Source organism: Bradyrhizobium sp. BRP56, assembly GCF_020194035.1.
In the GTDB taxonomy this organism is placed as follows: domain Bacteria; phylum Pseudomonadota; class Alphaproteobacteria; order Rhizobiales; family Xanthobacteraceae; genus Bradyrhizobium; species Bradyrhizobium australafricanum.
In genome coordinates this window covers 57,672-113,887 of the sequence record NZ_JADYVV010000017.1, presented here as the reverse complement: position 1 = coordinate 113,887, position 56,216 = coordinate 57,672, and the positions used below count along the sequence as shown (strand labels likewise).

General features: G+C 63.4%; 51 protein-coding genes, 2 tRNA genes and 4 pseudogenes (1 of these 57 only partly in view). 23 read left to right on the top strand and 34 right to left on the bottom strand.

Annotation, left to right across the window (positions count from 1 at the left end):
* From I6F38_RS14845 to I6F38_RS14830, 4 genes and pseudogenes are all read left to right on the top strand, one after another.
* Positions 1–317 carry the 3' portion of an alpha/beta hydrolase gene (locus I6F38_RS14845; protein ID WP_225160861.1) on the top strand. The gene continues 379 nt to the left of window position 1, outside the view, so 317 of the gene's 696 nt are visible here — the last part of the coding sequence; the start codon falls outside the window, past its left edge; its stop codon occupies positions 315–317.
* A gap of 33 nt (positions 318–350) precedes the next feature.
* Positions 351–951 (top strand): annotated as a pseudogene (locus I6F38_RS14840) (TMEM175 family protein).
* Between the two features lie 40 nt (positions 952–991).
* On the top strand, positions 992–1,846 hold the full coding sequence (locus tag I6F38_RS14835; RefSeq protein ID WP_225160860.1) for an alpha/beta hydrolase: 855 nt from the start codon (positions 992–994) through the stop codon (positions 1,844–1,846).
* Between the two features lie 158 nt (positions 1,847–2,004).
* Positions 2,005–2,775, top strand: coding sequence for an SDR family oxidoreductase (locus tag I6F38_RS14830; protein ID WP_225160859.1), 771 nt, complete (start codon positions 2,005–2,007; stop codon positions 2,773–2,775).
* Positions 2,776–2,806: 31 nt separating this feature from the next.
* Here the strand turns inward: I6F38_RS14830 and I6F38_RS14825 are convergent, their stop codons facing one another.
* From I6F38_RS14825 to I6F38_RS14815, 3 genes are all read right to left on the bottom strand, one after another.
* The gene (locus I6F38_RS14825) at positions 2,807–3,310 is read right to left on the bottom strand and encodes an SRPBCC family protein (protein WP_225160858.1); all 504 of its coding nucleotides are present in this window, start codon (positions 3,308–3,310) and stop codon (positions 2,807–2,809) included.
* Complete coding sequence (locus I6F38_RS14820) at positions 3,307–3,633, bottom strand: metalloregulator ArsR/SmtB family transcription factor (RefSeq protein ID WP_092080338.1); 327 nt, start codon at positions 3,631–3,633, stop codon at positions 3,307–3,309. The genes I6F38_RS14825 and I6F38_RS14820 overlap by 4 nt, the downstream gene beginning before the upstream one ends.
* Positions 3,634–3,770: 137 nt before the next feature.
* Complete coding sequence (locus tag I6F38_RS14815) at positions 3,771–5,072, bottom strand: sorbosone dehydrogenase family protein (protein WP_225160857.1); 1,302 nt, start codon at positions 5,070–5,072, stop codon at positions 3,771–3,773.
* Between the two features lie 459 nt (positions 5,073–5,531).
* Between I6F38_RS14815 and I6F38_RS14810 the strand changes: the two genes are divergently transcribed.
* A complete protein-coding gene (locus I6F38_RS14810) occupies positions 5,532–5,819 on the top strand; it encodes a hypothetical protein (RefSeq protein WP_075969423.1) in 288 nt (95 codons plus the stop codon).
* A gap of 110 nt (positions 5,820–5,929) precedes the next feature.
* Here I6F38_RS14810 and I6F38_RS14805 read toward each other — a convergent pair whose 3' ends face one another.
* Both I6F38_RS14805 and glf read right to left on the bottom strand, forming a co-directional pair.
* Positions 5,930–7,198, bottom strand: a complete 1,269-nt coding sequence (locus I6F38_RS14805) for a serine hydrolase domain-containing protein (protein ID WP_225160856.1) — start codon at positions 7,196–7,198, stop codon at positions 5,930–5,932.
* Between the two features lie 67 nt (positions 7,199–7,265).
* The gene (glf, locus tag I6F38_RS14800) at positions 7,266–8,474 is read right to left on the bottom strand and encodes a UDP-galactopyranose mutase (RefSeq protein ID WP_225160855.1); all 1,209 of its coding nucleotides are present in this window, start codon (positions 8,472–8,474) and stop codon (positions 7,266–7,268) included.
* A gap of 197 nt (positions 8,475–8,671) precedes the next feature.
* Between glf and I6F38_RS14795 the strand changes: the two genes are divergently transcribed.
* Together I6F38_RS14795 and I6F38_RS14790 are read left to right on the top strand one after the other, a co-directional pair.
* The gene (locus I6F38_RS14795) at positions 8,672–9,904 is read left to right on the top strand and encodes a hypothetical protein (protein WP_225160854.1); all 1,233 of its coding nucleotides are present in this window, start codon (positions 8,672–8,674) and stop codon (positions 9,902–9,904) included.
* A 67-nt stretch (positions 9,905–9,971) separates the two neighbouring features.
* Positions 9,972–11,126 (top strand): caspase family protein, encoded by a 1,155-nt coding sequence (locus tag I6F38_RS14790; protein WP_225160853.1) that lies wholly within the window; start codon positions 9,972–9,974, stop codon positions 11,124–11,126.
* A gap of 13 nt (positions 11,127–11,139) precedes the next feature.
* On the opposite strand, the pseudogene I6F38_RS14785 reads toward I6F38_RS14790, so the two are convergent.
* From I6F38_RS14785 to I6F38_RS14750, 8 genes and pseudogenes are all read right to left on the bottom strand, one after another.
* Positions 11,140–11,702: pseudogene (locus I6F38_RS14785) on the bottom strand (DUF488 domain-containing protein).
* Positions 11,695–11,904, bottom strand: coding sequence for a DUF2945 domain-containing protein (locus tag I6F38_RS14780; RefSeq protein ID WP_028333694.1), 210 nt, complete (start codon positions 11,902–11,904; stop codon positions 11,695–11,697). Before I6F38_RS14780 ends, I6F38_RS14785 begins: the two are co-directional and overlap by 8 nt.
* Positions 11,905–12,223: 319 nt before the next feature.
* On the bottom strand, positions 12,224–12,835 hold the full coding sequence (locus tag I6F38_RS14775) for a DUF502 domain-containing protein (RefSeq protein WP_225160852.1): 612 nt from the start codon (positions 12,833–12,835) through the stop codon (positions 12,224–12,226).
* 233 nt (positions 12,836–13,068) lie between these two features.
* Positions 13,069–13,386: an HdeA/HdeB family chaperone gene (locus I6F38_RS14770; RefSeq protein ID WP_283805964.1), complete on the bottom strand. Its 318-nt coding sequence runs from the start codon at positions 13,384–13,386 to the stop codon at positions 13,069–13,071.
* 89 nt (positions 13,387–13,475) lie between these two features.
* Positions 13,476–14,900, bottom strand: coding sequence for a lytic transglycosylase F (locus I6F38_RS14765; RefSeq protein ID WP_225160850.1), 1,425 nt, complete (start codon positions 14,898–14,900; stop codon positions 13,476–13,478).
* Between the two features lie 173 nt (positions 14,901–15,073).
* Positions 15,074–16,378 carry a DUF3300 domain-containing protein gene (locus I6F38_RS14760; protein ID WP_225160849.1) on the bottom strand — a complete coding sequence of 435 codons (1,305 nt, stop codon included), beginning with the start codon at positions 16,376–16,378 and terminating at the stop codon, positions 15,074–15,076.
* A gap of 96 nt (positions 16,379–16,474) precedes the next feature.
* Entirely contained in the window at positions 16,475–17,488 is a 1,014-nt protein-coding gene (locus I6F38_RS14755) for an HAD family hydrolase (protein WP_225160848.1), read from the bottom strand.
* A 74-nt stretch (positions 17,489–17,562) separates the two neighbouring features.
* Positions 17,563–19,178: pseudogene (locus tag I6F38_RS14750) on the bottom strand (arylsulfatase).
* Here I6F38_RS14750 and I6F38_RS14745 point away from each other — a divergent pair.
* Positions 19,099–19,290, top strand: coding sequence for a hypothetical protein (locus tag I6F38_RS14745; protein WP_225160874.1), 192 nt, complete (start codon positions 19,099–19,101; stop codon positions 19,288–19,290). The pseudogene I6F38_RS14750 and the gene I6F38_RS14745 sit on opposite strands and share 80 nt — an antisense overlap.
* Here the strand turns inward: I6F38_RS14745 and I6F38_RS14740 are convergent.
* The 3 genes from I6F38_RS14740 to I6F38_RS14730 form a co-directional block, all read right to left on the bottom strand.
* Positions 19,268–20,242 carry a formylglycine-generating enzyme family protein gene (locus I6F38_RS14740; RefSeq protein WP_225160847.1) on the bottom strand — a complete coding sequence of 325 codons (975 nt, stop codon included), beginning with the start codon at positions 20,240–20,242 and terminating at the stop codon, positions 19,268–19,270. The two genes, I6F38_RS14745 and I6F38_RS14740, sit on opposite strands and share 23 nt — an antisense overlap.
* A 94-nt stretch (positions 20,243–20,336) precedes the next feature.
* Positions 20,337–22,181, bottom strand: coding sequence for an alkyl sulfatase dimerization domain-containing protein (locus tag I6F38_RS14735; RefSeq protein ID WP_225160846.1), 1,845 nt, complete (start codon positions 22,179–22,181; stop codon positions 20,337–20,339).
* Between the two features lie 233 nt (positions 22,182–22,414).
* The gene (locus I6F38_RS14730; protein WP_225160845.1) at positions 22,415–22,660 is read right to left on the bottom strand and encodes a hypothetical protein; all 246 of its coding nucleotides are present in this window, start codon (positions 22,658–22,660) and stop codon (positions 22,415–22,417) included.
* Positions 22,661–22,884: 224 nt separating this feature from the next.
* Between I6F38_RS14730 and I6F38_RS14725 the strand changes: the two genes are divergently transcribed.
* Positions 22,885–24,723, top strand: coding sequence for a hypothetical protein (locus I6F38_RS14725; protein ID WP_225160844.1), 1,839 nt, complete (start codon positions 22,885–22,887; stop codon positions 24,721–24,723).
* A gap of 134 nt (positions 24,724–24,857) precedes the next feature.
* Here the strand turns inward: I6F38_RS14725 and I6F38_RS14720 are convergent, their stop codons facing one another.
* Positions 24,858–25,094, bottom strand: a complete 237-nt coding sequence (locus I6F38_RS14720; protein WP_225160843.1) for a hypothetical protein — start codon at positions 25,092–25,094, stop codon at positions 24,858–24,860.
* Positions 25,095–25,966: 872 nt separating this feature from the next.
* Positions 25,967–28,735: an autotransporter outer membrane beta-barrel domain-containing protein gene (locus tag I6F38_RS14715; protein WP_225160842.1), complete on the bottom strand. Its 2,769-nt coding sequence runs from the start codon at positions 28,733–28,735 to the stop codon at positions 25,967–25,969.
* Between the two features lie 226 nt (positions 28,736–28,961).
* On the opposite strand from I6F38_RS14715, the gene I6F38_RS44225 reads away from it, so the two are divergent.
* Positions 28,962–30,065 (top strand): hypothetical protein, encoded by a 1,104-nt coding sequence (locus I6F38_RS44225; RefSeq protein ID WP_346657112.1) that lies wholly within the window; start codon positions 28,962–28,964, stop codon positions 30,063–30,065.
* A 217-nt stretch (positions 30,066–30,282) separates the two neighbouring features.
* On the opposite strand, the pseudogene I6F38_RS14705 reads toward I6F38_RS44225, so the two are convergent.
* Positions 30,283–30,473, bottom strand: a pseudogene (locus I6F38_RS14705) (transposase); the annotation flags it as partial.
* Positions 30,474–30,603: 130 nt separating this feature from the next.
* Between I6F38_RS14705 and I6F38_RS14700 the strand changes: the two are divergent.
* The 3 genes from I6F38_RS14700 (at position 30,604) to I6F38_RS14690 (ending at position 34,251) form a co-directional block, all read left to right on the top strand.
* Positions 30,604–31,743 (top strand): TRAP transporter substrate-binding protein, encoded by a 1,140-nt coding sequence (locus I6F38_RS14700; protein ID WP_092080289.1) that lies wholly within the window; start codon positions 30,604–30,606, stop codon positions 31,741–31,743.
* Between the two features lie 94 nt (positions 31,744–31,837).
* Positions 31,838–32,506: a TRAP transporter small permease subunit gene (locus tag I6F38_RS14695; RefSeq protein ID WP_092080286.1), complete on the top strand. Its 669-nt coding sequence runs from the start codon at positions 31,838–31,840 to the stop codon at positions 32,504–32,506.
* Positions 32,503–34,251, top strand: coding sequence for a TRAP transporter large permease subunit (locus I6F38_RS14690; protein ID WP_092080283.1), 1,749 nt, complete (start codon positions 32,503–32,505; stop codon positions 34,249–34,251). Before I6F38_RS14695 ends, I6F38_RS14690 begins: the two co-directional genes overlap by 4 nt.
* A gap of 847 nt (positions 34,252–35,098) precedes the next feature.
* Here the strand turns inward: I6F38_RS14690 and I6F38_RS14680 are convergent.
* A complete protein-coding gene (locus tag I6F38_RS14680) occupies positions 35,099–35,587 on the bottom strand; it encodes a MarR family transcriptional regulator (protein WP_057017678.1) in 489 nt (162 codons plus the stop codon).
* 250 nt (positions 35,588–35,837) lie between these two features.
* On the opposite strand from I6F38_RS14680, the gene ectA reads away from it, so the two are divergent.
* From ectA to I6F38_RS14645, 7 genes are all read left to right on the top strand, one after another.
* Positions 35,838–36,383: a diaminobutyrate acetyltransferase gene (ectA, locus tag I6F38_RS14675; RefSeq protein ID WP_225160841.1), complete on the top strand. Its 546-nt coding sequence runs from the start codon at positions 35,838–35,840 to the stop codon at positions 36,381–36,383.
* A gap of 4 nt (positions 36,384–36,387) precedes the next feature.
* The gene (ectB, locus tag I6F38_RS14670; RefSeq protein WP_092080274.1) at positions 36,388–37,716 is read left to right on the top strand and encodes a diaminobutyrate--2-oxoglutarate transaminase; all 1,329 of its coding nucleotides are present in this window, start codon (positions 36,388–36,390) and stop codon (positions 37,714–37,716) included.
* Positions 37,717–37,731: 15 nt separating this feature from the next.
* A complete protein-coding gene (locus tag I6F38_RS14665) occupies positions 37,732–38,145 on the top strand; it encodes an ectoine synthase (protein ID WP_225160840.1) in 414 nt (137 codons plus the stop codon).
* A gap of 65 nt (positions 38,146–38,210) precedes the next feature.
* Positions 38,211–39,089: an ectoine hydroxylase gene (gene thpD / locus I6F38_RS14660; RefSeq protein WP_276573490.1), complete on the top strand. Its 879-nt coding sequence runs from the start codon at positions 38,211–38,213 to the stop codon at positions 39,087–39,089.
* Positions 39,090–39,127: 38 nt separating this feature from the next.
* On the top strand, positions 39,128–39,538 hold the full coding sequence (locus I6F38_RS14655; RefSeq protein ID WP_225160838.1) for a hypothetical protein: 411 nt from the start codon (positions 39,128–39,130) through the stop codon (positions 39,536–39,538).
* A gap of 20 nt (positions 39,539–39,558) precedes the next feature.
* On the top strand, positions 39,559–40,809 hold the full coding sequence (locus I6F38_RS14650; RefSeq protein WP_225160837.1) for an MFS transporter: 1,251 nt from the start codon (positions 39,559–39,561) through the stop codon (positions 40,807–40,809).
* Positions 40,806–42,122 carry an MFS transporter gene (locus I6F38_RS14645; protein ID WP_225160836.1) on the top strand — a complete coding sequence of 439 codons (1,317 nt, stop codon included), beginning with the start codon at positions 40,806–40,808 and terminating at the stop codon, positions 42,120–42,122. The genes I6F38_RS14650 and I6F38_RS14645 overlap by 4 nt, the downstream gene beginning before the upstream one ends.
* Positions 42,123–42,522: 400 nt before the next feature.
* Here the strand turns inward: I6F38_RS14645 and I6F38_RS14640 are convergent.
* From I6F38_RS14640 to I6F38_RS14600, 9 genes are all read right to left on the bottom strand, one after another.
* A tRNA-Phe gene (locus I6F38_RS14640) sits at positions 42,523–42,598 on the bottom strand.
* A gap of 140 nt (positions 42,599–42,738) precedes the next feature.
* Positions 42,739–42,933, bottom strand: coding sequence for a DNA gyrase inhibitor YacG (gene yacG, locus I6F38_RS14635; RefSeq protein ID WP_057018155.1), 195 nt, complete (start codon positions 42,931–42,933; stop codon positions 42,739–42,741).
* A gap of 486 nt (positions 42,934–43,419) precedes the next feature.
* Positions 43,420–44,049 carry a Maf-like protein gene (locus I6F38_RS14630; RefSeq protein WP_018269043.1) on the bottom strand — a complete coding sequence of 210 codons (630 nt, stop codon included), beginning with the start codon at positions 44,047–44,049 and terminating at the stop codon, positions 43,420–43,422.
* A 198-nt stretch (positions 44,050–44,247) separates the two neighbouring features.
* Positions 44,248–44,712 carry a low molecular weight phosphatase family protein gene (locus I6F38_RS14625; RefSeq protein WP_076828053.1) on the bottom strand — a complete coding sequence of 155 codons (465 nt, stop codon included), beginning with the start codon at positions 44,710–44,712 and terminating at the stop codon, positions 44,248–44,250.
* 114 nt (positions 44,713–44,826) lie between these two features.
* Entirely contained in the window at positions 44,827–45,333 is a 507-nt protein-coding gene (locus I6F38_RS14620; protein ID WP_016841326.1) for a UPF0262 family protein, read from the bottom strand.
* Positions 45,330–46,625, bottom strand: a complete 1,296-nt coding sequence (gene hisD / locus I6F38_RS14615; RefSeq protein ID WP_225160835.1) for a histidinol dehydrogenase — start codon at positions 46,623–46,625, stop codon at positions 45,330–45,332. The genes I6F38_RS14620 and hisD overlap by 4 nt, the downstream gene beginning before the upstream one ends.
* A 198-nt stretch (positions 46,626–46,823) precedes the next feature.
* Positions 46,824–47,252, bottom strand: coding sequence for a DUF2948 family protein (locus tag I6F38_RS14610; RefSeq protein ID WP_225160834.1), 429 nt, complete (start codon positions 47,250–47,252; stop codon positions 46,824–46,826).
* Between the two features lie 84 nt (positions 47,253–47,336).
* Complete coding sequence (locus I6F38_RS14605) at positions 47,337–47,996, bottom strand: epimerase (RefSeq protein WP_225160833.1); 660 nt, start codon at positions 47,994–47,996, stop codon at positions 47,337–47,339.
* Positions 47,997–48,025: 29 nt separating this feature from the next.
* On the bottom strand, positions 48,026–48,964 hold the full coding sequence (locus tag I6F38_RS14600) for an SDR family oxidoreductase (protein ID WP_225160832.1): 939 nt from the start codon (positions 48,962–48,964) through the stop codon (positions 48,026–48,028).
* A 168-nt stretch (positions 48,965–49,132) separates the two neighbouring features.
* Between I6F38_RS14600 and I6F38_RS14595 the strand changes: the two genes are divergently transcribed.
* Positions 49,133–49,738 carry a TetR family transcriptional regulator gene (locus I6F38_RS14595; RefSeq protein WP_225160831.1) on the top strand — a complete coding sequence of 202 codons (606 nt, stop codon included), beginning with the start codon at positions 49,133–49,135 and terminating at the stop codon, positions 49,736–49,738.
* 288 nt (positions 49,739–50,026) lie between these two features.
* Here the strand turns inward: I6F38_RS14595 and I6F38_RS14590 are convergent, their stop codons facing one another.
* From I6F38_RS14590 to I6F38_RS14570, 5 genes are all read right to left on the bottom strand, one after another.
* Positions 50,027–50,851: an alpha/beta hydrolase gene (locus I6F38_RS14590; protein ID WP_050382324.1), complete on the bottom strand. Its 825-nt coding sequence runs from the start codon at positions 50,849–50,851 to the stop codon at positions 50,027–50,029.
* 140 nt (positions 50,852–50,991) lie between these two features.
* Entirely contained in the window at positions 50,992–51,492 is a 501-nt protein-coding gene (locus tag I6F38_RS14585) for a hypothetical protein (protein WP_225160830.1), read from the bottom strand.
* A gap of 177 nt (positions 51,493–51,669) precedes the next feature.
* Positions 51,670–51,978: a UBP-type zinc finger domain-containing protein gene (locus I6F38_RS14580; protein WP_225160829.1), complete on the bottom strand. Its 309-nt coding sequence runs from the start codon at positions 51,976–51,978 to the stop codon at positions 51,670–51,672.
* Positions 51,979–52,126: 148 nt separating this feature from the next.
* Entirely contained in the window at positions 52,127–53,824 is a 1,698-nt protein-coding gene (locus I6F38_RS14575) for a cyclic nucleotide-binding domain-containing thioredoxin-disulfide reductase (protein ID WP_225160828.1), read from the bottom strand.
* A gap of 41 nt (positions 53,825–53,865) precedes the next feature.
* Positions 53,866–54,060 (bottom strand): hypothetical protein, encoded by a 195-nt coding sequence (locus tag I6F38_RS14570; protein ID WP_225160827.1) that lies wholly within the window; start codon positions 54,058–54,060, stop codon positions 53,866–53,868.
* 314 nt (positions 54,061–54,374) lie between these two features.
* Between I6F38_RS14570 and I6F38_RS14565 the strand changes: the two genes are divergently transcribed.
* Positions 54,375–54,449, top strand: a tRNA-Thr gene (locus tag I6F38_RS14565).
* A gap of 217 nt (positions 54,450–54,666) precedes the next feature.
* On the top strand, positions 54,667–56,211 hold the full coding sequence (locus tag I6F38_RS14560) for a hypothetical protein (RefSeq protein ID WP_225160826.1): 1,545 nt from the start codon (positions 54,667–54,669) through the stop codon (positions 56,209–56,211).
* Positions 56,212–56,216 lie beyond the last annotated feature (5 nt).

Here is a 56,216-nt window from a genome sequence, read left to right as displayed (position 1 = left end):
CGGAGTCCGCTTTCGCAGCGGCCTTCGCGCAAGGCGCCCGGTCCGAGGACCTCGCGGTGCTCGCCGCGGTGCAGCGGCCGATCTCGCCGGCCTGCATCACCGTGCCGGTCGGCCGCCCGCTCTGGAAGGACGTCCCGAGCTGGTTCCTGGTTGCCGAGGACGACCGGATGATCGCGCCCGAGACCCAGCGCAGCATGGCGGCCCGGATGCGGGCGACCGTGCGCTCACATCCCGTCGATCATACCCCGATCGTCACCGCGCCGAAGCTCGTCACCGACATCATCCGGGAAGCGGTCGAGAACGTTACAGAGCACTGACCTCTTCCCACGATTTCGGACAGGAGAGCTGCCATGCAGGAAAAACGCCTCTCGGCCGACCGGCTCGGCGCGTTTTCCGATGCGGTGATCGCCGTCATCATCACGGTGATGGTGCTGGAGCTGAAGGCGCCGGAGGGCCTCGCGGTTCGCCGACCTGCTGCCGCTGTGGCCGACCGCGATCAGCTACGCCGCGAGCTATCTGTTCATCGCGGTGATCTGGGTCAATCATCACCATCTGCTGCATCTGGTGCGGCAGCCGACGCCGCGGTTGATCTGGCTGAACTTCGTGCATCTGTTCGCGGTTTCGCTGCTGCCGTTTGCCACCGCATGGGTCGCGCGATCGCACATGGCCGCCGCGCCGGTGGTGGTCTATGCGGTGATCTTCCTGCTGATCGACCTCGCCTATCTCGCCTTCGAGCGCGCGGTGCTGGCGCAGGCGGACCAGAGCCTGATCTCCGAGCGCGTGCGGACATGGACGCAGCGTCGCACCTTGCTCGCCGTGCTGGTGTTCGCGGCCGGCGCCGCCATCGCGCCGTTCATGCCGCTGCTGGGCTTTGCCACCGTGTGCTGCGCCCTGCTGCTCTATCTGCGTCCCGAAGCGATCAGCGGGCTCGCGAAGCAAATCAAATCCTAAGTCCCGGAACTCACCAACGCACGATCACAAGGAGTGACAGATGTCCAAGGTCAAATACCGCATTGCCGATGTCGACGGCTTTAACATCTTCTATCGCGAAGCCGGTTCGCCCGGCGCGCCAAAGCTGCTGCTGCTGCACGGCTTCCCGAGTGCGGGTCACATGTTCCGCGATCTGATCCCGCAACTCGCGGACAAATTCCACATCGTGGCGCCGGATTTGCCCGGCTTCGGCCAGTCGGACATGCCGCCGCGCGACAAGTTCAACTACACTTTCGACAGCATCGCCGGCGTCATCGATCGCTTCACCGAGGTGATCGGCGTCGATCGCTTCGCGGTCTATGTGTTCGATTATGGCGCGCCGACCGGCTTCCGCCTGGCGGTCAAGCGTCCGGAGCGGATCACGGCGATCATCTCACAGAACGGCAACGCCTATGAGGAAGGCCTCAGCGACGGCTGGACCCCGATCAAGGCCTATTGGCAGGATCCCTCGCCGGCGAACCGCGACGCGCTGCGCGCCTTCCTGACGCCCGAGACCACGCGCTGGCAGTACACCCACGGCACATCAGATCCGCAAACGGTGTCGCCGGACGGGCAGAACCTCGATAATTACTACATGGCGCGGCCCGGCGCGCACGACGTGCAGCTCGATCTGTTCGGCGACTACAAGAGTAACGTCGCGCTCTACCCCACCTTCCAGACTTACTTCCGCACCCACCAGCCGCCGTTCCTCGCGGTGTGGGGCAAGAATGACCCGTTCTTCCTGCCGCCGGGCGCCGAGGCCTTCAGGCGCGACAATCCGAAGGCGGTGGTCAAATTTTTCGACACCGGCCATTTTGCGCTGGAGACGCACGCCGCCGAGATCGCGCAAGCCATCCGCGAGTTCCTGAGCCGCTGAAGGTGGCGGCAGCGACAACTCCATCCGCGTCATTGCGAGCGAAGCGAAGCAATCCATAGCTCCGCACAACGGAAGGATGGATTGCTTCGTCGCTGTCGCTCCTCGCAATGACGGGCTCACATCCACTCAGTCACGCCGACCACTCCAAGGAAGTACACATGACCCAATCCGTCGCCATCGTGACGGGCGCCAGCTCCGGCATCGGACGCGCCACCGCGCTGCGGCTCGCGCGGGATTTTTCCGCCATCGTGCTCGTCGCGCGCAGCGGCGAGAGGCTGCGCGAGGTCGGCAACGAGATCGAAGCCAGCAGCAGCACGCCGCTGGCGCTCGAGCTCGATCTCGCCGCGCCCGATGCCGCCGATGAAATCGTCAAGGCCACGCTGGATCGCTTCGGCCGCATCGACGCGCTGGTCAATGTCGCAGGCTCAGTGCCCGGGCTCGATCTGTTCGAGCTGACCGACCAGCAATGGGACGCCGGCCTCGCGCTCAAATTCCACGGCGCCAGGCGGCTGACGATCCGCGCCTGGGACGCGCTGAAAGCGTCGCAAGGCGCTGTCATCTTCACGTCAGGCAATGCCGCCGTGCTGCCCCGCGCCGGCGCCGCCGCGGTGGGCACGATCAACGCCGCGATCGAGGCACTTGCAAAAGCCTTCGCCGAGCGCGGCATCGACGACGGCGTGCAGGTGAACTGCGTGTCGCCGGGCGCCGTGATGACCGGACGCCGCCTCGCGATGCTGGAGAAGGCCGCGGCGGCCAGGCAGGTCGATATCGATACCGCCAAGGCCGGTTTCCTCAGGCAGGCCGGCATCAGACGGTTCGGCACGCCGGAGGAGATCGCCGACCTCGTCGCCTATGCCGTGTCGCCGCCGGCGCGCTGGATGACCGGCACCGTGCTGCGCATCGATGGCGGCGAGATCAGGACTGTCTGACATCGCCGCGCTATTGCCGATGCGCGCGCGGTCATGCTTTCGGCCCCTGCGCGGCGCGTGCCGCGAACATCTCGAGCAGGCGGCCCCAATCGCCTTCGGTATCGAAGATGCGGCGCATCTCGGCGGCGCGGGCGCCGTAACGGTCGAGCTTGCGGTGCTCGAGCTCGACGCGGGTGGCGTCCTTGCCGTCGGCAATGAAGCGGACCTCGATCTCGGTCTTCAGGTTCGGATCGTACTGCCAGTCCGCGGTGATGTCCCACGACAGCACGAGGCGCGACGGGGGCTCCCAGAGCAGCACGCTGCCCCAATCGCAGGTGCTGCCGTCGTCGCCGCGTTCGTACCAGCGGCCGCCGACGCGCGGCTCCATGATTGCATCGACCGCATTGGTCTTGCCGATCTTGTAATGCGCGAGCGGCCACCACGTGCCCATCTGCTCGGTGAAGACGCGCCAGGCCACCGCCGGCGGCGCCTCGACGTTCATCGCCTTGCGGACGCTGTAGGGATCGTAATTGTCGGAGGTCGCTTGCATCGTCATCGGGATCTCCTCTCTTTGGCGGCTTCGCGTTCGGCCGCTTGCTTGAAGGCGGTGAGTGTCTTGTCCCAGAATCCGTCGAGCCAGCCGCGCAGGCTCTCCAGTCCGCGGGTGTCGATGGCATAGAGCCGCCGTGTGCCTTCGATCCGCACCACGGCAAGGCCGGCGTCCTTCAGCACCCGAAGATGCTGCGACACCGCCGGGCGGCTGACCTTGAGGCCGTCCGCGATCTCCTGCACCGATCGATTGCCCTCGCGCAGCCGCTTGAACACCATGCGACGGGTCGGGTCTCCCAGCGCGTCGAGCGCGCGTTCTGCGCTGATCATGATCGTGTCGTCCGTTGTCGGATTTAACGTAAGTCTACACTTACGGTAAGTCAAGGCGAACGCTCGGTTCCAAATGAAACGGCGCGGCTCCGATCGAAGCCGCGCCGTTCAAGTCGTCTTGCCGCAAGTGCAGGCGCTTACGCCGCCGTCACGCGCCAGATCACGTTGCCGACGTCGTCGGCCACCAGCAGCGAGCGGTCGGGGCCGAGCGCGACGCCGACCGGGCGGCCGTACGACACCTTCTCGTCGGGCGCGAGGAAGCCCGACAGGATGTCGCGCGCCGGCCCTGCGGGACGGCCGTCCGCGAACGGCACGAACACCACCTTGTAGCCTGACAGCGTCGAGCGATTCCACGAGCCGTGCTGGCCGATCACCATGCCGTCGGGAAAACCCGGCAGCGTGCCCTGCGGCATCCAGCACAGGCCGAGCGAGGCGGTGTGGCCGCCGAGCGCGTAGTCCGGCTGGATCGCCTTGGCGACCAACGCCGGATCCTGCGGCACGCGATCGTCGACCGTCTTGCCCCAGTAGCAATAGGGCCAACCGTAGAAGCCGCCGTCACGCACCGAGGTCAGATAGTCCGGCGGCGTCTCGTCGCCGAGGCCGTCGCGCTCGTTGACGACGGTCCAGAGCACATTGGTGGTCGGCTCCCATGCGATGCCCACCGGGTTGCGCAGGCCGCCGGCGAAGATGCGGCTGGTGCCACCTGCGAGATCGAGCTCGTAGATCGCGGCGCGGCCTTCCTCGACCGCAAAACCGTTCTCGGCGATGTTGCTGAGCGAACCGACGCCGGCATAAAGCTTCTTGCCGTCGGCGCTCGGCAGCAGGCTGCGCGTCCAGTGCCCGTCGGGCTTGAAGCTGACGAGCTTGCGTCCCGGCGCGGTGATGCGATCGGCGCCCGCGGTGTAGGGAAACGCCACTACGCCGTCGGTGTTACCGACATAGAAGGTGTCGCCGACCAGGGCCATGCCGAACGGCTGGCTCAAACCCTCCATGAAGGCGCCGCGACTTTCGGCGACGCCGTCGCCGTCAGGGTCGCGCAGCAGCGTGATGCGATTGGCGCTGACGCCGAGCGCCGCGGCGCGCCGCATCGTCGCCTGCATCGCGTAGTGGAAGACGCTGCGCGGCTTTCCTGCGATCTGCGTCGCCTCCGCGATCAGCACGTCGCCGTTGGGCAGCACATTGATCCAGCGCGGATGATCGAGCCCGGCCGCAAAGGCGTTGACCTTGAGCCCGGGCGCGGCGACCGGCTTCTGGTCTTTGTCCCACCCCCGCGCCGTCGGCATCTTGAGCGTCGGGATCGCGCCCTGGGGTTTGGCCTGCGGGATCTCTGGCGCGCTACCCCAGGCGGGCGCGGGCTGCGCGCCCTGCATCCGCCGCCACGCCAGGGCGCCGGCCCCGATCGCCGCGACGACGCGGGCAAAAACTCCAGACGTGCTCATGAAACTTCCCCTGTAATTGCGCAGTGTTAGCGCGCCTTGTCATTCCCTTGCCGACCGGCCGCGGCCCGCAGCAGCATTCGCATAATGCCGGCCCTGATGACAGTAGTTATACGATCTTCGCAGCCGCGCACGAATCGGGGAGACTGGCTGCACGCTCCCTTGTCAGGGCGCTTTCCTCCCTGAGACCTTGCCCGCCGCAGTGGCGGGCTTCCTTTTACGAACCGCCCCGGCTTTTCGAGGCGCCGCTCGCGCATCCGCCGTTATAGCCATAGAAGCATAACGCGCCGGCGACGGATGCATCCTGCCGGGCAGAGCCCGGCAGTGCCCTCCCGGAACACAAGCCCCTTCACAAGAACCTGATCCCACGCTCGCGCAGATTTGCCTTTGCGAGATGCATGGCAGATCAGGAACGCCGCTCCATGGCGGTCGTTGGTCGGGACACCAGCAAGGAGAGTGTGAATGCAACGAAAGACCAAGATATTGTCCCTCGCCGCGGCGTCCCTGATCGCAACAACGGCAGGCGCGTTCGCACAAGGCTACTATCCTTATGGGAACCCTGGTCCGAGATATTACGGCGGCCCCCGCTATCAGGCCGTGCAGCCTGACGTGATGTACTCTCCAGCGGAGCCGGGCTGGTACGGTTCGTTCAACGGCACCAACCACCCGACGCCGAGCTCGACCCAGGGCGACGTGGGTCCTGAAGGGAACAACAATGGTACGCTGACCGGCGTCTACAGGCGCTGGTAGGCCCGCGAATTTGAGGCCCGTCGCTCGGCTTGAGCGGCGGGCCTTTTTGCTGTTCCACGTTCCACGTATGCAAACGTGGCAACGTGAGGTCCGATTTTTCTGCTGAGCCGTTACTTCACCATCGCGCCGTAGACGATGTCCTGCACATTCTCGCGATAATATTTGCGCAGCTCGCCCGGCGCCGCCGTTCCCACCACGACGACAAGGCGCTCCTTCGGATCGCAGAAGAACTGGGTGCCATAAGCGCCGTTCCAGGTGAACTCGCCAGGATTGCCCGGCACCGACGACAATCCCTCGCCGGTCCGCACCGCGACCGACAGCCCGAAGCCGAATCCGCCGCGATGCGGTTCGACCGCCGCGACGTTGTTCTTGATCTCGGGCCCGAGATGGTTCGACGTCATGTGATGCACCGTCTTGGGGCTAAGGATGCGCTTGCCGTCGAGCTCGCCGCCATTGAGCAGCATCTGCCCGAAGCGCAGATAGTCGCCGACGGTGGCGAACGAGCAGGCGCCGCCGCAATCGAACCTGGTCGCCGTATCGAGCAGCTTGATGGCTTGCGGCTTGCCGGTGAGCGGATCGTTGGGGAACGGACGCGCCAGCCGCGCGCGCTGCGCCTCGGCCGGATGGAACGTCGCATCCTTCATGCCGAGCGGCTTCCAGACATTGGCCGCGAGATATTCGCCAAGCCGCTGGCCGGAGACCTTCTCGACCACGGCGCCGAGCACGTCGATCGAGAAGCCATATTCGAACTCGGTACCGGGCTGATGCACCAGAGGCAGCTGGGTGATCCGGTCGATGAAGGCCTGGGTATCGCCCTCGACCGCCGGCGCGGTGCCGTCGGGATAGAGCCGCGCCAGCGCGCTCGAACTGTCGGGCCGGCCGCCATACATCAGGCCGGAGGTGTGGCGATAGAGATCGTGGATGAAGATCGGCTGCGCCTGCGGCTCCATCTTCAGCGAGCCGTCGACCTGCTGCACGCCGACCTTCATGTCGGCGAACGCCGGATAGAACTCGGCGACCTTGGCCTGCAGCGGCAGCTTGCCCTGCTCCATCAGCGTCAGTCCTGCAACCGCCGCCATCGGCTTGGTCATCGACGCCAGCGCGAACACCGCGTCGATCGGCATCGGCGTGCCCTTCACCGGATCGAGCTGGCCATATGCCTTGTAGCGCACGAGCTTGCCGTCGCGCGCGATCGCCACCACCGCGCCGGGCACGCGCTTGGCCGCGATCTCGCGCGCGAAGAAGTCGTCGAGCCGCGCCAGCCCCTGCTCCGAGAAACCGACCTGGTGCGCCGACGTTTCCGGAAGCGGCGCGGCGTGGGCGATGCTGAAAGCAAGGCTAGTGGCGGCGGCAGCCGCGGCAATAACGGTTTTTCTCATTGTTTCCTCACCGGGGACCGCGGGCGATTTGTTATGGCCTTCGTTGCCCGCAGCTCGCAGGATTAGATCACGCCGGCAAGGGCGACAAGACTTCGCGGCGCGCGGCCGCGTCACGCCGGTGCATGCCTTGCTGCGCGAAGAACGGCTCGACCTCGAGCTCGAACGTCTTCAGTGCCGCGCCGATCGCCTGGTGCATGTCGAGATATTTGTAGGAGCCGAGCCGGCCGCCGAAAATGACGTTGGGATGCGACGCCGTCATGGCGTGATAGGACGCGAGCATGGCGCGGTCGGCGGCGGTGTTGATCGGATAATACGGCTCGTCGCTCCGGCCCGCGAAGCGGGAATATTCGCGATAGATCGTCGTCCGGCCTTGCGCATGCGCGCGCTCCGGATGCAGATGCCTGAACTCGTGGACGCGGGTGTACGGCACCTCGGCGTCGGCATAGTTGATGACCGCGGCGCCCTGGTAGTCGGCGACGTCGTGCACCTCGCGCGCGAAGTCGACGGTGCGCCAGCCGAGATGGCCGCAGGCATAGCCGAAGAAGCGGTCGATCGGACCGGTATAGACCACGAGCTGCCGCGGATTGATGTGGTCGGCGACGTCGAAATAGTCGACGCCGAGCCGCACGTCGATCGCGGGATGATCGAGCATCCGGCGGAAGATCGCGGTGTAGCCGCCTGCCGGCATGCCCTCATAGCGATCGGCGAAGTAGCGATCGTCGAAGGTGAAGCGGACCGGCAGGCGGCCGATGATGTCGGCCGAAAGCTCACGCGGATCGGTCTGCCACTGCTTCTGCGTATAGCCGCGGATCAGGAGGTCGTAGAGCGTGCGGCCGACCGAGGCGATTGCCTTGTCCTCGAGATTGCCAATCCCCGCGGCGCCGTGCGCGGCCGCCTCCGCCGCGATCACGGCGCGGGCCTGCTCGGGCACCATGACGCGTCCGAACGCCGCGCACACGGTCGCAAGGTTGATCGGCATCGAATAGACGCGGCCCTTCGCCACGGTGAAGACGCGGTGACGGTAGCCGGTGAACTCGGTGAAGCGGTGCAGATAGCGCCAGACGGTCTCGGAATTGGTGTGGAAGATATGCGTGCCGTAGCGATGCACCTCGACGCTGCTGTCGGGGTCGAGCTCCGAATAGGCGTTGCCGCCGATATGCGTACGGCGGTCGAGCACGCAGACGGAGCGGCCGAGCCTGCTCGCCACCTGCTCGGCGATCACGGCGCCGAAGAAGCCGGCCCCCACCACGACGACGTCGAAGCCATCAAGCTGCATGCGCACTCGCCCTCATGTCGGATCGCGACGGCGCCCGACGCAGCTTCAACGTGACGACACGGCCGTTTCCGGCGAAATAAATCCGCCCATCAGGATAATTCCGAGCCCGGAACGGCCGGCTCCGCCGTTCAACTGACAGCATGCAAGGCGACGGAAATGCCCGCGCGAGCAGCCACACCATCAAGCGCGGAGGTCCCATGTCCGTGATCTGCGTCCTGTATTCCAGCACCACCACCTATGATTCGCTGCGCGGCATCCTGGCGATGGCTGCCGCCGAGCTCGACCGGCTCGGGCACGAGGTCAAGATGCTCGATCTGCTGGCGCCGGATTTCTCGGCCCGGCTCAACGCCCTGCTGCCGCGGCGTGCCGAGACCATGGCGCTCGGCTTTTCCGGCATCGGGCTCGATATCCACACCAAGGACGGCAGGCTGTTCTGGGACGTCGCCCAGATTCCCGTCTTCACCTGGTTCTGCGATCACCCCTGCTACTTCGCCAGGCGTCACGGCCTCGCGAGCCGCTACACCGCACATGGCTACGTGTTCCCGGACCACGCCGCATTCAACCGCGATCATCTGGGGGCCAATGGCGCCGTGTTCGCGACCCATATGGGCATCCCCGATCCCGGCTTCTTCGGCGGCCTGCCGCCCGAGCAGCGCAACGGCCGGCTGATCTTCGCCAAGTCCGGCTGGAATCCGCTGGCGCTCGAGCGCGGCTGGCGCAAGACGATGCCGCCAAAGCTGTTCGCGCTGCTGTTCGACGCGATCGCCGAGGCGCGCGGCAAGGCCTGTGGCGCATTTCCGAAGATCATCGTCGACGTCGCCGAGCAGCATCTGGTCTATCTGAAGCCCGGCGGCGACCTGTTCAACGTGATCCTGACCCGGCTCGACAACTACACACGAGGCGTCCGCACCCGCGAGGTGGGCGCGGTGCTTGCCGACTATCCGGTCGACTTCATCGGCGGCGGCTGGAGCGATCTCGACGTCAGCGGGCGTCCGGCCCGCGTGCTCGGCGCGATGACCTTCGATGCGATGCGCGAAGGCCTCGGCAGCTACCTCGCCGCGGTCTCGCTCAATCCCAATATCGACCTGTCGGTGCATGACCGGGTGTTCTTCGCGCTCGGCGCCGGCACCGTGCCGGTGTTCGACGCCAACCGCTTCTCGGCCGCGGAGATGCCGCATCTCGCCCGCTTCAGCTTCGGCCAGGACGCGATGAGCATCGCCGCCGCCGTCGAGGCCGTGCTGGCCGATCCGTCAGCGGCGCAGGCAGCGGCCGCGACCACCTTGCGCGAGCTCTATCCGCGCTTCTCGATGCAGCGGTCGGTGCAAGACATCCACGAGATCACGATGTCGATCGCGGGCGCAGCCGGCGCCAGTTTGTTGCCGGCCGAGCCGGTGCCGGCCGGCGTCTGGACGCCGAAGCAGGCGGCCTGATCGCGCACCATTTCCGTGGCCGCGTCGCGCCCGCTACGCTACCATGCACCCTCCGATCGGGGCCAGCATGAATCGCCGCGCGTTTGTCTCGGGACTGGCCGTTGCCGCGGCGCTGGCGGGCTTCGCCTTGCCGGCTGCGGCCGACGGCAAGCGGGTGGCGCTGGTGATCGGCAATGGTGCCTACAAAAGCGTGCCGGCGCTGTCCAATCCGCCGAATGATGCCGGCGATATCGCAGCAGCGCTGAAGCGCCTCGGCTTTACCGTGACGCTCATCACCAATGCCGGCTTCGACGAGATGCGGCGCGGCCTGATCGCATTCGGACGCAATGCCGCCGGCGCCGACATGGCTGCGGTGTACTTCGCCGGCCATGGCATGGAGATCAACGGCGACAACTGGCTGATCCCGGTCGATGCCGAGCTGAAGCGCGATACCGACGCCGCCAATGAAGCGATCAGCCTGCAAAGCGTGATGCTGCAGGTCGCCAACACCGCAAGCCTAGGCCTCGTCATCCTCGATGCCTGCCGCAACAATCCGTTCGCGGCAAAGATGAGCCGCTCGCTCGCCACCCGCGCCGCCGCCGGCAGCGGGCTCGGCCGCATCGAGCCGGTCGGCAATGTGCTGGTCGCCTATGCCGCGCGCGACGGCACCATTGCGCTCGACGGCGACGGCCGCAACAGCCCGTTCGCCGCGGCGCTGCTCCGCAACATCGAGACGCCGGGCGTCGAGGTCACCTTCATGTTCCGCAACGTCCGCGACGACGTGATGGAGGCGACGCGCAACGCGCAGCAGCCGTTTGTGTACGGCTCGCTGTCGCGCAAGGCGATCTATCTCGTGGCCGCGCCGCCGGCCGACGCCGCCGCCACGAAACAGGCGAACGCTGCGCCGGCAGCCGCCGCATTGTCGACGCCATCGGCGACGCCAGCCGGCGCGATCGATCCCGCGCTGGTCGGCACCTGGGAGATCATGGTGCCGGGTGGTCGCGGCCAGTCGCGCTGGATCTGGCGGATCATGGCCGACGGCACCTACCAATTCCACGCCGAGCCCTCCCGCGCCGCGCGCCCGCACGAAGGCACCGTCAGCTTTGCCAACGGCCGCTGGACACTGCATGCGCTGCGAGGACTGAGGAACTACAGCGACGGCGGCTCCTACGAGGTCCGCGACGCCATTGCCGTGATCACCGGCAAGCTCGGCACCGGCTATTGGAAGCGGAGTGGGGAGTGAGGCTGCCGTCCTCTCATAAGTCCAGTTCACCCGTGGCCGGATAGACCACCGTGCCGTCGCCCTGGACGACGGCGCCCTCGGTGAGACGGGCGGGCTCGAGGCGGCCCTCCCCCATGATGTGGACGACGGTCTCGCCGGATGCGATCAGGTAGTCGGCGACGATGCGGCGGTGGCAGCGCCACCACACCGCTTCCGAGCACATCATCGCACAGCGTTGCTCATGGCCCTCGTCGCGCAGATGCTGGAGTGCTGCACGAAACTGCGGCGACAACGCATAGTCGGCGTAGTTGTGAAAACTCTCGTTGCTCCAGAATCCATTGACGGACGGCGCTACGCTTCGCGCCTTGCCGCGGAGCCCGCCGAGATCGGCCAGATGCTCATACGAGATGCCCGCGGCCTGAAGCGGCTTGGCAGCGTCTCCTTGTTGAACTGCGGATTGGTGCGCGACCGCGGCACCGTTCGGATGTCGACGATGCGCTCGATCGTGGCCACGCCGACGAGGGCGATGAAATCCTCGAGACTGCGGGTGGAATGACCGATCGTGAAGAACGGAAGCGCCACGTCTTTGCTAGGCATGATGCAGCGCGCTGCCCTTGTGGGCCGCGACGTGATCGGTCTTGTCGCTCTTGATCTCGTACTGCGGATCGGCCTCCGAGGCGCGGTGGGTGTGCCCCTTGTAGTCGAAATCGCTGGTGTGGACCGCGATGATGGTGCCGGAGACGCGGCCGGCCTCGGAATTCCAGCTGACGTGATCCCCGACCTTGAATTTCCCGGCCATCGTTGCAGGCTCCTTCAGGCGCGAAATTGATCGTACGATACGCCGCCAATCGACGGCACAGCACTAAAAAAGCCCGCCGGCGCAAACGAGCTCACAGCCGGCCAAGTTCCTGCCTCGCGTTGGGGGTTCAACCGCAAATTGATGGTCCGCGTTGCGGCATCCCGGAAGCTTGCCGCCGCCGTCCGGAATTCGATAGCGGGATTGATTGACGAAGCGATACCGGCAACGCATGCAGCAAGTTACAAGTTCTATGGCTCAACGCGCAAGCCTAACGGAAAGCTCGGTCAGATTCCCTCGTCACTTACGTGGATCCGCGGAATCAAGTTGCCGCCCTGCTCAGATCTTCTCCTTTGAGGGCCACCGCGGATCCAATGCCGACATTGGTCACGATTGACCTCGCCTGCAACATCGACATGCTCAGAGGACGAATGCGATCGACCGGGCAATATCTGACAATGCCGACCAACGGCGTCGGCGCCTGCGGGACGAAGACAGCCACCCAGTCGTTCTCGAGTGTCTCGAGGAGATATCCGAGCTGCCAGCCACCCTCGACCTTCACCAGCACTGGCTTGAACTCATCGCTGGCGCCTTCGGGCTGAGCAAGGCCTTGAGCCATACTCTTCACCATCTGGTACTGCGGAAGGCTGCCAAGAAATGATTTTTCGACCCATGCGCTAATCCGGGAGCCGGCTTTGGTTCGCGCGACGATGCCGGCGAGGAACGACACCAGGATCAATAAAGCCACTGCCACGACTGTAACAATTCCAATGCCTGCGACCCTTCCGATCTGGTCGAAATGAAGGGCATGAGACACCGGAAGCGCGGCCTTCACCGCCAGACGCATCGCGTGGCTGAGAATCGCCAGTACAAGAGCGACGGGCAGGAGAAACAGTGCGCCTCCGATTAAGGTCGTTTTCAAAAACTCCTTCATTGCCGCGGCCTCTCCATTTGCACACGCCGTTTGAAACCGGGCCTTTCGCCAACAGCCGAAAGAACTCGCCCGGATCTACGAGAACGGCCATGGCGCACCGAGCGTCAACAGACCGCCCACGTCGCCACAACCATCGCGTCCTGATGCAGATCATTGCGATGCTTGGCGAGTGAACGGGCAGTGCAGCGAGACATCCCGGTCTCGCCGCACCGGTTGCCTCGGGGAGCCGCCGATCATTTCTCGTTCTTGAAGAGAACGTCGATGGCCTGGATCACCTTGAGTTCCGGGTGGGCCTTGCAATACACAATGACTTCGTGCTCGCCAGATTTGGTCCGCGTAATATGGGCAAAATGCTTCTTCGCGAGGCCGTTGTACCAGCCGCTGTACCAAATCGCGAGAAAGTCGGCGTCCTCCTGATAAGTGTTGGCGAGTTGCGCGCAGGTCAAAGCCTGAACATCAATGAACCCTTTCGAGTCCATGTAGGTCGAGAGCGGGACCTGGGCATGAACAGAAGCAATCGAGATGACGAGCGCGCCAAGGCTGAGCCCAATCTGGTTCACGAAGGATTTGCGTTTCACGATCTAGTCTCCTCTTGATTTTGGTTCGCCACCCAAGCCAGCGAACACTTTGAACAAACCGATCATTTCTGTGATGGGTCGGCCGTTGCGCTCGCCGGAGCGGGCGAACGAAGCGTCTCGTAGGAGATGTAGTACTTGTAGATCTTGCCGACGTACTGAACCGTCTCCTGCCCGACGATCGCGGCCGCGCCGTTCTCGACATTGTCGAACCAGACGGTCGAGTCGAAGCCGTGCTTGCTCGCATAGTCCCGGAAACGCTTCAGGCTTCCCGGGCCTGCATTGTAAGCCGCCAGGGCCATGAACACGCGCTCGCGCGGATCTGTGACCGAAGCGTCGACATAGGTATCCGCCAGGTAGCGCAGGTATTTGGAGCCAGCCTGGATATTGGTGTCGGCACTGGCCGCGACGCCGGTGATCTCGATCGGCTTCTCCTTCGCGGTACTGGGCTTTATCTGCATGATGCCGGTGGCGCCGGAGGCATTGTGGCAGGCCTGGTCGAGCTCTGACTCCTGATAGCCCTGTGCAGCGAGCAGAACGGGGTCGATGGAGTATTGCACCCCGTACTTCTCGAACGATCCGCGCAGCGCCCTGAACTTCTCCGCCTCGGCGTGCGCGAGGGCGTTCTTCAGCGGCTTCGCCGTCTTGAAATAGCGTGCACGCAGGTCGTTGCCGAATTCAGTTCCGATCTTGTGGGTACTGACGAATTCAGCGAGCTCCTTCCTGAGCGCCGGACTGTCCTTGCGGATCGCCCAGGCGATGTCGCCGCCTTCGTTGACCGCAATATCGTCGCGCACTGTCAGCCCATTCAAGAGGCCCGCCCACGCCTGCGCCTTGAAGCGGTCGACGACGGCCCAAGGCAACAGACCGGTGCTCACCATCTCCAGCAAGTCCTCGTCCTCGAGGTTCTTGTCGGCTGGCTTAACGACGATGCGTTCCAGCCCCTTGGCTGCCCGGTCCGCATTGAGCGCGTTCAGGTGCTCGAAATAGCTGCTGGCTTCCCGGACGAAAATCGTCTTTCCACCGAGCTCGTTCAGCGAGCCGATGCTCGGCGCCGCAGATCCCGTCACGAGCACTTCGCGAACGCCGGATGCCCAAGGATCGGCGAAGTCGACCAGCTTGCTCCGATCCGGCGTGACCGTGAGCAGGCCGGCGGCGATATCGCCCTTCCCGGCGATCAAGTCACCCAGCAGTCTGTCGCGCCTGGTGGGGACGAAGCCGACATAGATCCTCTGCTTCTTCTTGCCGTACCGCTTGTTCAGCCAGCCCTCGAACTCGATGCCGAGCTCGGCTTCGAAGCCGAGTGTCTCGCCCTTGTCGATGAAGAACGATGTCCTGTCGGTCGGCACGAGAATGCGCACGAGTTTGCGCTTCAGCATGCCATCGAAGTCGCCCTCCCAGACCTTCAGGGACGGCAGCGCCAGGACCTGTGGATCGGCCCTGGCTGATTTTTCTGCCACGACGACGGCGGCGGCGGTTGCGAAGGCCATGGCGAATAACCTGGGACTTGCGTAGGTCGATGAAAAAATCATTGATCCAACCCAATCAATTGAAACGTGCCGCTGAAATCTGCCTGGACGTTACCTCTCTTCGTGAACGATGTATTGTAATTATGCCGCAACCTGGGCTCGCAGATGTCGACGCGCGAGCCCAGGCACTCTGATCAGCGCCGCCGGCCACCTCCATGGAATCCGCCCCCTCCCCGGAAACCGCCACCTCCGCGGAAACCGCCCACGCGGCCGCCTCCGTGGAAGCCGCCGGCCCGCATGCCGCCGCGCATCGCAGCCGGCCGGCCGGCTGCGTGAACACGCCCGCTGACGCGCGAGCGCGTGACGCTCCTGTGCGAGATCGCCGCGCGATTGCCGGCACCCGTGCGCGCACGCGTGACACTCCTGCTGCTGGTGCGGCGCGATACCGAGGCACCGCGATTGCCGGCGCGTTGCGAGACCGCGGTCCTGGCGCGGCCTGCACCCGCATTCGAGACCCTGCCGCCGGGACCACCGGTGCGATTGCGCAGCGCCTCGCGCGCGGCGGGGGTATTGCCGCTGCCGAACCGCCTCGCCACGCCGGCATCGCGATAGGCAACTCCGCCGCGATGCGCCGGATTGTGGGCCCAATTGGTGTTTCTGATGTTGGTGCGGTTGAACTGGTTATAGCGGTTGACGTTGACGTAGACGTTGCGGCCCCACCAGTTGCAGCCGCCCCAGATCGCAGCACCGACAGCCACGCTGGCGGTGAAGCCGATCACGCCCGCGGCGACATAGCCCGGCGGAGACCAATAGAACGGCTGGTAGTCGGGATAATCCCAGGCCCCGTAGACGACACCGGGATCGTAGACCGGGACGTAATACTGGTCGGGATCGACCGGCTCGATCGAGATCGCCTGCTGCATGCCGGAGGGCGCGGTCACACCGGCGGGAGGCGCGCTCTTTATCACCTTCTGCTGCGGCGTCGACTTGAGATTGCCCGCGGCCTCCGCGCGCTGGCGCAGGGTCTGCACGGCGCTCATCACGTCCTGCTCCTGCGCGAGGAAAGCATCGCCAAGCTGCTGGGTCCAGTCGAGCTTGTCGTTCATCATCTGAAGAACCTGCGGCACCGCCGCGAGGGCCTTGACGCTCGGATCCCATGATTGCTTCTGCATGGCGTCTTCGAGCGCCTTGCCGGTGACGGTCTTGTTGTCTTGCGACCAGCGCGCCGCCTCGACGACCTCCAACGGATAGGTCGACGCCATCAGGATCTGCGACAGCAGCGCGTCCGGGTATAGCGCGATCGGCGCGACCAGTTGCTCGATCTGTCCGTTCGGAAGCTTGCTGGCTGTCGGGGCCGGCGCCGGCGCGGCAGCCTGGTCCTGTGCTGGCTTCTGGTCTGCGGGTGCCTGCGCGTATGCCGGGCCCCCGAGCATCAGGCCAACCGCCAGCGCCGCGCCCGCGAAGGTAAGCCGGCGCATTCCCGGAAGAAGTTTTGTCATGATGGCTCCTCGTTCTTCGTCTCGCTTGCATCACCGGCGGCGCTGGCGTGCTCCGCGGCGCCGGGCGTCAGCGATGCCTACGCAATCGTTCGGCCTCTATTCAAAACGGAACATGCGTTTCCAGTCGTCTTTCATGCTGACCACGATCCAGCCATTGGAGTTCGCCGCGTCGAGCGCCTTGTCGAGTTTGCCGAATGAGGACTTCCGATCGTATGCATACTCTCGTTCGGCATCGGTGTGATGCACGATCAGGCCAAAGCGTTTCCCCGGTGATTGCGTCGTCCATTGCAGCATCTGGAAGTCGCCGTCCGAATTGCCGAAGGCCGCGATCGGCCGGCGGCCGATATGCGAGTTGATGCCGACCGGCTTGCCGGGTCCGTCGTCGACGAGATCGATCGCAGGCAGGCGGATCAATTCCGGCGCGCCTTGATTGATCTTGAACTGTGTCTTGATGCTCGATCCCACGACCTGCTCGGGCGGGATGCCATAGACCCGCTCGCTCCATGGCCGCATGAACTCGATGCCGCCGCCCGAGACGATGAAGGTCTTGAAGCCATTGGCCCGCAGATAGGCGAGCAGTTCCAGCATCGGCTGGTAGACGAGGTCGGTATAGGGCCGGTTGAACTTCGGATGACGTGCCGACTTGATCCAGTCGCCGGCGATCTGCGCGAACTCGGCCGTTGTCATGCCGGCATGGGTCGCCATGACCAGCTCGACCAGGCCCTTCTCGCCGCCCTTGGCCAGCGCAGCCATGTCGTTGTCGAGTACCGCCCTGAACGGCTGCTTCCGCTTCCATTCCGGATGCTGGCCCGCCAGCGCCCTCACCCGGTCCAGCGCAAATGCAAGCTGCACATACATCGGCTGCTCGCACCAGAGCGTGCCGTCATTGTCGAATGTCGCGATGCGCTCCGGCACCGGCACGAAATCCGGTGTTCCTTCACGCGTCACCGCGGCGACGAAGTCAAGGATCGACTGCTTCGACCGGCCTTCATTCCAGGAAGGAAGAGGATCACTCTGCGCGCGTGCGATACCGCCGGAGACCGACAGCGTGGCCGCCGACACCAGCAGACCGGCCAGGATCGTACGGCGGTCAACCAAGCTTCCGTTCACGAATCTCCGTCCTCCACGTCAGCCGTTCAGAGAGGAACGACCCCCGAGAGTGGGGGCCGCTCCATTTGCATCGATCAGTTGCCTGTCGGCAAGCCGATCTGGAAGCCGTCCTTGGCGAGTTGATCCCTGAAGAACGCGAAGCGCTCATACTGTTGGATGGTGATCGGTCCCGCGTAGGTCTCGCTCTGAATCTTCCGTGGCGGATACTTCACGTAGGTCTGCATCAGATCCTTGATCGCGGCATTGATGGAAACCAAGGACCAGGTGTGCTCCGTGTAGTTGTTCATGAAGATGTCGTACCGCTCCTGGGGGTCCTGCCAGAGATCGAAGACCTGCGGAACGGTCGCCACGTAGGACTCCGGTCCCTTCCAGCCGAGGTTGCTGTCGACCGCCAGACCGCCGGTCTTTGCGCCGTTGTCGCCCCGCAGATTGAATACCGCCTTGTAATTGCCGACACGGGCTGCGCCGGGCGAGAGCTCGGATTCCGTGAAATAGAACCAGTTCTTGCGCTCGGGCTTCCCGGTTCCGAACAGGATCGGCGACATGTCGATACTGTCGAAGATGATAGGCTTACCCTCGCGATCGTTCTCCGGCAGCTTCACGCCCGCGAGCTTTGCGAAGGTTGCCATGTAATCGAGGCCGCCGACGATGTCGGAATTCTTCGTGCCGGCCTTGATGCCTGGGCCCCATGCAAGGGACGGGACGCGGTTGCCGCCCTCGCGAACCGTGCCCTTGGTGCCGCGGAACGGTGTGTAGCCGGCGTCCGGATAGACGTCCTGCCAGGCGCCGTTGTCCGTCGTCCAGAATACATAGGTGTTCTTGTCGAGGCCGAGGGACCGCACCTTGTCCATGATACGGCCGATCCGCGTGTCGTTCTCGACCACGGAGTCGGCGAACTTGCTCTTGGACATCGACTTGCCCTGGAATTCGGGCGCCGGCATGTTGGGCTGGTGCACCTTCATGAAGTTGATGCTCATGAAGAACGGGCCCGATGACTTGTTGCGGTCCAGATACTCAAGCGAGGCCTTCTCGACGTAGTCGTCGAAGAAGGGAATACCGACGACGCCCTTGTCCGGCGTGTTGACGTACTGGCCGTTGATCTTGAAATCCTCCTTCGCCGGCTGCCCGGCATTTCCGGAAAGGGCGCCTTTGGTGACCTTCTCGAACATCGCCCGGAGTTCGGGGTCCATGTCGGGAACCAGGTCGGATCGGCGTAGGTGTAGGCATTGAGATGATAAAGGCCGGCATACTTCATCTCGTCGTAGCCTTGCGCGTTCGGCAACGCATAGTCGGCCTCGCCGAGGTGCCATTTGCCCGTGAAGAACGTTTTGTAACCGCCGGTCTTCAAAACCGAGGCAAGCGTCCATTCCGCCGCCGGCATGCCGCCGCCCTGGCCCTGGAACGCGACGGTCGTCATGCCGCTGCGATTTGGAATCCGGCCGGTTTGCACCGCGGCACGTCCAGGCGTGCAGCTCGGCTGCGCGTAGAAGGACATGAACTGCATTCCTTCATTCGCGAGGCGATCGATGTTCGGGGTGGGCATGCCGCGATTTTCGCCGCCGCCATAGGGCCCGGAGTCACCATAACCAAAATCATCCGACAGGATCAGGATGATGTTCGGCTTTGCGCCACCGGCCGCGCTCGAGGGTTGCGTGGTCCCTTGCGCCTGGGCGGTCTGGATGGGCGCCATCGCCGAGAACGCGGCGATGGTAGCGAGCGAACTCGAGGCCGCGAGCAGATTGCGGCGGCTGAAGATCTCTGTTGTTTTCTTCTCAGTCATCACTTTCTCCCTGAACGTGTAATGCAGCGAAATCCGAGATGGCTGGTCGACGTATCGATCGGCTCGGCATGGCGCGCCGCCGGTCGATAGCGCCGGCAATAGTTCGGCGCGCAGAGATGCGAGCCGCCCTTGATCACCTTGCGCGGTATCCTGCTGAGCGGCAGCGACGGATCGTGGCTGTCATGCTCGCAGCCGCCCCGCGGGTTCTGGGGAATGCAGCAGGCCTTCTTTGCATCGGCGCGGTGTTTCGGAGCCCACCAGTCGCTGGTCCACTCCCAGACATTGCCGATCATGTCGAACACGCCATAGCCGTTCGGCGGATAGGTCATCACGGGCGAAGTGCGCGCATGGCCGTCCTCGCACCGGTTCTCGAACGGAAAGTGACCTTGCCACGTATTGGCTTGATGCACGCCGCCCGGCACGAACTCATCGCCCCAGGCATATTCAGCACCATCGAGGCCGCCGCGCGCAGCAAACTCCCACTCTGCTTCCGTCGGCAGATCCTTGCCGGCCCATCGCGCATAGGCGAGTGCGTCAGCATGGGTGACGTGCACCACGGGATGGTCGTCCAGCGACTTGATGTTGCTTTTCGGACCGTAAGGATGCCGCCAATTCGCGCCCTTGAGCAGCGTCCACCATTGGCTGTAGTCGCGCAGATCGACCGGATAATCCGGAGGCGTGAAGACCAGCGATCCGGTGAAGAGCATATGCGGGAGCGCATCCGGATAGTCCTTGGGATCCGGAGCGACCTCGGCGAAGGTGACGTGGCCCGTGGCACGCACGAACTGCTTGAATTGCCGGTTCGTCACCGGCGTGCGGTCGATCCAGAACCCGTCGACGCTCACCATGTGGGACGGCGCTTCTTCCGGATAATGCCGATCCGATCCCATGCGAAACGTGCCGCCGGGAATGAAGACGCTGTCTGACGCGCCGGTTTCGTCCACGCTCGCGACCGGTCTCTCGGCAATATTCAAGAAGGTTGCCTCCAGTTACTCGTTCTGGCGATCTCTTGCCGCAACACTGCGCCGGCGGCCCCTCGACAGGCTTCGAAGGGCCGCACCACCGCGGTCACGGCGTCACGATGTTGAACCAGAACTCGAAGTCGTCGAGCGCAGCCACGATTGAATTCAGCTTGGCCCGATCACCATCGACTTTCACCGCACCCGACGAGATCGCGTCATCGAGCTTGGTCTGCTGAAGGATGATCTTGTTCAAGGTATCCCTTGACAGGGTCAGGGTCGCATCGGCGTTCTTCGATTTCATGTTGGCAGTGTGGTTGAGGACGCCGTTTTCCAGCTCGACGAAATAGTTGCCGTCCTGGCCGAAATCGAAGTTCAGCTTTGCCTTGGCATTGCCAGCCTTTTCGCTGTTCAGGCGGACGCCGAGATAGTCGAAGAACAAGTCCGCCGACATTGCGCGCACCGTATCGGGGCTCGCCGTATTGGGCGTCGGCAGCTTGGCCACGCCGTTGCGCAGCTCCTGGGCGCCGGTCAGGTAAAAATTGCGCCATGGTCCGGATTCGGCCTGGTAGCCGAGCTGCTCGAGTGCGTCGGCCTCGAGGTTTTTGGCGCTCTGGTTGTTGGGATCGGCAAACACGACGTGATGCACGACCTGCGCAACCCAGCGATACTCGCCCTTGTCGTAGGCGGCCTTGGCCTTCTTCAAGACCTCGTCGGCTCCGCCCATGAACTCGACATACTTCTTGCTTCCTTCAACGGGGGGCAGTTCGTGCAGGGTCGCCGGATTACCGTCGAACCAGCCGAGGTAGAGAACATAGGTCGCAGCGACGTCGTGATAGACGGAGCCGTAATAGCCGCGGTTCGCCCAGACATTGGCGAGGCTGTCCGGCATCTTGAAGCCGTCGGCAATCTCGCGCATCGTCATGCCCTGATTGACCATGCGCAAGGTCTGGTCGTTGATATAGCGATAAAGGTCGCGCTGGCTCTTCAAGAGGCCTGTCACCTTATCGTTGCCCCAGGTCGGCCAGTGATGCTGGGCGAAGACCACTTCGACCTTGTCGCCCCACATTGTCAGGGATTGATTGAGGTACTTCGACCAGGGAAGCGGCTCTCGGATCTTGGCGCCGCGCAGTGAATAAGTGTTGTGCAGCGTGTGGGTCGCGTCCTCAGCGGACTCCATCGCTTTCTTCTCTTCGATGAACCACATCATTTCGGCAGGAGCCTCCGAGCCAGGCGCCATCAGGAACTCGTAGGTCAGGCCGTCGATTTTCTCCTTCTGACCCGTTTCCTTGATGATGTTGGTCGGCGCAATGAGCGTCACCGTGCCTGCGGACGTCGTCGTGCCGAGACCCGCGCCAACTTGACCCTTTGGATCGGCCTTCAGCAGATTGCCGTACATATAGCTTGCACGCCGGCTCATCGCCGTGCCGGCCATGACGTTCTCCGCCACCGCGGCTTCCAGAAATCCCTCCGGCGCATAGATCTTGACCTTGCCCGCTTCGACATCGTCTTCGCTGGTGACTCCTCGTACGCCGCCGTAGTGATCGACATGGCTGTGCGTGTAGATGACAGCCTTGACCGGCTTCTTCGGGCGCTTGGAGTAGTACAGGTCCAGCGCCACCTTTGCCGTCTCCGCCGACACAAGGGGATCGACGATCGTGATGCCCTCGCTGCCCTCGATGATCGTCATGTTCGACAGGTCCTGATTGCGGACCTGATAGATTCCGTCCGTAACCTCGAACAGGCCGGAGATATTGATCAGGCGCGATTGCCGCCACAGGCTGGGATTGACGGTATCGGGGGCCGTCGCGTCCTTGATGAAACCGTATTGCTGCGGATTCCAGATTGCGTTGCCTGTGCTTCCCTTGATCAACTCGGACGGCAGTGGAGCCAGGAAGCCTTTGTTCGCGGCATCGAAGTCGGAATTGTCGCCGAAGGGCAGCTGCTTCAGCAAAGCCGAGTTTGCCTGCTTTGTCGGCTCTGTAGCATCCTTGCGCAGGTCCTGTGTCTGAGCGATCGCAGCATGCATTATGCACCCGGCCAAGACGCCAGATACCGAAAGCTTGACGAAAATCGTGCCGTTCATACCCTACTCCCGTTAGGCCTCCTGTAACGAACCCGGTTCGGAGGCAATTTGAGTTCGCAATTCGCGGCCACTTTGAATGTCTGAACCGAATGCCCCCTCGATCACGGCCGGTTCAGATGAACCAGGGCCTCGGCTTCCAGTTCGGCAACCAGCCGTTCGTAGTCCGCGGCCTTCCGACTTCCTTCGCGGTCTCCTTGCTTTGCCGCTTGTTGCCAACGACGAAGCGCTTTCACAGCTTCGTCATAATCTGCGCAAATGGCTCTAAACTGCGCGTCGCGATTGAAGCAGCGCCGAATTTCGAATTCGCGCTGCGGAAAGCGGGTCACAATCGCGCGCAACTCCTCCATGACGAACTCGCTTGTGGCCAACGTGACCTTTGCTGCTGGTTCATCGGGGCTTCAAGGTACGAACATGTTCGTACACGGCGCGACGCTCGTTGAGCGCGCTGTCTCAGGCGCGACGGCTTCAAGGCCGATGCGACCAGCTGTCGCTGCAGTCGGGAACTCGTTGTTCTGATGATTGAAAGCTGTCGCGTCAGCGCCGGCTGCTTGCCTCGCTTACGAGTTGCAACATGTACTGGGAAGGCCTACCGTCGATCGACGATTGGGGTTGCCGGTTGATGCCTGATGTACCCTTCGCTCACGATGCCGTCAGCGGCTCATCCGAGGTCCCGCGTCGTGATGATTCCGCGGTGCCGCCGGCTCATGTAGCGAAAGAGCTGGACCGCATCCTCTCGAGTCCGCATTTCCAGGCGAGCGAACGGCGGCAAGCTTTCCTGCGTTTCATTGTCGACGAGACGCTTGCAGGCCGCGCTGAAAGCCTGAAGGGCTACACAATTACCTTGGCCGTGTTTCGGCGCGACCATTCTTTCGACCCCCAGGCTGACCCTGTCGTTCGTCTTGAAGCTCGACGATTGCGCCGCGACCTCGATAGCTACTACGTGGATTCGGGCCGGGATGATCCGGTACGCATCACAATTCCAAAAGGCTCCTATGTGCCCCATTTTGAGTGGCACAAAATGCATATTGCCGACGCTCCATCTCGCGAACCTGCCCCTGAACTGCACGATCATTCGACAACTGCTGCTGCTGCTACACGTGCGAACTGGACGACCAAACTCGGCATCAGGCGCTATGCGCCCGTCGCTGCCGTGCTGGCAGCCGGCATGGTGGCTTGGATATGGCTTGCAGCAAGAGCGCCTCCGTCCCCAACGACGCCACGCGAACCCGCGGTCCTGGTGATGCCATTCGAGCCGCTAACTTCCGGGGAGAACGCGCGGCTCTTCGCCATCGGCATGGGACAGGAACTGACCAGCAACCTGTTTCGATTCGGAGGTTTCCGGCTCTACACGTCGCCCCCGAATGCGCTCTCCGCAAAAGGCGACGAAGCGCCCCAACCTGGTCGTCCTCTCGGTGCTTCCTATATCGTCCGCGGAAGCGTTCAAACGAGCGCCGAAGAAGTGCAAGTCACAACGACCGTCCTCAATGCCGAGAACGACGAGATCGTATGGATGCGGACATATGCTCGACCGTTCGATCCTCAGTCGCTCATGAATGTCCAGCGCGAGCTCGCAAGCGAAATCGCAACCGTCGTCGGCCAATCCTACGGCGTGGTTAGAAACGACATTCGCGCGGCCCCACCGAGGAATATGGAAAGCTATCTCTGCGTCCTGCGCGCTCAGGCCTATCGCAGCACGTTCCGGCGCGTCGACTTCGATCCGGCCATGCAGTGTCTTCAGCAAACCGTTCAGCGGGATCCGCAGTATAGCGATTCATGGGCCATGCTTGGATGGCTGCATCTCGACGCCGGACGGTTGGGCTATTCAGCCGACGGCAATCCGCAAACGGAGTATGACAAGGCCCTTGACGCAACGTCGCGCGCCATCGCCCTGCAGCCGAACAGTCCTTTGGGGCTAAAGGCTCTGGCTGCGGCCTACCATTTCACGGGACGTTACGCCGATAGTGATCGGATCAGCCATCTGGCGATCGATCTCAACCCCAACGATCCCGACATACTTGCCCAATTCGGCTGGCGTCTTGCCATCCGCGGGAACTTCTCGGAAGGCGTGCCGATGCTCAAACGCGCCGTCGAGCGCACGATGCATCCCCCGGGCTGGTATTTTCATTTTGTTGCAGTCGACCTTTATTTGAAGGGTGAATACAAGCAAATGCTCGATGTTGCCGAGACGGCATCGTTGCGCGATTCCGGATTCAGCCAACTATTGATTGCGATAGCGAATACAGAGCTGGGGCGCCGCGATGCGACCCAAACGGCCTTGAAAGGAATGTCGCGGTACAAAGCGTTGGCCGATGATCCGGCCGGCTTCTTGCACCGCAACGGAGCCGCAGATCAGGTTGTCGACGCTCTCATGGCCGGATTGCGCAAAGCCAAGGCTCTCGCCGCAAGCTGACGTTCCCTGCAGTTTCGGCGCCGCTCAGCCGGCATCTTCAGCTTTCGACGGCCATGCCGCCGTCGCTGTTTTTCACTGCGCATGGAATAGACCGCCCGAGGGCGGCCTTCCATGGGTTAGCGGAAACGCGATGCTTACGGGCGAATGCCGTTCTTTCGCGCGCAATCCCGATAGGCGGAATAGCCCGCCGCGTTTCGGGCGGCAGTCGCCCCGCTTGTCATGTTCGCACCGCCGGCGGCAGCGGCTTCATTCGCCTGCCTGAAGCATTCAGCACGAATTGAATCGACATTCTTGCCACTATTCTTCGGAGCCGCATTTGCCGGAACCGCGACGAGTAAAACCAGCGCGCCAAGCACTCCTGTCTTCCACATGGTCGTCTCCCTGTAGTGGACCAGCTGCCGTACCGGCCCGCCAATCCTGCTGCGCCGGCACGTGGGCATCAGCATTGTTTCAGGCGGGGAGGTCATCAAGGTACGAACACGTTCGTACCTGCCTTGCGCAGCCGAGGTCCAAAGGATCGAGCTCGGCATTGGCGCTCGCTGCGCTTGCCTCCGAAGCCGCGACGCGCTGCTTTGGACGTGACATTCGGTTCTGAACATGCAGTTTGTGCCAGCGTGACACGTAGTTGAACCAACGGAACGAAGCTCGTTCAGCGGGATTGATGGGGACACCCTTGTAAGGAGTCCGGAAATGCGACCAACCAAGGCTTTGCTGGTTCTCAGCTTCATCGCATCTGCAGCAATGATACTTCCCTATGACGCACAGGCCCGGCCCGGAGCCGGCGCTCGAGCGGCTCACTTCCACGGCGGAGGAATGCGGCCTGGTTGGCACGGCGGCGGCACGCGATGGCATGCCGGTGGCTGGCACGGCGGCGGCGCGCGTTGGGCCGGCCGCGGATATTATCGCGGTGGCCGTTACTATGGAGGCGGTTGGGGCGCCGGAGCTGCCGCAGCCGGTTTGGCGACTGGCGCGGCCATCGGAGCCGCGACGGCCTACAACTCCTGCTATCAGACGCGAAACGTGTGGAACGGTTATGCGTATGTTCAGCAAAGCGTGAGGGTCTGCTAAAGCATGATCCGGAAAAGTGCGAAGCGGTTTTCCGAAAAGATCATGCTCAAACAAAGAGCTAAGCGCGATGACGATTCAACCTGATGTCATCGCGCTTTAGGCATCGCCTCGTCCGCTATGCCTGCGCGCGTGCGTTTCGCCGACCCCGTCTGGGCCGGCGTCGCGCTCTCGCGCGCTACCAGTTGACGCGCAGTCCGGCTTTCCCGCTGTAGGAGAAGCCGCCACCGTCGAACCGGCTCTGATAGGAAGCGTTGGCATAAAACGACGTGGTCGAGGTGACCTGTCCGCTGATGCCGGCATTGATCTCGCCCCACAGGCCGCCGAGGCTGGCCTGGAACGGAACGAAGCCGGTGTCCGACGAGAACAACGTTTTCGGGTTGCCGAGGAATTCGTTCCACAGACTCGGACGGATCCAGGCCGTCAGCGTACGCGGACTGTCATCGACCGCCCATGTTCGGCCAAATCGGGCACCGATCCGGGTGGCGAGCGAATCCACGTCCGCAAAGCGGATTTGCGCCGCGATGTCGCTGGCGTCGTTGATGTGGATGTTCTGATACACCAGTTGCGCCTGCGGCTCGATGAAGAAGCCGCCCGCGAACTTGAAGGGATATCCGCCCTCCACCGACGCAGCCCCACCCTGAGCGCCGGTCTTGAGCGCCGGAATGCCGCGATTTGCGCTGCTCGTGATGTCGTAGAACGTGCCTTGCAGGATCGAGTCGATGTACCAGCCGGTCGGCCCGAAATGCGTCCAGTAGCCACCGAGCGTGTAGGCGGAGAAGGTGTTGTCACCCTGGCTGCCATCGAAATGGGTGACCCGCCCGCGCGCGCCGCCGATCGCGAAATACGCCCCAGCCTGGTCGCGCGAACCGTCGGGACTGTCGTGTCGATAGACATCCATGCCCGCCTGCAGCGCCAGGAAATCATAGCTGAAGTGCGGTCCGGCTTCGCCACCCAACACGCCGAAGCTGCCGCCCTGATGCACGCCGTTGACTCCAAGCACGCGACCCCATCCGACCCTGGCGTTCTCGGGATTGGCGCGGAAGCGTTCGTCCTCCTCCTCGCCCACGCGTTCATGCAGCGTGTCGAGCAGGCTGCGTCCGTACAACAGCGTCATCGACGGAATTGCCGCGTAGAGCGAAGTCTCCTCGCGGTAGTCGGGGATATCGCCGCCGCCGCCATTGCCTCCGCCTCCTCCGCCGCCGCACCTAGGCACGTTGGGCAGATTGGTGCAGTTGATAAGACCGCCACCGCCGCAGGCACGCAGATTGGGATGCGCGACGCAGTCGAGGGTGTCGCGCAAATACCAGGCTTGCGGGTTGCTGGAGTCGACGCTCGAACGGAACAGCGAATATTGGTAAGGGCCGGCCAAGACCGGGTGAGACAGGCTGAAGGCGCCAGCCGTCGTCGTCGCGCCATTGATCGCGTCGACGACGAGGATGCCGTTGCCGGTGGTGAGCGCACCGCCGCCCGTGGTGTTGCTGATCTTCAGGAACGTGTTGCCGCCTGCCGTGCCGCCATTGATGACGAGCTTGTCCGACGGCGAACCGTCCGTGCCAAGATACGTATTGAGCCCGATCGTACCGCCCTGGCCGACATAGTTGACCGCCGTCAACGTCTTGTAGCTCGACAACTGCGTCGGATCGCCGACGGGCGACGTGAACTGGATCACGCTCGACGCGTTGATCAAATTGGTGACGTTCGAGTTGCCGGTCATGGTCCAGAGCGAATTGTTCTTCAGCGCGACGCTGGACGTGCTGCCGGAGTCGGTGAGCGCACCCCCCTGCAGGGTCGAACTGTCCGCGACAAGGTTGAGCGTGGCGCCGCCGCTGACGTTCAGCCATTGATTGTTGTTCACGACCGCAGTCACGCCGGTCAGGTTTACGCTGCTGGCGCCGCCCGGGGCGGCGATCGACGCACCGTTCGGACTGGTCATGGTGCCTCCGGAGAGCGTCGCAGCACCGCCGCTCATGTTGAGCGCGTTGGCATCGGCTCCATTGGCCGTCAATGAGCCACCGGTCATGCTCAGCGTACCACCGCTCGTCACGCCGGCCGCGTGGGTGCCTGCGCCTGATGTGGTGACCGTTGAGTTGCCGTCGAGCGTGACGCTGCCCGAATTGTCGGCCTGCACTCCGCGGCCCCCGCTGCTGTTCGGAACCGTTACCGTCACACCGCTCGCCGTGAGCGTGCTTCCGGCACCGCTCGCCTGCAGCCCGATTTCGCCCCCGCCGCTGCCCGTCGCGGCGACGCTGCCTCCCCTCAAGATGATCGCGCCGCCGTCGAGTGCCTTTGCGCCGACATCTCCACCGCCGCCGGAAACCGTGACCGCAACGCCGTTTGCCGTGACAGTGCTTCCGGACGATTGCGCCAACAGGCCGGTTTCGCCGCCGCCGTTCCCCTCAACGCTGACAGTGCCGCCGGTCAGCGTGACCGCCCCACCGGTGTCCGCGCGCGCGCCAACGTCGTTGCCGCCCCCACCGGGCATCGAGATGGTTGTACCCGTCGAGCTAATCTGGCTGCCGGCGCCGGTTGCCCACAAGCCGGTGTTGCCGCCACCGCCGACGGCATAGGCGATTGAGCTGTTGAGCAGACTGACCGTCGCCGCGTTGGTCGCCTTCGCAGCGACGTTGTTGCCGGCGCCGTTGAGACCGATGGTGAGTCCTGTCGCGCTGATCTGACTGCCTGTTCCATCAGCGCTCAGCGCAGTTCCTCCGCCGCCGAAGGCCGGGTTGATGATCGAACCCGACTGAAAGATGATCTGGCCGCCGCTTTGTGCCGACGCGGCAGTGCTCCAGTTGCCGTTGATGCTCGCCCCGGAACTGAAGATGATCGTACCTGCAGCGTCCGCCAAACCGCCGATACTGCCGCCATTGAAGGGATTGATGTTGACGTTGTTGGTCGTGATCTGAGCGCTCGAACTTGCGTGAACGGCAGGCGTTCCGGTCAACGTCGTATTCGCGTCGATCGCGCAGCTTCCACTCGTTGCGGAGACAGTCGAATCCGGCGCGACCGTGCAGGATTGAGCCGAAGCAACATCAACCAGTGCGCCCGACGCGATCAAGGCAAGCGCGGCGAGCCGGAACCGGCTCCGACAGGCCGCGACACATGGTCTCTGATCGTTCCTGAAGAACTGGACCAATGATTGCAGGGCGGCGTGCGCCGACGCCTGTTCCATGCGATTGCGCGCGCAAGATCCAAGGAGAGTCGAGCCGGTAAAGCACTTCATTTGCGCCGTCTTCCAAACCTGTCGTTCTCAACAACGTCAAATTGAAAAGAACGGCTGTTCGGTCGCGGTGCAAAAGCAGGAGCGGCTACAATTCAAGATCGCAAATCATCATCCGACTATCAGGACGAAGATCAACTCGAATGTGGCGATCCGAAACGCGCGCGGCCGTTTGTTGGCAGTTGATGCTTTCGCATCACACAACTTGTGCAGTTCGTGCCAAACGTCGCGCGCACGTCCGACGCATCTTGGCGTGGCCGTCGGGCAGTTCCGCGATGACGCAACCTTTCATCAATTTGCATTCTCGCTTCTCCCTCCGGGGTCGTCTGACGAATGGAATTGCCGTCACGACGTTCACGAACTGATCGCGGCATCCTTGCTCGCCGCGACGCCCTGCCGCACCCATGCCGCGTCTGGTGAAGTCGGCATTCCAAATCGATCGGCAAGTCACGTCGATTTGATGCCACGCACGAGATGCACAGGAACCACTTCCGGAGGTTGCATTTGGTTAGGTGCGAGAAAACGGGAACTTGCGGACCTGGCATTCGGTCATGCCAGGCTTCGCAAGGCTCGCAAGCAAACCAAATCCAGGGAGCAAGCCATGATGAGTCTAAGAGTTCTTGGCGCGGCCGTGATTGTGGCGTCCGCAGTTTCGAGCCCCGCATCGGCGCAAGCGGTCTTCTCCAACCCGGCCGCCTGTTCATCTCAATTCGCCAGTGCCAACTGCCTCAACCGAGGAGCCGGGAGCCCGTACGACAGCAGGCGGGGCTATTATCAGCGGCGAGCCGCCTATCGCGAACCCGTGGGGCCGGTGGGGGCCGCTGCCGGCGTGGCCGGCGCTGCCGTCGGAACAGCCGCGGCGATCGCGACCGCTCCCTTCGGCGGCTGGCGCAATTCCTACGCCGCATACGGCACCTACGATCGGCCCGCCGCATATGGCGACTACTACGCATGGAACGGCGACTGGAACTCGTACGCGTCGCACAACGGCATCGTCTGCAAGCCCGGCACCTTTTTCAAGGGATCCGACGGACTCCAGCACCCCTGCCAATAGGCCCTCTGGCCGCAGGCTAATTGATCCAGGCGGCCTGCAGGGGCCGCCTGCTTCCTGCCCTGTCGCCAGCGGCAGCGTCGTCACCGGCGCGGCTGCAGGTCGCGTCACCGACGACGTCACGACACCATGCATGGACGGGGTGGACCACACATGCCGTCCAGACCATGGCGTCGGCCGGCAACCGCTTCAGCCGTGTTCTCGTCCTCCAGCGCCTTCAGCCGCTTGGCTCCGACACCTCCATCCCGCCGAACTTCGCTCTTCATTTGTAGATGCTGGCGTCGCTGACGCCATGCTTGCGGCAGATCGGCGGGCCGAAACGTCGGCCTCATGCTCTTTCAAAATTCCGATGATCTGCTCTTCCGAAAGGCGGCTACGCTTCCGTGGTCTGGTCGTCTTGCGGCGCGTCATCACTGCAGTCCGCGTCGTAGCGTCGCATCATTCGGAACATTCTTGCCAAACCCCGGCGCAAGACTTTGACTTGTCCCAATAAAAAAGGCCGATCCGCAAAGGATCGCTATTCCAGGGGGAGGAGGCAGCCATGACCAAATCAAACAGGGGCAGAACTTCGAGCCGCCGCGGCTTTCTCAAGGTCGCTGCTGCGGGGGCCGCCGCGACGGTAGCCGCGCCGAGCGTCGTCAGCGCCCAGGGGCCGATCAGCATGCGCTGGCAAAGCACCTGGCCGTCAAAGGACATTTTCCACGAATACGCCCTCGACTACGCCAAGAAGGTCAACGACATGACCGGCGGCGAGCTCAAGATCGAAGTGCTGCCGGCAGGCGCTGTCGTGCCCGCCTTCGGCCTGCTCGACGCCGTCTCCAAGGGCGTGCTCGACGGCGGCCATGGCGTGCTTGTCTATCACTACGGCAAGCAGACGGCGCTGGCGCTCTGGGGCTCGGGACCGGGCTTTGCGATGGACGCCAACATGCTGCTGGCCTGGCACCGCTATGGCGGCGGCAAGGAGTTGCTCGCAAAACTTTATGAATCGATCGGCGCCAATGTCGTCTCGTTCCCCTACGGTCCGATGCCGACCCAGCCGTTCGGCTGGTTCAAGAAGCCGATCACCAAGCCCGAGGATATCAAGGGTCTGAAATTCCGCACCGTCGGCATCTCGATCGATGTGTATTCGGGGATGGGCGCTGCCGTGAACGCGCTGCCCGGCGGCGAAATCGTAGCTGCCATGGACCGCGGTCTTCTGGACGCGGCGGAGTTCAACAATGCCACCTCCGACCGCGTGCTCGGCTTCCCCGACGTCTCCAAGGTCTGCATGCTGCAGAGCTATCATCAGAACGCCGAGCAGTTCGAGATCACCTTCAACAAGGACAAGTACAACGCGCTGCCGGACAAGATGAAGGCGATCATCGCCAACGCGGTGGACGCAGCCTCGGCGGATATGTCCTGGAAGGCGATCGACCGCTATTCCAAGGACTATGTGGAGCTGCAGACCAAGGACAACGTCAAGTTCTACAAGACCCCCGATACCATCCTGAAGCAGCAGCTCGAGATCTATGACGGCGTGGTGCAGAAGAAGGCGGCCGAGAACCCGCTGTTCAAGGAGATCGTGCAGTCGCAGATCGCGTTCGCCAAGCGTGCGACACAATGGGAGCAGGACACGGTGGTGAACCGCCGCATGGCCTACGACCACTATTTCGGGCCCAACGCCGCGGCCAAGAAACTCTGATGCCGAGATAAACCCGGCACGGGCGCCGTCCGGACCACCCTCCGGACGGTGCCTTGTGTTACGTTGGGATCGTTTTTATGCCGAACCATTTCACATGAGCGTCCAGAGTTTACTGTACAAGATCGACGGCATCTCGACCTGGGTCGGCAAGGCGACCGCCTGGCTGATGATCCTCCTGATGAGCGTTGTCTGCATCGAGGTGTTCAAGCGCTATGCCGTCAACATGCCGACGGCATGGATCTTCGACGCCGAGAACATGCTGTACGGGTCGCTATTCATGCTGTGCGGCGCCTATACGCTGGCGCAGAACGCCCATGTCCGCGGCGACTTCCTGTACTCCTCGATGCGGCCGCGCACGCAGGCCACGCTCGATCTCGTTCTCTACTTCGTGTTCTTCATTCCGGGCATCGCCGCGCTGATCTATGCAGGCTATTTCTACGCCGCGGATTCCTGGCACATCAACGAGCATTCCAACGTTACGGCGGACGGCCCGCCGGTCTACCACTTCAAGACCGTCATCCCGATCGCGGGCGCGCTGATCATGCTGCAGGGGATCGGCGAGATCATCCGCTGCATCGTTTGCCTGAAGACCGGCGAATGGCCGAGCAGGCTTGCCGACGTCGCCGAGACCGACGTCATCGGGGAGCAGCTCGCGCACTCTGAATTCGTGGACGAGGAATCGCGCAAGCTCGCCATCGAGGGCGCGGCGCGCATCGATGAAATGGCGCGGCAGCGCGGCATGGGCGGGGACCTGAACACATGAGCGATCCCGCGCTTGGCCTGTTGATGCTGGCGCTCATCGTCGTCGTCATCATGATGGGCTTTGCCACGGCGTTTACGCTGATGGGCCTCGGCATGTTCTTCGGCTTCATCGCGTTCTACGATCCGTCGCAGAACTGGACGCACAACAAGGTTTTCGAGCTGATGGTCCAGCGCACCTACGGCGCGATGACCAACGACGTGCTGATCTCCATCCCGTTGTTCGTGCTAATGGGCTATGTGATGGAGCGCGGCGCCCTCGTCGACAAGATGTTCTATTCGATCCAGCTCGCCTTCCGCCGCCTGCCTGCCTCGCTCGCGGTCGCGACCCTGATCGTGTGCACGTTCTGGGGCATCGCCTCCGGGCTCGTCGGCGCGGTGGTGGTGCTGATGGGCGTGATCGCCTTCAACCCGATGCTGCGCGCCGGTTATGACGTGAAGCTCGCCTCCGGCGTCATCACCGCGGGCGGCACGCTCGGCATCCTGATCCCGCCTTCGGTGATGATCATCGTCTATGCCGCGGTCGCCGGCCAGTCCGTGGTCAAGCTCTATGCGGCGGCGATGCTTCCCGGCTTCTTCCTGGCGTTCCTCTACCTCGTCTATGTCGTGGGCTGGGCGATGATCAACCCGAAGATCGCCCCGCCGCTGCCGGAGGAACAGACCCGCGTCAACGTGCCCGAATGGATCAGGAATTTCGCGGCGCTGTATTCGCCGAACCTGTTCGTCGGCCTGTTCAAGGCACTGCTCTCGCCCGCAAAGGCGAAGACGCTCCGGATCGACGGCAAGCCGATGGGCTATGGCGCGATCGTGCAGAACTTCCTCATTTCGCTGGTGCCGTTCCTGACGACCGCAGCCGCGCTCGGCACGGTCTGGTGGTACGTCGTGATCCACCAGCAGCCCGGCGCCGCGAGCGGAGCCGTCGAAGGCCTGCAGCAGCTCGGCAGCCCGGTCGAGCCGAAGGAGCTGTCGCCCGCTGAAAAGGGACCGGACACCCAGTTCTACATCTGGTTCGCGATATCAGTCGCCGTGCTGGCGGCGTGGACGGCGCGCTCTTACTTGCGCATGGACGGCGAACGCTTCGAAGTGTTGAAGCTCTTGACGTCGTCGGTGATGCCGCTCGGCATCCTCACCGTCGTGGTGCTGGGCGTGATCCTGTTCGGCATCACGACCGCGACCGAGTCCGCCGGCGTCGGCGCCGCCGGCGCCTTCATCCTCGCGTTCCACGCCCGCACGCTCGACTGGAAGCGCACCAAGGAAGCGGTGTTCCTGACCGCAAAGACGACCGCGATGGTGTGCTGGCTGTTCGTCGGCTCGGCGCTGTTCTCGGCGGTGTTCGCCATTCTCGGCGGTCAGGCGCTGCTGGAAAGCTGGGTGCTGTCGCTCAACATGACGCCCGTGCAGTTCATGATCTTGTCGCAGGCGATCATCTTCGTGCTGGGCTGGCCGCTCGAATGGACCGAGATTATCATCATCTTCGTGCCGATCTTCCTGCCGATGCTGAAGCACTTCAACATCGATCCGATCCTTTGGGGCACGCTGGTGTTCGTGAACTTGCAGGCCGCGTTCCTGTCGCCGCCGGTCGCGATGTCGGCGTTCTATCTCAAGGGCGTCGCCCCGAAGCACGTTACGCTGAACCAGATCTTCGCCGGCATGATGCCCTACATGCTGATCGTGATCCTGTGCATGGTGATCATGTATCTCTGGCCGGGCATGACGCTGTGGCTGCCGAACTATCTGTACGCGAGTTGATGCGCAGCGGGGAGCACCGGGCGCTTGTCAAACGGAAATGGTGCGCCATTCAGAACAAACCTGCGAACTCGTATGTCATTGAAATATCCATGTAGTTTCCAAGGCCGCCACGCCTGGCGCTTGACTCGCCGTCAAAAGATGCCTGTAGCCACTACCAGCCGGCTACTCCTACGGCCCGCCATAAGCACACCCCCCGTCAACCGGGAGCACGACGCCGGACCCACGTGGGACGCATCATCGGACACGAGAAAAGCGACGGCGGCCGCGATTTCATCCGCGGCGCCAAGCCGCCGCATTGGCAATCGCTGCTCGATCCGGCCGCGGTTCGACGCGTGAATCGGCGAACATCTCCGCCGACATCGGCGCCTCGATATAGCCAGGTGCAACGCAACTGACCCGAATGCCTTTCGCGGCCCACGCGCAGGCAAGATTTCCTGTCAGATGCGCGATCGCTGCCCTAGAAGCGCCGTACCCGTTGGAACCGGAATGCCACCCAGCCCTGCCAACGAGCCGATATTGACGATGGCGCCTCCGCTGCCGCGCGGCAAGAAGCTCGACAAGCGAGGAAGGTGCCACGGAGATTCACGTCCATGACACGTTCCCAATCAGAGAGTTTCTGATCGATGGTACGAACGATCGGTTCTGCGACGCCGGCATTATTGACCCAGGATATCGAGCGGCCCGAGCGGCTCGTCCGACTCCGCAATCATCCGATCCGACGTCGGCTTCTGACGATATGTCGGCCACCAAGGAAACGCCCGCACCCCGCAATTGCTTCAGCCGGGGAAGTGACCTGCGCGGGAAGATCCGGCTCTGTCGAGCCGTCCACGCAGTCGAGGCAATCGACCTATCTGGGTTGGGATCGATCGATGGCCCCGCTGTCCAGCAATGGCGCGGCATCGATGTTGTGCGCGTCCATCAGCATGGCCAGCCGCTCTACTGCAGCAAGGATCATGGCCTGCTCCCATTGCGGCAACTGGACGAAGCGATCTGTAAACGTCAGGTGAAGCAAGTCGGGTGCGTTGGCCACGATGTCCCTGCCTGCCGGCGTCGCCGTCAGAAGGAACTGGCGCTTGTCGTTTGCGTTACGCTGGCGCTGCACTAGATCGAGCGCCACAAGCCGATCGACGATCGTCGTGATCGTTGCCTGACCGAACTGAAGCGCCTGCGCAATGACACCCGGCGTGGTTTTCTCGCGCGCGTCGATCTCTCGCAACACGAGCCATTGCGATGTCGTAAGGCCGGTCGCAATGGCCAGCTGGCGACTGCCGATCTCAGTTGCCCGCAGCACTCTTCGCAGGGCGCGCAGCGTCAGTGAGGCGATCTCTGATTTCATGTGGCTTTTCTTATAGCTACGGCCGCGCCGAGGCGAATCGTAACCGGTTCCAAGTCAGTCCTTCAAATTTTATTCGTACAACGAAATATCTACGAAGCTTTTGATGTGAGATCTCAAGCCAATTTTCAAGATTTTGCCACTTATTTTCCTATAAGGTAAAGCGCTATATATTTCGGAGAATGAAGCGATTAATTCGAAATCTGAAGCAATAGCCGGCCGTCGGGTCGACGCTTTCGGTGGATTCTCGCCAGTGGCTTTCGACGCCGCTCCGGATGTCAACGAAGCGTTCCAGTTGAGGAAGCCGTCGCCCGCTGACGGCCCCGCGGTTACCCGCCTGGTCGCAGCCTGCGCGCCACTGGACTCCAATTCCGCCTATTGCAACCTCCTCCAGTGCACGCACTTCACGGACTCCTGCCTCGTTGCGGAACGTCACGCGCAAATTCTAGGATGGGTTTCAGGTTATCGCCCGCCTTCGGAACCGAACAGCTTCTTCGTCTGGCAGGTCGCGGTCGCGAAGGCGGCGCGCGGCAAAGGCCTTGCTCAGCGCATGATCAACGCGCTGCTGGATCGCCCTTCCGCCGAAAGTGCCAAGTATCTCCTCACCACAGTGACCGACGACAACGCTCCATCCTGGGCATTGTTCAACGGACTGGCCCGCGCGTGGGGCGCTCCGCTGATCCGCAGTGTGATGTTCGAGTGCGACGCGCATTTCGCCGGTAAGCACGCCACAGAGTGGCTGGCCCGCATTGGCCCCCTGCCAAACCGACAGCCCGGAGCCAGAGATCAGGAGAACTGACGACATGACCACAACAACCACACTTGGCCGCCATACACGACCCAAGCCGACCAGCCATATCCCGGACCGATCCATTTACGAACGCCGGGAGTCGGTCGTGCGGAGCTATGCGCGCACCATGCCGCGCCAGTTCAGCCGAGCTGACAATGTCTGGATGTATGATAATCAGGGCGGACGCTATCTGGACTTCCTGTCGGGATGCTCGACGCTTAATTACGGACACAATCATCCCGCGCTGAAGCAAGCGCTGATCGACTACATCTCGACTGACGGCATCACGCACGGGCTTGACCTGCATACCGACGCCAAGGCGGAGTTCCTCGAAACATTCGAGTCGCTGATTCTGAAGTCACGCGGGCTGGACTACCGCGTCATGTTCACCGGACCGACCGGCACTAACGCGGTCGAGGCCGCCATCAAACTGGCTCGCAAGGTGACCGGCCGTGGACTGGTGATCGCTTTCACGAACGGTTTCCACGGCATGACCCTCGGTGCGCTGGCCTGCACCGGCAATGCCGCCAAGCGCACCGGCGCGGGCGTACCACTCAGCCATGTCAGCCACGAGCCTTACGATGGCTATCACGGCCCGGATCTCGACACCGCCGCGCTACTGGAACGGCGGCTGTCCGACCCTTCCAGCGGGCTCGATGCGCCGGCCGCGATTCTAGTCGAGACGGTTCAGGGCGAAGGCGGTCTCAACACCGCATCGCCGGATTGGCTGCGTGCAATCGCCGATATCGCAAAACGCCACGGCGCACTCCTTATCGTCGACGATATTCAAGCCGGATGCGGGCGCACCGGTCCGTTTTTCAGCTTTGAAGGCATGGGTTTTACGCCCGACGTCGTCACCATGGCAAAATCGCTGTCCGGCATGGGGCTTCCCTTCGCGCTGACACTGTTCCGACCCGAGTTGGATCAATGGTTGCCCGGCGAACATAACGGCACGTTCCGGGGCAACAATCACGCCTTCATCACGGCAACCGCGTCTCTGCGGAACTTCTGGAAGGATGATGAGTTCGAGCAGGACGTCCAGCGCAAGGGACGATTGCTCGCACGACGCCTGGATGCCATCGCTTCTGGATTCGGCCTTTCGACACGCGGCCGCGGCATGATGCGTGGCATCGACGTCGGGTCCGGTGAAACTGCCGATGCCATCACCAGCGCCTGTTTTGCCGCCGGACTCATCATCGAAACGAGCGGCGCACACGACGAAATCGTCAAGGTGCTTGCACCTCTCATTATCGACGACGCCGCTCTCTCGGCCGGCCTCGACATCATCGAGGAGTCGGTCCGCGCGGTGCGGACCGGCAGCTACGGCATTGCAGCCGAATAACGAAAGGAAAGCACAATGATCGTTCGTCAACTCCGCGACATTCGAAAGACCGATCGTCTCGTCAAATCGAAAGGCTGGGACAGTGCCCGCCTTCTGCTCAAGAGCGACGGCATGGGCTTCTCTTTCCACATTACGACGATGTACGCGGGCGAAGAACTCAAGATGCACTACCAGAACCATCTCGAGGCGGTTTTCATACTGAAGGGAACCGGGACCATCGAAGACCTCGGGACCGGCGAAACGCACAAGCTCGCACCGGGCATCATGTACGCACTCAACAAGAACGACCAGCATATCGTTCGCCCGGACACTGACCTCCTGACGGCCTGCGTGTTCAACCCGCCGGTCACCGGCCAGGAAGTGCACGACGAGACTGGTGCCTATCCGACTGGTGTCGAAGCGCCGCGCGAGGCGGCCGTTAACTCCTGAAACAACTGAAAGAGGGAAAGGCATTGACAGACATTTACCCATCCCGTCTCACCTCGGAGGCCCAGATGCTTCCGCGTCTCGATCCCGTTATTCATAGCGACTGGAGCGAGAGCGCACCGCTAACGCGGCGGCAGGCCGAGCAGTTCGATCGCGATGGCTTCCTCGTGCTCAAGGATGTCCTCTCTCCCGAGGAAGTCGACCACCTGCAGACGCAGGCAAAGAAACTGCTATCGAGCCCTAACGGCCTCAATCCGGAAACGATCATCGCCGAGCCGGACAGCCAAGAAATCCGTTCGGTCTTCGAGATCCACTCTCAGAGTAGAGTGATCGGGCGCCTCGCCGCCGACGCACGCTTGGCAGGCATCGCCCAGTTCCTGCTGAACGACAAGGTCTACATCCATCAGTCACGCCTGAACTACAAGCCCGGCTTCGAAGGCAAGGAGTTCTACTGGCACTCCGACTTCGAGACTTGGCACGTGGAAGACGGCATGCCGCGCATGCGAGCACTCTCCATGTCAGTCCTGCTGGCGGAAAATACGCCGGACAATGGCCCCCTGATGCTGATGCCCGGATCGCACCGCGTCTTCCTGACCTGTATTGGCGCGACGCCGGAAGACCACTATCGCACGTCACTGAAGAAGCAGGAGTATGGCGTGCCCGACCGGAAAAGTCTGACCGAGTTGGCGCACCGCCACGGCATCGTGGCGCCGACCGGTAAGGCGGGCACGGTGGTGATCTTCGATTGCAATACGATGCACGGATCGAACGGCAACATCACGCCATTTCCACGCGCTAACGCGTTCTTCGTCTATAACGCCGTGAGCAACCGGCTGCAGGCGCCATTCGGCGTCAAAAAACCGCGGCCGAGCTTCGTTGCCGCGCGCAGCGACCCGAAAGCTCTCGTGCCTCAGCACGGCCCGTTGATGGAGGATGCTCTCGCATGAGCGGTTTTCATAGTGTCGAGAAGATCGGCGGCACATCGATGGCCGCGACTGGCACGCTATTCGACGACGTTCCGATCGCGGAGCGCAAGGGCGAGGACCTTTACAATCGCGCCTTTGTCGTCTCCGCCTATGCCGGGATGACTGACGTGCTGCTGGAGCACAAGAAGACCTACGAGCCTGGTATCTATGCACGCTTTGTTGCCGATGACGGCGCGGACGGATGGCGTCAAGCGATGGCCGACAGCGACATCGCTTGGCCAGGCTTGGTGTTCGATGCGCTGCGAGCCCTCGATAGCGCACGAATCGACGTGATTGCGACGCGGCATCAGATCCGCAATGCTGACGTTCAGTTCGTCGTGACCGTTTGCCACTTCGATGCTGGCGCTAGGGTTCTGCATCGTGTCCCGGTGGAGGCCGACGGGGAAGCGGAAGGCCGGCGCGCGGCCTGACGGCGCGCGTCGCAATCGTCATGCTTGCGGCAATCTCCCCGGTTCGTAGCCTGCTGCTCGCCATCTTTATGCTCATGGCGGGAAGCGGGTTTATGGCGACGCTCCTGAGTTTGCGGCTCGAGCGGGCGGGACAGGGCACGATCGTGATCGGCGCGGTGGCGACCGCCTATTTTGCCGGGCTGGTCGTCGGAGCCCTGCGCTCGGGGCGTATCGTCCGGCGCGTGGGACATATCCGCGCCTTTGCGGCGTTCGTTGCGCTTCTCTCCGCGAGCACGCTCGGCTACGCGCAAATCGTCCATCCTCTGCTCTGGTCGGGACTGCGGCTGATCGACGGCTTCTGCGTCGCCGGCGTCTTCGTCTGTCTCGAGAGCTGGCTAAACGAACGCGCTGACGCGGCCTCGCGCGGCAGCATTCTAGCGGCCTACATGGTTGCACTATATTGCGGACAGGCGGTGGGACAGTTGCTGCTAGGAGCCAGCGGTGATTTGCCTGCTGTTCCGTTTCAACTAGCGTCAATGCTAATCTCGCTCGCGATCATTCCACTTTGTCTCACACGCAACTCGGCGCCGCCGCCTGCCGAAGCCGCGGCGTTCGGAACCCGAACACTCTTTGCCGCATCACCCCTCGGTGCTGTCGGAGTAATGACGACCGGCTTGATGTTAGGGGCATTTTACGGATTGGCCGCAGTGCAGGTTCGACGCCTAGGGTTCGATTTATCGCAGACAGCCCACTTCATGATGATCGTGATTCTTGGCGGCGTGATCCTGCAATGGCCGCTCGGACGCATTTCCGACCGCTATGATCGTCGCCAGGTCATCGTGCTCAGTTTCGCGGCAACCCTGTGTATCAGCTTGGTCATCTCCTTTCTCTCGTCGGTCGGCCCGTGGCTGCTGATTCTCGGAACAATGTTTGGTGGCCTCAGCTTTGCGCTCTATCCACTCTGCGTGGCCCATTGCAACGACCGTCTGCACGCCGCACAACGTATCGCCGCAAGCGGACGGCTGGTGCTGTTGTATTCCGTCGGCGCCGCGCTCGGGCCGATCGGTGGAGCGATATTCATGACAGGCTGGAGCAGCGGCGGGCTTTTCCTTTTCATCGCCCTTTGCGCCGGCGGCGCGGCCGCGTTCGGCATGTGGCGGCAGACGGCAACCCCACCTGTTCCTGCACCCGAGCAGCAGGACTTTCAGATTCTTCCACGCACGACGCCGATTGCATCGCTGCTTGACCCCAATACGCCCGACGCAGCGGTGATCGGAGAACAGCAATCGTGAATGCCTCCGTTTCCGCACCTGATCCAACTGCTGATCGCGCCACGTTGCGCCGTGCGATTGCCGCCTCTGCCGTCGGCAATGCGACGGAATGGTTCGACTACGGCATTTATGCGTATGGCGTGACGTACATTTCCGCGGCACTGTTTCCCGGCGACGTCGGGGAAGCGGTGCTTTTTGCGTTGGCCACGTTCGCGATCTCCTTCCTCATACGGCCGCTAGGCGGGATATTCTGGGGATCGCTGGGAGACCGGGTGGGCCGAAAATCCGTGTTGGCGCTGACGATACTGCTGATGTCGGGCGCGACGCTGTGCGTCGGGCTTATTCCCCCCTACAACAGCGTCGGCTTCTGGGCGCCACTGTCGCTCGTTCTTCTCCGCATCGTACAGGGCTTTTCGACCGGTGGCGAATACGGCGGCGCCGCGACGTTCATGGCCGAGTACGCTCCCGATGACCGACGCGGCTTTTATGGGAGTTTCCTGGAGTTCGGAACGCTGGCCGGCTTCTCGCTGGGCGCATTCCTGATGTTATCCTTCTCGCTCTTTCTGGGTGATCAGGCGATGCACGACTGGGGATGGCGCGTTCCGTTTCTGGTCGCCGCGCCAATGGGCCTCGTCGGCGCGTATCTGCGCGCGAGAATGGAAGATACGCCGGTCTTCCGTGCCCACGAAACCGCAAGCCAGGCACGATCCTCACCAGGCCTGATCGCCCTTCTGGCACGTCACCGGCGTCCTATGCTCGTCGTCGGCGGCCTGGTGGTTGCGCTCAATGTCGTCAATTATACGCTGCTCAGCTACATGCCAACCTATCTTCAGAGCCGCATCGGCCTGTCGCCGGATGAGGCGCTTGCGGTGCCGCTCCTCGGCATGCTGTTCATGATGCTGTTCCTGCCATTTGCTGGCCGGCTCTCGGACCGAATCGGGCGCCGTCCGATGTGGAGCTTCTCCCTGATCGGGTTGTTTCTGCTGGTGGCCCCTCTCTACATGCTCATGGGCACGGGCCTCGTCGGCGCCTGTGTCGGCTTCATTCTGCTCGGGCTGCTCTACGTACCGCAACTCGCGACCATTTCGGCGACTTTCCCGGCCATGTTTCCCACCCGTGTGCGTTTCGCCGGCTTCGCCGGCGCTTACAACATTTCGACATCCATTTTTGGCGGCACGGCGCCGGCAATCAACAGCGGCCTTATCTCTGTTACCGGGAACGAGCTGATGCCGGCCTATTACATGATGGCTACATGCGTTGTTGGGCTGATCGCGCTGCGCTTCATGCCGGAGACAGCCGGACGGACTCTTTATGAAGATCCTTTCGCGCGATAGGCTCTAGCTAGCACGCCAAACTTCCGAGGCCGAGGAACGGCTGGAGCACCTTTATGCGGCCATTGAGACCGGCGCTATCGACGGTGCCGATGGATCCGGATCCCTCAAGAACCGGATCGCCGCGTTGATGGCAAGCCGGGGTAGGGCCGTTGTGGCTCTCCATTATGCGAAGAAGTCGAGTGCAACCCCCAACCAGATTGACCCGATCGCTATCGATCGGTTCACCCGCCTGATGCGTCAGCAACTCGTGTCGGGCGACGTCGCTGCTCGGAAGGCCTATCTCGCAAGCGTGGTCGACGCGATCATCGCGTCGGAGGACCGTCGGCTCAAATGACAACATCCGGTCCGTTTTCGGCCGAAAGGTCAACCCAAGCCTTGGCTTCATAAATCTGTTCAGGAGTGGTGCCCAGGGGCGGGATCGAACCACCGACACTGCGATTTTCAGTCGCATGCTCTACCAACTGAGCTACCTGGGCATACCCGCGGGGCCGAAAAGGCCGGAGCGAGCGGGCGGTTTATAGAGAGGTCGGAGCGTCGTGTCCACCCGCCTTCGCCAAAGGCTTCGGCGCGGCGAGCCCGACCGGCACTCTTTCCCCAACTTGTTGGGAAATCTTGGCTATTCCGGGTCCTCCGCGTCGTCCTCGCGGCCGGGCACGACATAGCGGCCGGTCAGCCAGCGGTTGAGATCGACGTCGCGGCAGCGCGCCGAGCAGAACGGGCGGAAGGCCTGCTCGACGGGCTTGCCGCAGATCGGGCAGGCGCGCGGGGTGGCAGAGGGTATGGCCTTGGGCGTTCGGGCTTGGTCGGTCATGGCTGGGCCGGAGTTTACATCATCTGCCGCATGTTCCGCTGAGTTCCCTCCCTGCTTGCGGGTAGGGCAATCGCATATGCGTCTTCGCCGGCCGCGCAGGTGCTTGGCCTCGTGGCTCGGCGACCTCGCCCGCAAGCGCAGGGCGATAGCCTCGGAGCGAGGGGCGTCTCCGCGATTTCTGGATAATGGAAGAATGCCGCTGATTTGCCCGACGAGTCAAGTTGTCGTGTCGAACGCCGGCAGCCGCCGGCTACTTTGCATGGGGTTGTTTTCGATATTTTGGCAGCGCGCCCCTGCGGCAAGCTATTGCGTCCGGCTATCGGCCTCGTTCCATAGCCCGGCCATGACGATGTGGAGCAGTTGAGGTGGGGGTCTCATCGCGAGTCGTTCAGGAGGAAAGAGCCCACCCGTATCGCATCTTCGATGCGATACGACCTCCCCCGCAAGCGGGAGGTGGACTGCCGTCGATGCGCGAAAGTGGATACCTCACACCGCGACGGAGTTGAGCCAGCCGTGGCGGATCGGAAAGCCCTCGCCGCCGAGCAAGGTCACGGTCTCGTAGAGCGGCAGGCCGACCACATTGGTGTAGGAGCCGACCATCTTGACCACGAACGATCCGGCAATGCCCTGCACCGCGTAGCCGCCGGCTTTGCCGCGCCATTCGCCGGAGCCGATATAGGCCTGGATGTCGTCCTCGCTGAGCCGCTTGAAGCGCACGCGCGTTTCCACCAGGCGCTGACGGAATGCCTCGCGCGGCGTCACCACGCAGATCGCGGTGTAGACGCGGTGATTGCGGCCCGACAGCAGCCGCAGGCACTGCGCGGCCTCGTCGACCAGATTGGCCTTGGGCAGGATGCGGCGGCCGACCGCGACCACGGTGTCGGCGGCAATGATGAAGGAGCCGCGCAGGTCGTCGTCAAGATGCACCGATTTCAGGGCCGCGTCGGCCTTGGCGCGCGCCAGGCGGTTGGCGCAGGCGCGCGGCAACTCGCCCCGCCGCGGGGTCTCGTCGACATCGGCCGGGCGCAGCGCATCGGGCTCGATGCCGGCCTGGTTGAGCAGGGCCAGCCGCCGCGGCGAACCGGAAGCAAGAACGAATTTGGGACGGCCTAGCATGCGGGCTTTTGGGCTGAATCGGGGGGACGGACGCGGGCGGAACCTATCGGATGGGGCATGGATGCACAACCTTGGAACCGGCCGCGAATCGCGCCCCTGCCTGGAGACAAGGCCCCATAAGCACAGCTGTTTGTCAGTCTGGCGACAAGCGGCGGTTCTGCGAATCGGAACACGCTGATCCGCTCGCCTCGCCGAGCCTCACAGGTTTGCCGCGCCGGCCCTGGCAAAGCGGCGGCGGATGCGCAGCAACAGGCCGTCGCAGACCTCACGGTAGGCGGCGAGCTTCTGCTCGCGGTTGCCGCTGGTGCCGGTCGGATCCTGCGTCGGCCAGTATTCGACATCGGCGGCGAGCGTGCGGGTGAGATCCAGCGCCCTGTGGTGCGCCTCCGGCGACAGCGTGATGATGAGATCGAAGTTCAGCCCCTCCCAGTCCTCGAGCTCCTCGAAGGTTTGCGGCTTGTGGCTGGAAATGTCCTGGCCGAGTTCGGCCATCACCGAGACGGCGAACGGGTCGAGCTCACCCTTCTTGACGCCGGCCGAGCGGACATAGAGGCCTTGCGGAAACATCTGCTGCAGCAGGCTTTCGGCCATCGGCGACCGCACGCTGTTCAGGCCGCATGCGAACAGCACGGCCTGGGGGTTGCGCGCGCGCGGCGCTTCCATGCGATCAGGCTTTTTTCGATCGGGGTACGCCCCCGTCAATCATCGCTTCACCGATCATGCGCCACTTCGATTGGCGCATAATCTGATCCGAAAACCGGTATCCACTTTTCGGGATCATGCGCCTTCACCCTTCCAGTGCAGCACAGTGATCAGCGTGAACAGCCGCCGCGCGGTCTCGAAATCGACGCGCACCTTGCCCTTGAGCCGCTCCTGCAGCGTGCGCGAGCCCTCGTCATGGATGCCGCGGCGGCCCATGTCGATCGCCTCGATCTTGTCCGGCGTCGCGGTCCGGATCGCCTGATAATAGCTGTCGCAGATCATGAAGTAGTCCTTCACGACGCGGCGGAACGGGGTCAGCGACAACAGATGTGCGACCACCGGCGCGCCGTCCTCCTTGCGGATATCGAACATCAGCCGGTTGCCGGTGATCGCGATATGCAGGGTGTAGGGCCCCGGCCCGGCGGCGCCCTCGGGCGCGAACAGGTTCTGCTCGATCAAATCGTAGATCGCGATCGCCCGCTCATGCTCGATGTCGGGCCCGGAACGGCCGATCGATTCCTCGTCGAGCGTCACCGCGACGATGCGATTGTTGGAATCCTCGTCGTCTGGTGGCTTGTTCATGAGAGGTTGAGGCGCAATCCGACGGAACGTGAATGGGCATCGAGACCCTCGGCCTGGCCGAGCGTCATCGCGGCGGGCCCGAGTGCACGGAGTTGATCCGGCCCGCACCGCAGGATCGAGGTTCGCTTCATGAAGTCAAGCACCCCGAGGCCCGAGGAGAACCGCGCCGAGCGCGCGGTCGGCAGCACATGGTTGGAGCCGCCGACATAATCGCCGATCGCCTCCGGGGTATGGGCCCCGAGGAAGATCGCCCCGGCGTTGCGGACCTTGTTCGACAGGCCCTCGGCATCCGCGGTCATGATCTCGAGATGCTCGGCCGCGATCGCATTGGCGAGCTCGACCGCGTCGTCGAGTTTTGCCACCTTGATCACGGCACCGAAGTCGTTCCACGAGGTGCGGGCGATCTCGCCGCGCGGCAAGGTCGCTAGCTGCGTCTCGACCGCGCGCTCGACGTCGGCGGCGAGCCGTGCACTGTCGGTGATCAGGATCGACTGCGCGCTGACGTCATGCTCGGCCTGTGCCAGGAGGTCGGCCGCGATCCAGTCGGCATTACCGGTGTCGTCGGCGATGACCAGCACCTCGGAGGGGCCGGCGATCATGTCGATGCCGACCTTGCCGAATACCAGCCGTTTTGCCGCGGCGACATAGGCGTTGCCGGGGCCGACGATCTTGGCGACCGGCGCGATCGTCGCGGTGCCGTAGGCCAGCGCCGCCACCGCCTGGGCGCCGCCGACCCGGTAGATTTCCGAGACGCCGCCGAGATGGGCGGCGGCGAGCACCAGCGGGTTGAGCTTGCCGTCCGGCGCCGGAACCACCATCACCACCCGCGGCACGCCGGCGACCTTGGCCGGCACCGCGTTCATCAGCACCGAGGACGGATAGGCCGCGGTACCGCCGGGCACATAGAGCCCGACCGCATCGACCGCGCTCCAGCGCCAGCCGAGCTCGACGCCGGCGGCATCGGTGAAGCGCTCGTCCTTCGGCAACTGGCGGCGGTGGAAGGTCTCGATCCGGTCGCGCGCGAACCTCAGGGCGTCGACGGTCTTGGGGTCGCAGGCCGCAACCGCGGCGTCGATCTCGGCTGCGGTAATGCACAGGCCGGCCGCCTCGATATCGAGGCGGTCGAACTTTTTGGTCGCCTCGAGCAGCGCCGCGTCGCCGCGGGCCGCCACGTCGTCGACGATGGCGCGGGTGGCGCGCTCGACGTCGGCCGATACCTCGCGCTTGGCCGCCAGGAAATCGCGGAATCGCTGCTCGAAATCGGCGCTCTGTCGGTCCAGGCGAACGGGCATGACGGCTTTCTTAGGAGGAATTCGGGTCCCTGCTCAATGGCGCGGCGGATAATGGCCGTCAACCCTTGGGGGATGTCATTCCGGGATGGTCCGAAGGACCAGACCCGGAATCTCGAGATTCCGGGTTCGGTCCGGAGCCTGTCATCGGGCCGCGCTCTGCGCGGACCCGTTGGGACCGCCCCGGAATGACGTGCCCAATCACCCCGGCGCCACGCCGAGATCGTCGATGCCCAGATCAGTCAATTCGCACTCCAGGCACTCGACATCCAGCCGCAGCGCCCCGCCATGGCCGAACATCAGGAGCGCGCTGCCGCCCGGCGGGTCGGAGGCATAGAACTCGATCCCGAGCAGTTCCAGGGTGGCGTCCGGGGCCTCCAGGTCGATATTGCGCGACTTGCATGCCAGCACCCGGTCGAACCTGAGCGCGGCGATCAGCCGCCGCGAGCAGGTGCCGCCCGACAGGGTCTGCTCCCAGTCCAGCCGGTTCAGGCCGACCACGAGCCGCTTCTCGTCCTGGCGCCAGACGATGTCGGAGGGCTGGACGTGGGCGTCCTGCACATGGGTCGAGATGACCGCGAGGTCATCGGCATCGAGGGCGATCAGCTTCAGCGGCGCGGGTGGGGACATGACGGTGGTTATAACGCCTCGCGGCCCGGGAGGTACCAAGAGACCTGGCGAAATCGCCGCTCGAGGGAACCGGCCCACCACACTTCAGAGGCGATTGATGTCCTCGCTCTCCAGCACCGGCCTGGGGTAGCCGTCGCGGGCGACCTTCAGCATGGCGCGGCCGAGCTGTTCCGACGTCGTCATGTAGCTCGGGGCGACCCGCACCAGAAAGGAAAGCAGCGGCGAGGTCGCGAGATAGATCGCCTGCACCCAGCCGGTCTTGGAGCGGACGCCATGCAGCGGCTGGATCCCGGCGGGCCGGAACATGTAGGCGGCCTTGAACGGCAGCTTGAGCAGATCGTTCTCGGTCTTGCCCTTCACCCGCGCCCACATCAACGGGCCGCGCTCGGTGGAATCGGTGCTGCGCCCCGTGACATAGGTGAACACCATGCCGGGATTGAGCCGCGCCAGCACCGTCGCCGCGGCCAGCGTGATGTCGTAGGTGAGATGGCGGTAGCGTGCCTCGTCCATGCCGATCGAGGAGACGCCGAGGCAGAAGAAGCAGGCGTCGTAGCCGGCAAGCTGCGGTTCGATCGCGCTGTAATCGACGAAATTGTCGTGGATCAACTCGACAAGCTTGGCATCGCGCTGCCCGGTCGGGCTGCGCCCAACCGCGAGCACGCGCTCGACAGCGGGATCGAGCAGGCATTCGCGCAGCACGCCCTGCCCGACCATGCCGGTCGCGCCGAACAGGATGACCTTCATCTCGATTGCCCCGCTGCCGCCCGATCCGTTCAGGCGGCGGTTGCGACCTGATCAAACGATACACCGGTCAGCGCAGCCGAGATATCCCATAGCCGCTCCGCTACCGCGGCGTCCCTGGCGTGCGGCATGATGCGCGCCGGCGCAGGTGGGCCCTTCAACTCGTAAAACCCGTTGGGGCCGTAATAGCCGCCCGGCTGGGCCGCAGCGGAGGTCGCCGCGAACAGCGTCGGCAACGCGCCCGCCGCCGCGGAGTGGCTCATGATCGGCTGCAAATATCGACCGAACCGCCACGACAGGCTGTCGGTGCCGGGACCGTTCGGGATCAGCTCGGTGCGCGCGTAGCCGGGATGCGCGGCATTGCTCATCAGTCCCCAGCCGTTGATCGCACTGCGACGCTGCAATTCGAGCGCGAACATCAGCATCGCAAGCTTCGACTGACAGTAGGCGCGCCACGGCGCGTAGGAACGGCGGGCCTGCAGATCGTCGAAATTGATGACGCCGGAGCGATGCGCAAGGCTGGAAAGATTGACGACGCGGGTGTTGTGGCCGCGGCGGAGCTGCGGCAACAGCAGCGCGGTCAACGCATAGTGGCCGAGATAGTTGGTGCCGAACTGCATCTCGAACTCGTCAGCGGTGACCTGCCGCTTCGGCAGCGACATCACCGCGGCATTGTTGATCAGGAGATCGAGCGCGGTATGCGTGGCGGCGAATCGCCCGGCGAAATCGGCGACCGATGCGAGGTTCGCGAGGTCGAGCGTTTCATAGGTCACCGCGGCATCGGGAAGCTGCGCGCGGATCCGCGCCAGCGCGTCCTGCCCCTTGGCGCCGTTGCGGCCGGTGAGCACGACATTGGCGCCGGCGCGCGCCAGTTCCAGCGCGGTCTCGTAGCCGAGCCCGCCGGTTGCGCCCGTGATCACGGCGGTCCTGCCGCCCTGCCGCGGAATGTCTGCAGTGCTCCAGCCGGTCATGCTTATATCTCCTTGCGACACGATTCGGGTTTCTCGTCGGGTTCTTGCGGGTCCAGCCGCACCGACGAAATGTGCACTAAGTGCATTTTTGCAAGGGGTGAAAAATTGCAACGTCCGGCGCCCGCGCGCAAACCGGCCAGGAAATCGGCCAAGAGACCGGTCAAGTCGATGCAATCCAAAGCGAATCCGGCGCCGCCGGCGGCGGGCCTGCGCGCGCGCAAGCGGCAAGAGACCCGGGAACGGCTGACCAAGGCGGCGATGATGCTGTTTCTCGGGCGCGGCTTCGAGGCGACCACGCTCGACGACATCGTCGCCGCCGCCGACGTCTCGCGCCGCACCTTCTTTCACTATTTCGCCTCGAAGGAAGACGTGGTGCTGGCCTGGCAGGAGGACGGTACCGCGGCACTGATCGCAGCCGTTGCGGCGCGCCCGGCCACTGAATCCATGCTGCAGGCCGCCGAGAACGCCATCGCCGACATGGTCAAGCAGATCGACCCGCGCGAGGCGGTCGCGCTGGCGCGGCTGAAGCGCGACAATCCAGCGCTGCAGGCGCGCGATCAGGCCAAATATGAAAGGCTTGAGCGTGAGCTCGCCAACGCGTTGCTCAAGCGCGCCAACCACAAGAACGACCGGATGAAAGCCCGGCTGGTCGCAATGATCACGACCGGCGCGATGCGCGTCGGCAGCGAGCTCTGGGCCGACGATGGCGCCCGCGAGAAGCCGGACCTGGTCGCCAAGCGCCTGTTCGCAGCGATCCGCGCGATTTTCGAGTGAGCCAGCCGATCACGGCGCTTCCGAAACATAGTCCTCGTAAGGCGAGCACATGCTTCGGACTCCTCCCCCCTTGTGGTAGGGCAATCGCATATGGCCGTTTGAGGTAATCGGAGTTCCCACAAACTCGTCATGCCCGGGCTTGTCCCGGGCATGACGGCGCGGAAGAATCGGTTCATTCCATATGCGATTGCCCTGCCCCTTGTGGGGAGAGGAGTAAGCCACCGGGTGAGGTGGATTGAGGCTGCGCAATGTTGAGACGCGCGGCGCAGAGCACAGCCTCTCTCACCTTCAGCCCTTGATGAACGCCAGCAGGTCGGCGTTGATCGTCTCGGCTTCGGTGGTCGGCATGCCGTGCGGAAAGCCCTTGTAGGTCTTCAGCGTGCCGTTCTTCAGAAGCTTGGCCGAGAGCGGTGCGGAGTCGGCGTAGGGCACGATCTGGTCGTCGTCGCCATGCATCACCAGTACCGGCACGTTGATCTTCTTCAGATCCTCCGTGAAATCCGTCTGCGAGAACGCGACGATGCCGTCGTAATGCGCCTTGGCGCCGCCCATCATGCCCTGCCGCCACCAGTTCTGGATCACGGCTTCCGACGGTTTTGCGCCGGGCCGGTTGTAGCCGTAGAACGGCCCGGCCGGCAGGTCGCGGTAGAATTGCGAGCGGTTGGCGGCGAGCTGGGCCTGCAGTCCGTCGAATACCGACTTCGGCAGGCCGCCGGGATTATTCGCCGTCTGCACCATCAACGGCGGCACCGCGCTCAGGATCGCAGCCTTCGCCACCCGGCTCTCGCCGTGGCGGGCGATGTAGTGCACCACCTCGCCGCCGCCGGTGGAATGGCCGACATGGACGGCGTTCTTCAGATCGAGATGCGCGGTGACGGAAGCGAGGTCGTCGGCATAGTGATCCATGTCATGACCGTCGGCGACCTGGGCGGAGCGGCCGTGGCCGCGGCGGTCATGGGCGACGACGCGAAAGCCGTGCCCCACGAAGAACAGCATCTGCGCGTCCCAGTCGTCCGACGACAGCGGCCAGCCATGGCTGAACACGATCGGCTGGCCCGAGCCCCAATCCTTGTAGAAAATCTCGACGCCGTCTTTGGTGGTGATGGTGGGCATTGGAAACACTCCTTCAGCTGATCGTCATTCCGGACACGCCAGGCGTGAACGAACCTTGGGCGACGGCGCATCGCGGACACACCACCGCATCTCATCTTCTATGCTGCGCGTCGCAACGAAATGAGGTCATACGCCCCGGATCAGGCAAACGTGACCGGCCTGAACCGGCGCCAGGCACCGATGGTCACCAGGACGAAGAACACCAGCACGATGCCCTGCACCACGGCAAAGACCGGCCCGGATGGCGGGTTCGGCGGCACGGCCGGCGCCAGCGCCTGCAACGCCGGCACCTTGAGGAAGCTCTGGATGACCAGCACGAAGACGTTGAGATAGAGCGAGACCATCGCGGTCACGATATAGATCGGACGCCAGGCGCCCTTGAGCTGCATCGCATAGAGCGCAATGCAGGCAATCGCGAGCAACACCAGCGAAAGCCCGCCGATGATGTGGGAGGGCAGCAGCTTCTCGGTCACCAGCGGCGGGATCACGAATCCGGTGGCGCTGGTCAGGATCGTGAACAGGAGGAAGATCGCGGTCAGCCCCGGCATCGCGCGCGAGCCGAGCAGGCCGAACATCACGAGCACACCGGCGACGATTGCAATCAGGCTGATAATGACGTGCACAAGCACCAATGTCGTCATGTGGCGCACTCCCCGTTGAGACCCGCGTGCGAGGTTACGATGCGTGACGGAAAATTGCTACATGCTTCGATGGCAGGACGGCCGACATCTCATCAAAAATTGCCGGCGCCGGCGGCTGCTGAAAATTTTCGCACGCATGTCACACGATGCGGCACGTGCGCCGTGTAAGAAGCCTCATCAATAATAGCGCGGGATCGGTCCGTTATGCGGTGTCTTGCGCTTCGACAGGTCGAACAGCACCTCGTCGACATAGCACCAGCCCCAGCTTTCCGGCGGATCGTAGCCCTCGATCACGGGATGGCCGGTGGCGTGGAAATGCGCCGTCGCATGCCGGTTCGGCGAATCGTCGCAGCAGCCGACATGGCCGCAAGTGCGGCAGATGCGCAAATGCAGCCAGCGGCTGCCGCTCTTCAGGCATTCCTCGCAGCCGAGCGCGCTCGGCGTGACATCCTGGATGCCGGCGATATGGGTGCAGCCTTTTGTCATTTGCGACCTCGTATATGAAGTGAGCTCTTTTTGAACCGTCATCCTGAGGTGCGAGCGGAGCGAGCCTCGAAGGATGCACGGCCCGCATTGTGGCCGATTCATCCTTCGAGACGCCGCTTCGCGGCTCCTCAGGATGACGGAGGAAAAGCTACAGCGTCGGACTGCCCGCGTCAGCGAGATAGCCGTGCAGCGCGGCCACCACCTGCGCGCCTTCGCCGATCGCGCCGCCGACGCGCTTGACTGATCCGGAGCGGACGTCGCCGACCGCGAACACACCGGGCACCGTGGTCTCGAGCAGCGGCACGGCGCGCGCGCCTTCGCCGGTCTGCACGCCGGTCATCACGAAGCCACCGCGGTCGACCTGCACGCCGCAGCCCTCGAGCCAGCCGGTCGCCGGATCGGCGCCGACAAACAAAAAGAGATTGCGGATATCCATGGTGAACTCGTCGGGCGCGAGCCGGCTGCGCCAGCGCACCCGCTGCAGCGTCTCCGCGCCGTCGAGCCCGATCACCTCGGTGTTGAACATCAGTTCGATGTTCGGCGTCGCCTCGATGCGCTCGATCAAATAGCGCGACATGCTGGCTCCGAGCCCGCCGCCGCGGATCATCATGTTGACCTTGCGGGCATGCGCCGACAGGAACACCGCCGCCTGCCCCGCGGAGTTGCCGCCGCCGACCAGCACGACATCCTGGTTGGCGCAGAGCCGGGCCTCGATCGGCGAGGCCCAATACCAGACGCCGCGGCCTTCAAACGCATCGAGATTGTCGATCTCGGGCCGGCGATAGCGCGCCCCGCTGGCGACCACAACGGATTTCGCGCGCAGCGTATGCCCGCAGGCGGTGTCGAGCACGAATGCGCCGGACGCTTTCGTGCAATCGAGCGATTTGATCGAGACCGGGATCAGCATCTCGGCGCCGAATTTCTGCGCCTGGTTGAAGGCGCGCCCGGCCAGCGCCTGGCCGGAGATGCCGGTCGGAAAGCCCAGATAGTTTTCGATGCGCATGCTGGCTCCGGCCTGGCCGCCGAAGGCGCGGGAATCGAACACCGCAACCGACAGGCCTTCCGACGCCGCATAGACCGCGGTGGCAAGCCCGGCCGGGCCGCTGCCGACCACGGCGACATCGTAGAGTTTTTCATGCGCGCTGTTGCCGATCATGCCGAGCGCCATCGCAAGCGCGGTCTCGGACGGATTGCGCAGCACCGTGCCGTTGGGACAGACCACCAGCGGCAGCTCGGCGCGCGTCGGCGAATAGCGCGCGACGAGGTCGGCGGCATCCTTGTCGGTCTCGGGGTCGAGGAGGTGGTGCGGCTGGCCGTTGCGCGCCAAGAAATTCTGCAGCGACGCCATGTTGCCGACCGAGGCGGGGCCGATCAGCACCGGCCCGCCGGCGCCGCCCTGGATCAGGCTGACGCGGCGCAGGATCAGCGCGCGCATGATGCGCTCGCCGAGATCGGCCTCCGCAACCAAGAGCGCGCGCAGCCGGTCGGGCGGCAGCAGCAGCGTCTCGACCACCCCATCGGCATGGCCGTCGACCAGCGCCGGGCGGCCGGAGAGCTGGCCGATCTCGGCGAGAAACTGGCCCGGTCCCTGGTCGATGATCGGCGCGACATGGCCGAGGCCGTCGCGCTGGGTGATCGAGACATTGCCCGACAGCACCACGAACATGCCCGGCCCGGGCTTGCCGGTCTCGAACAGCGCCTCGCCGTCCTGGTATGCGCGCGGCTCGCCGAAGCGGCGCATCCGCTCGATCTCGTGCGCGGTCAGGGTCGGAAAGGTCTGCTCATGGCGCGGGAAGGCGTAGGCGGTTGCGCTCAGCCGATCGATCGTCGTCTCATCTACAGCCATCTCGGCGACCCGCTTCCTTATGACAATGCGCACGAACCGGGTTAACGGCGCGGCTCGTTTCCGCCGGCGTCATCTAGCGAGCCATCGGCTGGTTCGGAAGCCACATCCTCGCGACCGCGCGCCTGCGATTTCCGCCGCTTCAGGTTTTCGCGCAGCGCGAGCTTGAGACGATCCTGTCGTGAATCCTTCACGCGGGCTCCGGCCTGCCCGCCGCCTCTGTCCTGGTCGCCTGTCATTGCAAAACTCTCGAACCGCCGCCGCCCTGCCCGAGGCGAGCATAGCCAATGGCGGATGCCCGCGCACCCTGCCCGGTCGGCCAGTTGCGGCGATATGATTCTGCGGCAAGCGCGGATCGGGATAGTTTCGGCGCAATCGGGAACCCAATCCGGCCGAAATCGGCCAGTTTGGCCGGAATCATCGGCGAGGCGGTCGATTTCTGCCGATTTCAAGGGCGACAGGGGCGCTGTTTCGCTTGCGCCAAAGGGAGGCCTGTGGCAAGAACCGCCCGCTTGGACGGGCCCTCGGGGCCGATTCAATTTTTCCCGGGCATGCTGCCGTAGCTCAGTGGTAGAGCACTCCATTGGTAATGGAGAGGTCGACAGTTCAATCCTGTCTGGCAGCACCATCCATCCTATTGGATACATTGATTTTATTAGAAATTCGGTCCTGAGTGCCACACAAAAGTGCCACACAGAACCATGGTTTCCTTGAAATTCTCAATGTCCAAACGAGCCCGCTCCAACGTCCCTCAGTTCCGAATTCGTGTACCTGCTAAGATCGTAGATCGGCTACGCGGCAAGCGCGTTCTGCTCAGCATCGCTACCCCTCACGATTATCCGTGCGTGAAGACGGTGACGATCGGAAGTGACATCGCCTTCAGCCTCGAAACAGACGACGCGACTGTCGCGGAGGCGCGACAGGCAAACGCTCTAGATCATCTTCGCCGGCTGTTTGAGTTGACCGAGGCGGCCCCCGTCAGCCTCAGTCACAAAGACATGGTCGCGCTGAGCGGTGAGACGTACCGGCTCTATCAGGAAATTCACCGCGACAACCCGGGCGAACCCGACGCATGGATGTATCACAAGGCGCTCAGTCGCGCGGCGCTTGAGGGTCGCATCAAGAATCCACCACCAGCCGCGTTGATGCCGAACGAGGCGAACACTGCCATTGATTTGTTCGGGACTGGTGATCTGAGTGCCGCTGTGAACGCCTTGCCCGCCGATCAGCATGACGCGATCGAAGATCGGTTCGGGCTTCTTGCGGATTGGGTCCTGATCCGCCACCGCATCCATCTAAACCCGAATGATCGGCGCCGCTTCCTGCGCCTTGTTGGGACGGCCAGCCTTGATGCTGGCTGGCAGCTACGTCGCAACGCGGAAGGCGACTACACGCCTGATCCAAAGGCGCAACGCTTCCCAGCGATCGAGAGCGTAACGGCGGTCAAGCCGAGACAGACAATCACAGGCCTGTTCGATCGCTGGTGGGCGGAAGCCAAGGCTACGGGACGGAGTCAAAGTACTCATGACGCTTACAAGGGCGCCATAGACCGGCTGGTGAAACACCTTGGGCATGACGATGCAGGCCGCGTGACTGACACGGATATGCTCGCGTACAAGGATGCGCGTCTCAAGGTCGTAAGCGTCAAGACCTTGAAGGATGGCGATCTACCGGGGATCAGGTCCGTATTCGGCTGGGGTGTTGACAATCGCAAGCTGGCCAAAAATCCGGCCGATGCGATCAAGCTCAAAGCGGAAAAGAAAATCCGCACCCGATCGAAGGGCTTCACGGATGAAGAAGCCAAGGCGATCTTCGCCGCTTGCCTTGGCTACGTGCGGAAGCCGAAAGAGGATGCCAGGACTGCCGCCGCAAAACGATGGGGTCCGCTCATCGCGTGTTACACCGGCTGCCGGATCGCTGAGGCTCTGCAACTTCGCAAAGAGGATGTCCGGAAAGACTCCAAGCATCATGTCTTCGATTTCAATCCGGCCGCCGGCAGCATCAAGTCAGGCTCGTATCGGATCGTGCCCGTGCACCAGCATCTGATCGATCTCGGCTTACTCCGCTTCGTTGAAGACTCTGATGAAGGGCCGCTGTTCGCGAAAGGCAGCTACAAGCGTGTGCTGGATTTCGTTCGAACGATCGTAACCGACAAGCGCGTCCAGCCTAACCACGGCTGGCGGCACCGCCTCAAAACTATTGCCCGCAACCTTGGGCTGGATCACCGAGTCGTCGATTGCATCCAAGGTCACGCGGCGCGAACCTCTGGCGAGGATTACGGTGACGTGACAGTGATTGCTATGGCCCGCGTGGTTGCCGCTATTCCCCGGATTGTAATCGGCCGGGCTGATCCGGCCTCCGAGCAAAGTCGAGTTGCGGTTCAGAGTTGAGCGCG

Excerpts from the sequence above, each read along its gene's own strand:
- I6F38_RS14580 (WP_225160829.1), bottom strand. The coding sequence starts at position 51,978 with ATGACAAAAGGCTGCACCCATATCGCCGGCATCCAGGATGTCACGCCG.
- ectB (WP_092080274.1), top strand. The coding sequence starts at position 36,388 with ATGACCACAACAACCACACTTGGCCGCCATACACGACCCAAGCCGACC.
- I6F38_RS14835 (WP_225160860.1), top strand. The coding sequence starts at position 992 with ATGTCCAAGGTCAAATACCGCATTGCCGATGTCGACGGCTTTAACATC.
- I6F38_RS14810 (WP_075969423.1), top strand. The coding sequence starts at position 5,532 with ATGCAACGAAAGACCAAGATATTGTCCCTCGCCGCGGCGTCCCTGATC.
- hisD (WP_225160835.1), bottom strand. The coding sequence starts at position 46,625 with ATGCCCGTTCGCCTGGACCGACAGAGCGCCGATTTCGAGCAGCGATTC.
- I6F38_RS14590 (WP_050382324.1), bottom strand. The coding sequence starts at position 50,851 with ATGCCCACCATCACCACCAAAGACGGCGTCGAGATTTTCTACAAGGAT.
- I6F38_RS14655 (WP_225160838.1), top strand. The coding sequence starts at position 39,128 with ATGGCCGCGACTGGCACGCTATTCGACGACGTTCCGATCGCGGAGCGC.
- glf (WP_225160855.1), bottom strand. The coding sequence starts at position 8,474 with ATGCAGCTTGATGGCTTCGACGTCGTCGTGGTGGGGGCCGGCTTCTTC.
- I6F38_RS14760 (WP_225160849.1), bottom strand. The coding sequence starts at position 16,378 with ATGACAAAACTTCTTCCGGGAATGCGCCGGCTTACCTTCGCGGGCGCG.
- I6F38_RS14745 (WP_225160874.1), top strand. The coding sequence starts at position 19,099 with ATGATGTTCGGCTTTGCGCCACCGGCCGCGCTCGAGGGTTGCGTGGTC.
- I6F38_RS14690 (WP_092080283.1), top strand. The coding sequence starts at position 32,503 with ATGAGCGATCCCGCGCTTGGCCTGTTGATGCTGGCGCTCATCGTCGTC.
- I6F38_RS14600 (WP_225160832.1), bottom strand. The coding sequence starts at position 48,964 with ATGACCGGCTGGAGCACTGCAGACATTCCGCGGCAGGGCGGCAGGACC.
- I6F38_RS14700 (WP_092080289.1), top strand. The coding sequence starts at position 30,604 with ATGACCAAATCAAACAGGGGCAGAACTTCGAGCCGCCGCGGCTTTCTC.
- I6F38_RS14605 (WP_225160833.1), bottom strand. The coding sequence starts at position 47,996 with ATGAAGGTCATCCTGTTCGGCGCGACCGGCATGGTCGGGCAGGGCGTG.
- thpD (WP_276573490.1), top strand. The coding sequence starts at position 38,211 with ATGCTTCCGCGTCTCGATCCCGTTATTCATAGCGACTGGAGCGAGAGC.
- I6F38_RS14720 (WP_225160843.1), bottom strand. The coding sequence starts at position 25,094 with ATGTGGAAGACAGGAGTGCTTGGCGCGCTGGTTTTACTCGTCGCGGTT.
- I6F38_RS14795 (WP_225160854.1), top strand. The coding sequence starts at position 8,672 with ATGTCCGTGATCTGCGTCCTGTATTCCAGCACCACCACCTATGATTCG.
- I6F38_RS14815 (WP_225160857.1), bottom strand. The coding sequence starts at position 5,072 with ATGAGCACGTCTGGAGTTTTTGCCCGCGTCGTCGCGGCGATCGGGGCC.
- I6F38_RS14680 (WP_057017678.1), bottom strand. The coding sequence starts at position 35,587 with ATGAAATCAGAGATCGCCTCACTGACGCTGCGCGCCCTGCGAAGAGTG.
- I6F38_RS14765 (WP_225160850.1), bottom strand. The coding sequence starts at position 14,900 with ATGGCCTTCGCAACCGCCGCCGCCGTCGTCGTGGCAGAAAAATCAGCC.
- I6F38_RS14595 (WP_225160831.1), top strand. The coding sequence starts at position 49,133 with ATGCAATCCAAAGCGAATCCGGCGCCGCCGGCGGCGGGCCTGCGCGCG.
- yacG (WP_057018155.1), bottom strand. The coding sequence starts at position 42,933 with ATGACCGACCAAGCCCGAACGCCCAAGGCCATACCCTCTGCCACCCCG.
- I6F38_RS14625 (WP_076828053.1), bottom strand. The coding sequence starts at position 44,712 with ATGGAAGCGCCGCGCGCGCGCAACCCCCAGGCCGTGCTGTTCGCATGC.
- I6F38_RS14780 (WP_028333694.1), bottom strand. The coding sequence starts at position 11,904 with ATGGCCGGGAAATTCAAGGTCGGGGATCACGTCAGCTGGAATTCCGAG.
- I6F38_RS14725 (WP_225160844.1), top strand. The coding sequence starts at position 22,885 with ATGTACTGGGAAGGCCTACCGTCGATCGACGATTGGGGTTGCCGGTTG.
- I6F38_RS14825 (WP_225160858.1), bottom strand. The coding sequence starts at position 3,310 with ATGACGATGCAAGCGACCTCCGACAATTACGATCCCTACAGCGTCCGC.
- I6F38_RS14820 (WP_092080338.1), bottom strand. The coding sequence starts at position 3,633 with ATGATCAGCGCAGAACGCGCGCTCGACGCGCTGGGAGACCCGACCCGT.
- I6F38_RS14650 (WP_225160837.1), top strand. The coding sequence starts at position 39,559 with ATGCTTGCGGCAATCTCCCCGGTTCGTAGCCTGCTGCTCGCCATCTTT.
- I6F38_RS14620 (WP_016841326.1), bottom strand. The coding sequence starts at position 45,333 with ATGAACAAGCCACCAGACGACGAGGATTCCAACAATCGCATCGTCGCG.
- I6F38_RS14630 (WP_018269043.1), bottom strand. The coding sequence starts at position 44,049 with ATGCTAGGCCGTCCCAAATTCGTTCTTGCTTCCGGTTCGCCGCGGCGG.
- I6F38_RS14665 (WP_225160840.1), top strand. The coding sequence starts at position 37,732 with ATGATCGTTCGTCAACTCCGCGACATTCGAAAGACCGATCGTCTCGTC.
- I6F38_RS44225 (WP_346657112.1), top strand. The coding sequence starts at position 28,962 with ATGCGATTGCGCGCGCAAGATCCAAGGAGAGTCGAGCCGGTAAAGCAC.
- I6F38_RS14805 (WP_225160856.1), bottom strand. The coding sequence starts at position 7,198 with ATGAGAAAAACCGTTATTGCCGCGGCTGCCGCCGCCACTAGCCTTGCT.
- I6F38_RS14790 (WP_225160853.1), top strand. The coding sequence starts at position 9,972 with ATGAATCGCCGCGCGTTTGTCTCGGGACTGGCCGTTGCCGCGGCGCTG.
- I6F38_RS14695 (WP_092080286.1), top strand. The coding sequence starts at position 31,838 with ATGAGCGTCCAGAGTTTACTGTACAAGATCGACGGCATCTCGACCTGG.
- I6F38_RS14775 (WP_225160852.1), bottom strand. The coding sequence starts at position 12,835 with ATGAAGGAGTTTTTGAAAACGACCTTAATCGGAGGCGCACTGTTTCTC.
- I6F38_RS14570 (WP_225160827.1), bottom strand. The coding sequence starts at position 54,060 with ATGACAGGCGACCAGGACAGAGGCGGCGGGCAGGCCGGAGCCCGCGTG.
- I6F38_RS14830 (WP_225160859.1), top strand. The coding sequence starts at position 2,005 with ATGACCCAATCCGTCGCCATCGTGACGGGCGCCAGCTCCGGCATCGGA.
- I6F38_RS14610 (WP_225160834.1), bottom strand. The coding sequence starts at position 47,252 with ATGTCCCCACCCGCGCCGCTGAAGCTGATCGCCCTCGATGCCGATGAC.
- I6F38_RS14575 (WP_225160828.1), bottom strand. The coding sequence starts at position 53,824 with ATGGCTGTAGATGAGACGACGATCGATCGGCTGAGCGCAACCGCCTAC.
- I6F38_RS14585 (WP_225160830.1), bottom strand. The coding sequence starts at position 51,492 with ATGACGACATTGGTGCTTGTGCACGTCATTATCAGCCTGATTGCAATC.
- I6F38_RS14730 (WP_225160845.1), bottom strand. The coding sequence starts at position 22,660 with ATGGAGGAGTTGCGCGCGATTGTGACCCGCTTTCCGCAGCGCGAATTC.